The sequence below is a fragment of the Acidovorax sp. GW821-FHT10E04 genome (assembly GCF_059415185.1).
On the sequence record NZ_JBWKMT010000001.1, the window covers coordinates 1,002,361 to 1,056,934 of the forward strand.

At 67.8% G+C, this 54,574-nt stretch carries 55 protein-coding genes and 2 riboswitches (1 of these 57 cut by a window edge); of the genes, 32 read left to right on the plus strand and 23 right to left on the minus strand.

The window, feature by feature from the left end:
• From AC07OC_RS04550 to AC07OC_RS04585, 8 genes are all read right to left on the minus strand, one after another.
• Nucleotides 1–642 carry the beginning of a hydantoinase B/oxoprolinase family protein gene (locus AC07OC_RS04550; protein WP_494600437.1) on the minus strand. It extends 3,021 nt beyond the left edge of the window, so 642 of the gene's 3,663 nt are visible here — the first part of the coding sequence; its start codon is at nt 640–642; its stop codon lies beyond the left edge, outside the window.
• Between the two features lie 18 nt (nt 643–660).
• Nucleotides 661–1,623 (minus strand): TRAP transporter substrate-binding protein, encoded by a 963-nt coding sequence (locus AC07OC_RS04555; protein ID WP_218295214.1) that lies wholly within the window; start codon nt 1,621–1,623, stop codon nt 661–663.
• A gap of 82 nt (nt 1,624–1,705) precedes the next feature.
• On the minus strand, nt 1,706–3,016 hold the full coding sequence (locus tag AC07OC_RS04560) for a TRAP transporter large permease (RefSeq protein ID WP_218295215.1): 1,311 nt from the start codon (nt 3,014–3,016) through the stop codon (nt 1,706–1,708).
• A gap of 11 nt (nt 3,017–3,027) precedes the next feature.
• A complete protein-coding gene (locus AC07OC_RS04565) occupies nt 3,028–3,576 on the minus strand; it encodes a TRAP transporter small permease subunit (RefSeq protein ID WP_218295339.1) in 549 nt (182 codons plus the stop codon).
• A gap of 67 nt (nt 3,577–3,643) precedes the next feature.
• The gene (locus tag AC07OC_RS04570) at nt 3,644–4,612 is read right to left on the minus strand and encodes a TRAP transporter substrate-binding protein (protein ID WP_218338719.1); all 969 of its coding nucleotides are present in this window, start codon (nt 4,610–4,612) and stop codon (nt 3,644–3,646) included.
• 15 nt (nt 4,613–4,627) lie between these two features.
• Complete coding sequence (locus AC07OC_RS04575) at nt 4,628–5,428, minus strand: putative hydro-lyase (protein ID WP_255590900.1); 801 nt, start codon at nt 5,426–5,428, stop codon at nt 4,628–4,630.
• A 335-nt stretch (nt 5,429–5,763) separates the two neighbouring features.
• Nucleotides 5,764–6,702, minus strand: a complete 939-nt coding sequence (locus AC07OC_RS04580; RefSeq protein WP_255590818.1) for a LysR family transcriptional regulator — start codon at nt 6,700–6,702, stop codon at nt 5,764–5,766.
• A gap of 300 nt (nt 6,703–7,002) precedes the next feature.
• Complete coding sequence (locus AC07OC_RS04585; protein WP_218338721.1) at nt 7,003–7,461, minus strand: Lrp/AsnC family transcriptional regulator; 459 nt, start codon at nt 7,459–7,461, stop codon at nt 7,003–7,005.
• A gap of 451 nt (nt 7,462–7,912) precedes the next feature.
• Here AC07OC_RS04585 and AC07OC_RS04590 point away from each other — a divergent pair, with 451 nt between their 5' ends.
• From AC07OC_RS04590 to AC07OC_RS04635, 10 genes are all read left to right on the plus strand, one after another.
• Nucleotides 7,913–8,887: a TRAP transporter substrate-binding protein gene (locus tag AC07OC_RS04590; protein ID WP_218295219.1), complete on the plus strand. Its 975-nt coding sequence runs from the start codon at nt 7,913–7,915 to the stop codon at nt 8,885–8,887.
• 205 nt (nt 8,888–9,092) lie between these two features.
• The gene (locus AC07OC_RS04595; protein WP_218295220.1) at nt 9,093–9,605 is read left to right on the plus strand and encodes a TRAP transporter small permease; all 513 of its coding nucleotides are present in this window, start codon (nt 9,093–9,095) and stop codon (nt 9,603–9,605) included.
• Nucleotides 9,602–10,897, plus strand: coding sequence for a TRAP transporter large permease (locus AC07OC_RS04600; RefSeq protein WP_218295221.1), 1,296 nt, complete (start codon nt 9,602–9,604; stop codon nt 10,895–10,897). Before AC07OC_RS04595 ends, AC07OC_RS04600 begins: the two co-directional genes overlap by 4 nt.
• Nucleotides 10,898–10,927: 30 nt before the next feature.
• Nucleotides 10,928–11,026, plus strand: a riboswitch (glycine riboswitch).
• A 13-nt stretch (nt 11,027–11,039) separates the two neighbouring features.
• Nucleotides 11,040–11,161, plus strand: a riboswitch (glycine riboswitch).
• Nucleotides 11,162–11,171: 10 nt separating this feature from the next.
• Entirely contained in the window at nt 11,172–12,341 is a 1,170-nt protein-coding gene (gene gcvT, locus AC07OC_RS04605; protein ID WP_218338722.1) for a glycine cleavage system aminomethyltransferase GcvT, read from the plus strand.
• A gap of 86 nt (nt 12,342–12,427) precedes the next feature.
• A complete protein-coding gene (gene gcvH / locus AC07OC_RS04610; RefSeq protein ID WP_218295223.1) occupies nt 12,428–12,802 on the plus strand; it encodes a glycine cleavage system protein GcvH in 375 nt (124 codons plus the stop codon).
• Nucleotides 12,803–12,872: 70 nt separating this feature from the next.
• Nucleotides 12,873–15,782 carry an aminomethyl-transferring glycine dehydrogenase gene (gcvP, locus tag AC07OC_RS04615; protein ID WP_218338723.1) on the plus strand — a complete coding sequence of 970 codons (2,910 nt, stop codon included), beginning with the start codon at nt 12,873–12,875 and terminating at the stop codon, nt 15,780–15,782.
• Nucleotides 15,783–15,956: 174 nt separating this feature from the next.
• On the plus strand, nt 15,957–16,361 hold the full coding sequence (locus AC07OC_RS04620; protein ID WP_218338724.1) for an FKBP-type peptidyl-prolyl cis-trans isomerase: 405 nt from the start codon (nt 15,957–15,959) through the stop codon (nt 16,359–16,361).
• Between the two features lie 8 nt (nt 16,362–16,369).
• Complete coding sequence (locus AC07OC_RS04625) at nt 16,370–17,431, plus strand: MerR family transcriptional regulator (protein WP_218295234.1); 1,062 nt, start codon at nt 16,370–16,372, stop codon at nt 17,429–17,431.
• 49 nt (nt 17,432–17,480) lie between these two features.
• Entirely contained in the window at nt 17,481–18,770 is a 1,290-nt protein-coding gene (locus AC07OC_RS04630) for an acyltransferase family protein (protein ID WP_218338725.1), read from the plus strand.
• On the plus strand, nt 18,760–20,130 hold the full coding sequence (locus AC07OC_RS04635; protein ID WP_255590821.1) for an MFS transporter: 1,371 nt from the start codon (nt 18,760–18,762) through the stop codon (nt 20,128–20,130). Before AC07OC_RS04630 ends, AC07OC_RS04635 begins: the two co-directional genes overlap by 11 nt.
• Before the next feature lie 107 nt (nt 20,131–20,237).
• Here the strand turns inward: AC07OC_RS04635 and AC07OC_RS04640 are convergent, their stop codons facing one another.
• Nucleotides 20,238–20,900, minus strand: a complete 663-nt coding sequence (locus tag AC07OC_RS04640) for an NAD(P)H-dependent oxidoreductase (protein WP_218295236.1) — start codon at nt 20,898–20,900, stop codon at nt 20,238–20,240.
• A gap of 356 nt (nt 20,901–21,256) precedes the next feature.
• Here AC07OC_RS04640 and AC07OC_RS04645 point away from each other — a divergent pair, with 356 nt between their 5' ends.
• Together AC07OC_RS04645 and AC07OC_RS04650 are read left to right on the plus strand one after the other, a co-directional pair.
• Complete coding sequence (locus tag AC07OC_RS04645) at nt 21,257–23,473, plus strand: hybrid sensor histidine kinase/response regulator (RefSeq protein WP_218338726.1); 2,217 nt, start codon at nt 21,257–21,259, stop codon at nt 23,471–23,473.
• Nucleotides 23,460–24,173 (plus strand): RluA family pseudouridine synthase, encoded by a 714-nt coding sequence (locus tag AC07OC_RS04650; RefSeq protein WP_218338727.1) that lies wholly within the window; start codon nt 23,460–23,462, stop codon nt 24,171–24,173. The genes AC07OC_RS04645 and AC07OC_RS04650 overlap by 14 nt, the downstream gene beginning before the upstream one ends.
• Before the next feature lie 24 nt (nt 24,174–24,197).
• Here AC07OC_RS04650 and AC07OC_RS04655 read toward each other — a convergent pair whose 3' ends face one another.
• On the minus strand, nt 24,198–25,091 hold the full coding sequence (locus AC07OC_RS04655) for an EamA family transporter (protein WP_218338728.1): 894 nt from the start codon (nt 25,089–25,091) through the stop codon (nt 24,198–24,200).
• 77 nt (nt 25,092–25,168) lie between these two features.
• Here AC07OC_RS04655 and AC07OC_RS04660 point away from each other — a divergent pair, with 77 nt between their 5' ends.
• The 4 genes from AC07OC_RS04660 to AC07OC_RS04675 all read left to right on the plus strand — a co-directional run bounded on the left by AC07OC_RS04660 (nt 25,169) and on the right by AC07OC_RS04675 (nt 28,909).
• Complete coding sequence (locus AC07OC_RS04660) at nt 25,169–25,684, plus strand: MarR family winged helix-turn-helix transcriptional regulator (RefSeq protein ID WP_218295240.1); 516 nt, start codon at nt 25,169–25,171, stop codon at nt 25,682–25,684.
• Nucleotides 25,685–25,712: 28 nt separating this feature from the next.
• Nucleotides 25,713–26,474, plus strand: coding sequence for an SDR family NAD(P)-dependent oxidoreductase (locus AC07OC_RS04665; protein ID WP_218338729.1), 762 nt, complete (start codon nt 25,713–25,715; stop codon nt 26,472–26,474).
• 93 nt (nt 26,475–26,567) lie between these two features.
• On the plus strand, nt 26,568–27,752 hold the full coding sequence (gene bktB, locus AC07OC_RS04670) for a beta-ketothiolase BktB (protein ID WP_494600438.1): 1,185 nt from the start codon (nt 26,568–26,570) through the stop codon (nt 27,750–27,752).
• Nucleotides 27,753–27,925: 173 nt separating this feature from the next.
• Nucleotides 27,926–28,909: a tripartite tricarboxylate transporter substrate binding protein gene (locus AC07OC_RS04675; RefSeq protein WP_494600439.1), complete on the plus strand. Its 984-nt coding sequence runs from the start codon at nt 27,926–27,928 to the stop codon at nt 28,907–28,909.
• 198 nt (nt 28,910–29,107) lie between these two features.
• On the opposite strand, the gene AC07OC_RS04680 is transcribed toward AC07OC_RS04675, so the two are convergent.
• The 3 genes from AC07OC_RS04680 to AC07OC_RS04690 all read right to left on the minus strand — a co-directional run bounded on the left by AC07OC_RS04680 (nt 29,108) and on the right by AC07OC_RS04690 (nt 31,052).
• Nucleotides 29,108–29,545, minus strand: a complete 438-nt coding sequence (locus tag AC07OC_RS04680) for a universal stress protein (RefSeq protein ID WP_218295244.1) — start codon at nt 29,543–29,545, stop codon at nt 29,108–29,110.
• 123 nt (nt 29,546–29,668) lie between these two features.
• Nucleotides 29,669–30,448 carry a 2OG-Fe dioxygenase family protein gene (locus AC07OC_RS04685; RefSeq protein WP_494600440.1) on the minus strand — a complete coding sequence of 260 codons (780 nt, stop codon included), beginning with the start codon at nt 30,446–30,448 and terminating at the stop codon, nt 29,669–29,671.
• Nucleotides 30,449–30,557: 109 nt separating this feature from the next.
• Nucleotides 30,558–31,052 carry a hypothetical protein gene (locus tag AC07OC_RS04690; protein WP_218338732.1) on the minus strand — a complete coding sequence of 165 codons (495 nt, stop codon included), beginning with the start codon at nt 31,050–31,052 and terminating at the stop codon, nt 30,558–30,560.
• 266 nt (nt 31,053–31,318) lie between these two features.
• On the opposite strand from AC07OC_RS04690, the gene AC07OC_RS04695 reads away from it, so the two are divergent.
• From AC07OC_RS04695 to AC07OC_RS04705, 3 genes are all read left to right on the plus strand, one after another.
• Nucleotides 31,319–31,693: a PilZ domain-containing protein gene (locus AC07OC_RS04695; RefSeq protein WP_218295247.1), complete on the plus strand. Its 375-nt coding sequence runs from the start codon at nt 31,319–31,321 to the stop codon at nt 31,691–31,693.
• A gap of 216 nt (nt 31,694–31,909) precedes the next feature.
• Nucleotides 31,910–32,203: a DUF2249 domain-containing protein gene (locus AC07OC_RS04700; RefSeq protein WP_218295248.1), complete on the plus strand. Its 294-nt coding sequence runs from the start codon at nt 31,910–31,912 to the stop codon at nt 32,201–32,203.
• 22 nt (nt 32,204–32,225) lie between these two features.
• Nucleotides 32,226–33,416: an NnrS family protein gene (locus AC07OC_RS04705; protein ID WP_218338733.1), complete on the plus strand. Its 1,191-nt coding sequence runs from the start codon at nt 32,226–32,228 to the stop codon at nt 33,414–33,416.
• Between the two features lie 105 nt (nt 33,417–33,521).
• On the opposite strand, the gene AC07OC_RS04710 is transcribed toward AC07OC_RS04705, so the two are convergent.
• Together AC07OC_RS04710 and AC07OC_RS04715 are read right to left on the minus strand one after the other, a co-directional pair.
• A complete protein-coding gene (locus AC07OC_RS04710; protein WP_218295250.1) occupies nt 33,522–34,613 on the minus strand; it encodes a helix-turn-helix transcriptional regulator in 1,092 nt (363 codons plus the stop codon).
• A gap of 264 nt (nt 34,614–34,877) precedes the next feature.
• Entirely contained in the window at nt 34,878–35,159 is a 282-nt protein-coding gene (locus AC07OC_RS04715; RefSeq protein WP_218295251.1) for a hypothetical protein, read from the minus strand.
• A gap of 325 nt (nt 35,160–35,484) precedes the next feature.
• Between AC07OC_RS04715 and AC07OC_RS04720 the strand changes: the two genes are divergently transcribed.
• Nucleotides 35,485–35,607 (plus strand): hypothetical protein, encoded by a 123-nt coding sequence (locus tag AC07OC_RS04720; RefSeq protein ID WP_255590824.1) that lies wholly within the window; start codon nt 35,485–35,487, stop codon nt 35,605–35,607.
• Nucleotides 35,608–35,836: 229 nt separating this feature from the next.
• Here the strand turns inward: AC07OC_RS04720 and AC07OC_RS04725 are convergent, their stop codons facing one another.
• Nucleotides 35,837–36,934 (minus strand): helix-turn-helix transcriptional regulator, encoded by a 1,098-nt coding sequence (locus AC07OC_RS04725; RefSeq protein WP_218338734.1) that lies wholly within the window; start codon nt 36,932–36,934, stop codon nt 35,837–35,839.
• Nucleotides 36,935–36,971: 37 nt separating this feature from the next.
• Nucleotides 36,972–38,093, minus strand: a complete 1,122-nt coding sequence (locus AC07OC_RS04730; RefSeq protein WP_492245391.1) for a helix-turn-helix transcriptional regulator — start codon at nt 38,091–38,093, stop codon at nt 36,972–36,974.
• Nucleotides 38,094–38,405: 312 nt separating this feature from the next.
• Here AC07OC_RS04730 and AC07OC_RS04735 point away from each other — a divergent pair, with 312 nt between their 5' ends.
• The 7 genes from AC07OC_RS04735 (at nt 38,406) to AC07OC_RS04765 (ending at nt 44,310) form a co-directional block, all read left to right on the plus strand.
• The gene (locus tag AC07OC_RS04735) at nt 38,406–38,843 is read left to right on the plus strand and encodes a hypothetical protein (RefSeq protein ID WP_218338735.1); all 438 of its coding nucleotides are present in this window, start codon (nt 38,406–38,408) and stop codon (nt 38,841–38,843) included.
• Between the two features lie 46 nt (nt 38,844–38,889).
• Complete coding sequence (locus AC07OC_RS04740; protein WP_494600441.1) at nt 38,890–39,030, plus strand: hypothetical protein; 141 nt, start codon at nt 38,890–38,892, stop codon at nt 39,028–39,030.
• A 50-nt stretch (nt 39,031–39,080) separates the two neighbouring features.
• Entirely contained in the window at nt 39,081–40,331 is a 1,251-nt protein-coding gene (locus AC07OC_RS04745) for an IPTL-CTERM sorting domain-containing protein (RefSeq protein WP_494600442.1), read from the plus strand.
• A gap of 74 nt (nt 40,332–40,405) precedes the next feature.
• The gene (locus tag AC07OC_RS04750; RefSeq protein ID WP_494600443.1) at nt 40,406–41,953 is read left to right on the plus strand and encodes an IPTL-CTERM sorting domain-containing protein; all 1,548 of its coding nucleotides are present in this window, start codon (nt 40,406–40,408) and stop codon (nt 41,951–41,953) included.
• A 444-nt stretch (nt 41,954–42,397) separates the two neighbouring features.
• Nucleotides 42,398–42,709, plus strand: a complete 312-nt coding sequence (locus AC07OC_RS04755; protein WP_218338738.1) for an HU family DNA-binding protein — start codon at nt 42,398–42,400, stop codon at nt 42,707–42,709.
• A 145-nt stretch (nt 42,710–42,854) separates the two neighbouring features.
• On the plus strand, nt 42,855–43,766 hold the full coding sequence (locus AC07OC_RS04760) for a DMT family transporter (RefSeq protein ID WP_218338739.1): 912 nt from the start codon (nt 42,855–42,857) through the stop codon (nt 43,764–43,766).
• 100 nt (nt 43,767–43,866) lie between these two features.
• On the plus strand, nt 43,867–44,310 hold the full coding sequence (locus tag AC07OC_RS04765) for a helix-turn-helix domain-containing protein (RefSeq protein WP_218295259.1): 444 nt from the start codon (nt 43,867–43,869) through the stop codon (nt 44,308–44,310).
• A gap of 19 nt (nt 44,311–44,329) precedes the next feature.
• On the opposite strand, the gene AC07OC_RS04770 is transcribed toward AC07OC_RS04765, so the two are convergent.
• Nucleotides 44,330–45,049, minus strand: coding sequence for an META and DUF4377 domain-containing protein (locus AC07OC_RS04770; protein ID WP_255590827.1), 720 nt, complete (start codon nt 45,047–45,049; stop codon nt 44,330–44,332).
• 423 nt (nt 45,050–45,472) lie between these two features.
• On the opposite strand from AC07OC_RS04770, the gene AC07OC_RS04775 reads away from it, so the two are divergent.
• Nucleotides 45,473–46,420, plus strand: coding sequence for a helix-turn-helix domain-containing protein (locus AC07OC_RS04775; RefSeq protein ID WP_494600444.1), 948 nt, complete (start codon nt 45,473–45,475; stop codon nt 46,418–46,420).
• A 146-nt stretch (nt 46,421–46,566) separates the two neighbouring features.
• Nucleotides 46,567–47,751 carry a serine hydrolase domain-containing protein gene (locus tag AC07OC_RS04780; protein WP_255590828.1) on the plus strand — a complete coding sequence of 395 codons (1,185 nt, stop codon included), beginning with the start codon at nt 46,567–46,569 and terminating at the stop codon, nt 47,749–47,751.
• Nucleotides 47,752–48,050: 299 nt separating this feature from the next.
• On the opposite strand, the gene AC07OC_RS04785 is transcribed toward AC07OC_RS04780, so the two are convergent.
• Entirely contained in the window at nt 48,051–48,719 is a 669-nt protein-coding gene (locus AC07OC_RS04785) for a helix-turn-helix transcriptional regulator (RefSeq protein ID WP_218338742.1), read from the minus strand.
• A 69-nt stretch (nt 48,720–48,788) separates the two neighbouring features.
• On the opposite strand from AC07OC_RS04785, the gene AC07OC_RS04790 reads away from it, so the two are divergent.
• The 3 genes from AC07OC_RS04790 (at nt 48,789) to AC07OC_RS04800 (ending at nt 51,037) form a co-directional block, all read left to right on the plus strand.
• Nucleotides 48,789–50,240 carry an MFS transporter gene (locus tag AC07OC_RS04790; RefSeq protein WP_494600445.1) on the plus strand — a complete coding sequence of 484 codons (1,452 nt, stop codon included), beginning with the start codon at nt 48,789–48,791 and terminating at the stop codon, nt 50,238–50,240.
• Between the two features lie 11 nt (nt 50,241–50,251).
• Nucleotides 50,252–50,725: a DUF2165 family protein gene (locus AC07OC_RS04795; protein WP_255590829.1), complete on the plus strand. Its 474-nt coding sequence runs from the start codon at nt 50,252–50,254 to the stop codon at nt 50,723–50,725.
• A gap of 120 nt (nt 50,726–50,845) precedes the next feature.
• Complete coding sequence (locus AC07OC_RS04800; RefSeq protein WP_494600446.1) at nt 50,846–51,037, plus strand: hypothetical protein; 192 nt, start codon at nt 50,846–50,848, stop codon at nt 51,035–51,037.
• Between the two features lie 692 nt (nt 51,038–51,729).
• Here the strand turns inward: AC07OC_RS04800 and AC07OC_RS04805 are convergent.
• From AC07OC_RS04805 to AC07OC_RS04820, 4 genes are all read right to left on the minus strand, one after another.
• A complete protein-coding gene (locus tag AC07OC_RS04805) occupies nt 51,730–51,933 on the minus strand; it encodes an IPTL-CTERM sorting domain-containing protein (RefSeq protein WP_494600456.1) in 204 nt (67 codons plus the stop codon).
• 57 nt (nt 51,934–51,990) lie between these two features.
• A complete protein-coding gene (locus AC07OC_RS04810) occupies nt 51,991–52,407 on the minus strand; it encodes a hypothetical protein (RefSeq protein ID WP_494600447.1) in 417 nt (138 codons plus the stop codon).
• 15 nt (nt 52,408–52,422) lie between these two features.
• Nucleotides 52,423–53,103: a hypothetical protein gene (locus AC07OC_RS04815; protein ID WP_494600448.1), complete on the minus strand. Its 681-nt coding sequence runs from the start codon at nt 53,101–53,103 to the stop codon at nt 52,423–52,425.
• 65 nt (nt 53,104–53,168) lie between these two features.
• On the minus strand, nt 53,169–54,476 hold the full coding sequence (locus tag AC07OC_RS04820) for a choice-of-anchor Q domain-containing protein (protein WP_494600449.1): 1,308 nt from the start codon (nt 54,474–54,476) through the stop codon (nt 53,169–53,171).
• Nucleotides 54,477–54,574: the final 98 nt, after the last annotated feature.

The following is a 54,574-nucleotide window of genomic DNA, read 5'->3' on the forward strand; positions in this document are numbered from 1 at the left end:
CACGAACTTCATCATGGGGCTGGTTTCATGCGATGTGCTGATCTGCGTGAACCCCACCGACAGGGCGATGCGCTGCGCCGCCTTTTCGTGCTGCGCGTAGCGGTAGCCGTGCATGAACACGATGGCCACGCTGCGCAGGCCGCGCCCATAGGCGGCCAGCAGGTCGCCCCGGAGCGTGGCTTCATCCAGCAGCTGCAGCACGTCCCCCCGGGCGCCCATGCGCTCGCGGGCCTCGATCACGTCGCTGTACAGCAGCTCGGGCAGCTGGATGTGGCGGTCGAAGAGGCGTGGGCGGTTCTGGTACGCGATGCGCAGCGCGTCGCGAAAGCCGCGCGTGGTGACCAGCAGCGTGGGCTCGCCCTTGCGCTCCAGCAGCGCGTTGGTGGCCACCGTGGTGCCCATCTTCACGCACTCCACTTGCGCTGACGTGACCGGCTCGCCGGGTTTCAGCCCCAGCAGGTGCCGTATGCCCGCCACCGCCGCGTCCTTGTACTGCTCGGGGTTTTCGGACAGCAGCTTGTGGGTGGTGAGCGACCCATCGGGCCGCTTGGCCACGATGTCGGTGAAAGTGCCGCCCCGGTCGATCCAGAACTGCCAGCGGTTGCCAGCCGGTGCGGTGGTCACTGTAGAGGGAACTTGCATGGTGATGAGACTCACTGGTTAACGTTGAAAGTAGTACGGAATGAAAATCTTGTTGGCCTCATTGCCGACGGACTGCACCCACTCGCGGGAGAAGCGTTCTCCCAGGCGCCGGAGTTCGGAGTCCAGCTCGGCAGGGGCGCGGTCCACCTTGATGCCCCTGCGCTGAAGTTCGGCCACCGACTCTTCGGCCACCGCCGCGCTCAGGGCCCAGCCGCGCGCCTCGGCCTGCGCGGCGGCCTGGACCACCGCCTCGCGCACGCTGGCGGGCAGCGCATCGAAGGCCTGCTGGTTGACAAAAACGATGTTCTTGGGAAACCAGGCGTTGATGCCGTAGTACTGCCGGATCTGGCCCCAGACCTGGTTTTCCACCCCGGTCAGGGCCGAGGTGATCATGGAGTCGAGCTTGCCCGCCGACAGCGCCTTGTTGACGTCGACCATGGGCACATCCACCGGCGTGGCGCCCAGCATTTGCGCGATGCGCACCGTGGCGGGGTTGTACGTACGCATGCGGGTGCCCTTGAAATCGGCCGATGAGCGCACGGGTGCAACGCTCAGGAGCCCCTGCGGCGGCCAGGGCACGGCGTACAGCGCCTTGATGCCCTTGGCCGCAAGGTGCGTGTCGATCAAAGGCCGCTGCAGGTCCCACAGGCGGCGCGCATCGGCATAGCTGTGCACCACGAAGGGCACGGCATCGGCCCCGGCGATGGGCATGTCTGCCACCAGGCTGGTCATGATGGTCTCGCCCGCCTGGGCCTTGCCGCCCTGCACTGCGGCCGGAATGTCCGCCAGCCTGGCCAGCGTGTTGTTGGCGTGCACCTCGATGCGCAGGGCGCCTGAGGATGCGCGCTCCACATCCTGCGCAAACTGGACGATGTTGCGCGTGTGGAACGACTCCACCCGGTAGCCGGTGGCCAGCTTCCACTGTGTCTGGGCGTGCAGCGCCGGGGCCACGGCGAGCGCGGCCAGCAAGACCATCTTCATGGCAAGCTCCTGTTGGGGGATGAGGGGCCGGCGCGGGGGCCGGCAGACACAGGGGAAAACGGGCCGACGCAGGCCGCGGTTGCTACTTCGGCTGGCCCATCACGAGGTCAGGGACGATGGTGACGATCTGCGGGAAGACCGTGATCAGGCCGATGCACACCACCAGGCACAGGAAGAACGGTATGGCTGCCTTGGCGATCAGGTTGCTGTCCTTGCCGGTCATGTTCTGCAGCACGAAGAGGTTGAAACCGACGGGCGGCGTGACCTCGGCGATCTCGACCAGCAGGATCACGAAGATGCCGAACCAGATGAGATCGAACCCGGCCTTCTCGACCATGGGCATTACGACCGCAGCGGTCAGCACGATCATGCTGATGCCGTCGAGCGCGGTGCCCAGCACCAGGTACACGCCCACCAGGCAGGCGATCAGCGCGTAGGGCGACAGGTGCATCGAATCGACCCATTCGGCCAGCTCGCGCGGTATGCCGGTAAAGGCCATGGTCTTGGTGAGGAACGCGGCGCCCGCCAGGATGAACATGATCATGCAGCTGGTGCGCGCCGAGCCCGCCAGGCCTTCCTTGAAGTTCTGCCAGGTCAGCGCCCTGCACCATGCGGCCAGTGCCAGGGCACCCACCACACCGTAGGCCGCGCACTCGGTGGCCGTCGCCCAGCCGGCCACCAGGGACCAGCAGATGAACACGATCAGCAGCGCACAGGGAATCAGGTTGCGCGACAGATACAGCTTTTCGCGGAAGGTGGTGGGCGGCTCGTCGGCAGGCATGAGCTGCTTGTTGCGCACGGACCACCAGGCGATGTAGCCCGAGAACAGCAGCATCAGCAGCAAGCCGGGCAAGAAGCCCGCCAGGAAGATGCGGATGATGGAGGCATCGGCCGCCACGGCGTACACCACCATGGTGATGGACGGCGGAATCAGGATACCGAGCGTGCCTGCCGTGGCCAGCGAACCGATCGCGATGCTCTCGTTGTAACCGCGCTTCTTGAGCGCAGGCAGCGAGACCTTGGCGATGGTGGCGCAGGTGGCCGCCGACGAACCCGACACCGAGCCGAAGATGCCGCAGCCCAGGATGGTGGTGTGGAACAGCCGGCCGGGCACACGGCTCAGCCAGGGGGCGAGGCCGCTGAACATGTCCTCGCTCAGCCGGGTGCGAAACAGGATCTCCCCCATCCAGATGAACAGGGGAAGCGCCGCCAGCTCCCAGCTCGCGTTGCTCTCCCAGAAGGCCGAAAAGAGGTTCAGCCCGGGCTGGCTGCTGGTGAAGAAGGCCTGGCCGACCCAGCCGCAGATGGCCAGCGTCATGGCGATCCAGACACCGCCGGACAGCATGAGCAGCATGAGCAGCAACAGGAAGGCGCCGATGGAAAGAATGTCCATGGGGATGCTCCTTAAAGATCCGAAGAAAAGTCGCCCTTGGCGTGGCGCTCTTCCACCAGCCGCACAAAGGTAGGCACGCCGCCCTGCACCACGATCCACCACTCATCGACCACGGCGACGAGAAAGAGCACGGAGCCCAGCGCAAAGCTCATCTGCGGGATCCAGATGGGAATCGCCCACAGGCCCTGGGCCAGTTCCTTGAACTGCCAGCTTTCGTAGGTGAAGACACAGGCCCACCAGGTGAGGTAGCCGATGGCCACGGCCGCGACGGTCAGGCAGGCCACCTCGTACTTGCGGCGCGTGGCGGGAGACAGCTTCTCCAGCACCAGCGTCACGCGCACGAAATCGCCGTGCTTGAAGGCATGGGCCATGGTCAGGAAGGCCGCTGCGGCACACAGCCAGGCCACCACGTCGTTGATGGCGCCGGTCGGAAAGCCGAACTGGCGCCCGAGCGACTGGACCACCATCAGCACGCAGATGACGGCGATGCAGGCAGCCCCGACGGCGCCGGCGGCCAGGTACGCGCCGTCCAGCGCGCGCCGCAGCACGTGCGGCGGCATGGCCAGGGCCGGGGGCGCATCGCCCGCAATGGCCGATGTAGGAGGCATGAGGGACATGGCGGCCTGCTCACTTCTTGCCGTTGTAGGCATCGATGACAGCCTTGCCGTCATCGCCCGCGGTCTTGATCCAGTCGGCCGTCATGCGCTCACCCACGGTCTTGAGCTCCTTCTTGAGGTTCTCGGCGCTCACGTCCACCTGCATGCCCTTGGCGGCCAGTTCCTTGAGGTACTCCTGGTCCTTTTGCTCGCTCAGCGCCCAGCCGCGCTGCTCGGCAATCGCGGCCTGCGCCAGCACCGCGTCCTGCGTGGCCTTGTCCAGGCTGTCGAAGGCCTTCTGGTTCACCACCACGGCATTGCGCGGCAGCCAGGCCGCCACGCCGTAGAAGTACTTCACGCTTTCGTAGAGCTTGCTGTCCACGCCGCTGGCGCTGGAGGTGAGAAAGTTGTCCACGGTGCCCGTGGCCAGCGCCGCCGACAGCTCGGCCAGCTGGATCGTCACCGGCTGCGCGCCGATGAGGTTGGCGATGACCGACGTGGCCGGGTTGTAGGCCCGCATCTTGGTGCCCTTGAGGTCCTTGAGGGCCGTGACAGGCTTCACCGAATACAGGCTCTGCGCCGGCCATGGCACGGTGTAGAGCAGCTTCATGCCCTGTGCCCCCAGCGTCTTGACCAGCAGCGGGCGCGAGGCCTGGTCCAGGCGCTTGGAGTCCGCATAGCTCGTGGCAAGGAACGGAATGGAGTCCACACCGTAGACCGCCGCCTCGTTGGCAGCGCCGGAAAGGATGAACTCGCCGATCGCCACCTGCCCGGACTGCACGGTGCGCTTGATTTCATTGGCCTTGAACAGCGATGCGTTGGGGTGCACCGTGATCTTGAGCTTGCCGCCGCTGGCCTTGCCTACGTCCTGCACGAACTGCTGCAGGTTCTGCACCTGGAAGGTGTTGACGGCATAGCCCGAGGGCAGGTCCCACCTGGTCTCGGCATGGGCCAGGCATGCGGCGGCCGCGGCGCACAGGCCGAACATCATTTTCTTCATGGGGAAACTCCTTGGTTAAAAGCTGGCGAGGTGGTGATTGAGAAGGTCGGTGACCAACATGCACCCTGGGGAATGGGTGATGCAGAACGCGGGCTGGGCGTTCAGGATGGCGGACTGTGGCGTGACGCCGCAGGCCCAGAAGACAGGGATCTCGCCGGGCATCAGCGGCACGGCGTCGCCGTAGTCGGGTTCTGCGATGTCCGCAATGCCGATGAGCGCAGGGTCGCCGATGTGCACCGGCGCGCCATGCACGTTGGGAAAGCGCGATGTGACCTGCACCGCACGGATCACGTCGGCCGCAGGCATGGGCCGCATGGAGACCACCATGGCGCCCCCGAAGGGCCCTGCCGGCTGCGTGGCAATGTTCGTGCGGTACATCGCCACGTTCTTGCCTTCGTTGATGTGGCGCAGGCTGATGCCGGCCTCCTGCAGCGCGGACTCGAACGAGAACGAGCAGCCGAGGATGAAGGTCACGAGGTCGGGGCGCCACAGGTCGGCGATGTCTGCGACCTCCTGCGTGAGCTCGCCGTGGCGCCAGACGCGGTACTGCGGCACGTCGCTGCGGATGTCGATGCCGCCCCCGAGCGTGGGCAGCGCGAACTGGCCGGGCTCGCTCACCGCCAGCACCGGGCAGGGCTTGGGGTTGCGCTGACAAAAGCGCAGGAAGTCGCCCGCCTGCACTTCAGGCAGGATCACCAGGTTGCCCTGCACCCGGCCATGGGCCAGGCCGCTGGTGTGTGATGCCCAGCCGCCTCGCCGGATCACGCTGCGCACATGGACGGGGTCGTCGATGCCCTCGGACCCAAAAACCGCCAGCGCTTTTTCTTGAACTGAATCCACCGTGTTTCCTTGTCGTGGGAAATGCCATTCGTCTGGCGTTGGGCGGATTGTGTTGGGGGGCGGCAGGCGCTGGCAAATTCAAAAAATTTTGCTCAGGTCATCGATTTTCTCGATGCACTTCATTGGGGCAAGGGGAACCAAGTTGGTGCCAAGGGATTACCCTGATATCCGCTTCAGGGTTAACCCCAGGGTGTTGTGGAGCACCCGCCACGGGGACGGTTGCGATGGCGACACCGAGGCACTGCGGCATCCGCAGATGCATGGCCCTGGGCCGTGAAGTGGCACGCCTGTGCTAGGGTGCCCTGTGCCTCTTAGGACCGCGGGGCGCTGCTTCTTTTGCGGGGGGTGCGGGTGGGCCCCTTGGGCCCCGGCTGGATGTTCTCGATGAAGTCGATCGAGGAGCGAACGATGGCTTCCATCGCGGGCGAGGAAGGATCCTCGCGGTAGCTCACGTGGATGGGCAGGGGCTTGAGCACGGTGTCGCACGCCAGGGCACGCAGGTCTGGAAACGCCAGCATGCGTTCCACCGCCAGGCGCGGCAGCGTGGCCACGCCGAAGCCGCCCTGCACCAGCTGCACCATCGCCGAAATGGACGACACCGTGTGCACGCGGCGCGGCTCCACCTGCGCATTGCGAAAGGTGTCGAGCAGGTACACGTGCGGCTGCGAGCCGCGCTGGAAGGTGAGGATGTCCGTGTCGGCAAAATCATCGAGCACATAGCGGCGCTTGCGGTGGATATTGCCGTTGCCCACGAACACCATCTCCATGGGCGTCACCGCCTGGCTGCGCATGCCGTCGGCCGATGCAGGCAGCGCCGCGAACACGACGTCGAGCGAGCCCCGCCGGATCTGATCGAGCAGCACGGGCGTGGACTCGACCGTGAGCTCGAGCTCCAGCAAGGGGTTGTCCTTGCGCAGCTGCTCCACCCATGGAATGAGCCAGGAGTGCAGCACCGATTCGATGGCGCCGAGCCGGATCGACACCTCCAGCGGCCCGCCCGATCCCATCTCGGTCTTGAGCTGGCGCTGCAGCTCCAGCATGCGCTTGGCGTAGGTCAGAAACCGCGTGCCGGCCACGGTGAGCTTGAAGTGCTTGTCGCGCCGGTCCAGCAGCAACACACCCAGCTCCTCCTCCAGCGCGGCGATGCGGCTGGACATGGCCGACTGCGTGAGAAACAGCTTTTCCGCGGCGCGCGTGACACTTTTGAGGGAGGCCACCCAGTAGAAGGCTTCGACGAAACGCAGGTTCATGGCGAGGGGTCCCAGGGCATCACTGACGAATGGCTGACGGGGCGCGCGCACCGCCGTGGTGCGCAGGAGCGCGCCAGGCTGGGCGGCGTCATGCCGTCCAGTGCAAAAACGGCGCCATTCTGCAACGGCCGACTCCACAGCACTTTTTGCCGGCAGGAAAAAAGAGGCCACGGCGCAACGCCTGGTGACCCAGGGCATGGCGCGCCGCGCGCGCCGCCAGCGCAGTGCATCGACGACACGGATCAGGACCATCGATGTCCGAACCCCTCCCTCTGCACTGCAGCGCCACGTCGAGGCGAATCAGCCCGCAAACAGTGGCAGGTCTGCCTTCTTGAGCGTGCGCAGCACGAAGCTCGAGCGGCTGTGGCGTATGCCCTTGATCTTGTAGAGCTTCTCGCGCAGCAGGCGCTCGTAGTCGCGCGTGTCCTTGACCACGATGCGCAGCAGATAGTCATAGTCGCCGGAGACCAGATGCGCCTCGATCACCTCGGGAATGCTGGCCAGCGTTTCGCCAAACTTTTCAAGCGTGTTGTCCGAATGGCTGTCCAGCGTGACCTGCACGAGCACCGTGTCCGCCAGGTCCAGCGACTGCGGGTTGATGCGCACGGTGTAGCCCTGGATGACACCGGCCTCTTCCATCTTCTTGATGCGGCCCCAGCACGGCGAAGCGCTCAGGCCCACCGCCTGGCCGATCTCCTGCAGGCTGGCACGGGCGTTGCCCTGAAGCACAGCGAGAATTTTTCTGTCAAGACGATCCATGGCCACAATTATTCATGAATATCACCATATGCAGCAAATTTTTCTGCAAACTTGAAAATTCAAGCGAAACATGGAAAGAACTGCTGCGCCTCGCAGCGCATACTTTGGACATCAAGGCGCTCTTACCGGAGCGCACAAACTGACAGGGCCCCGGACTGGTTACCGCCAGACCGGGGCGCTTGACAAGCAAGCACCTACCTTCGCGGCCGCCCGGCTGCCCCTTCCCCCCCCCTCCCCCTTGCCTGGCCCAGGCCAGCAGCCTGCCTTTGTCGCCCCGGCGACGATTGCCTCCTTCCAGCGCGTTAATAAGCACGCTTACCAGCACAAACCCCGATGCTCGGGGCCATGCTGCAGCGCCATAATTTTCAGGACCGCCAACCCATGCTGCCAGCACCCTTTCCGCTGGTGCGTGCAAGGGGGCGCGGCAAGAAACATACTCACAGGAGACACCATGCAATTGACTTCCCTCGCTGCGGGCCTGGGCCTTGCGCTCGGCTTGATGGCCACCGCCAGCGCGCAGACCACCACGCTCAAGATCGGCTACGCCACGGCGCCCGATTCGCACTACGGCGTGGGCTCCAAGGTCTTCTGCGACGAAGTCGAGAAGGGCACGCAGGGGCGCTACAAGTGCCAGTACTTCCCCAACTCCGCGCTGGGCGGCGAGCGCGAGCAGATCGAGGCCATCCAGCTCGGTACGCAGGACCTGGTGAACACCTCCACCGGCCCCGTGGGCAATTTCGTGCCCGAAGTGAAGATCGTGGACATCCCCTTCCTGTTCCGCGACTACGACCATGCGCGCAAGGTGATGGACGGCCCCATCGGCCAGGACATCCTGACCAAGTTCCCGAGCAAGGGCATCATCGCGCTGGCCTGGACGGAGAACGGTTTCCGCCACATGACCAACAGCAAGCGCGACATCGTCAAGCCCGAGGACGCCAAGGGCCTGAAGATGCGCACCATGGAGAACAAGGTGCACATGGACGGCTACCGCACCTTCGGCATCCTGCCCACGCCCATGGCCTTCCCCGAGCTGTTCGGCGCCATGCAGCAGGGCACGGTGGACGGCCAGGAGAACCCCATCCCCGTGATCCTGTCGGCCAAGTTCTCGCAGGTGCAAAAGCACCTGTCGCTCACCGGCCACGTGTACTCGCCGGCGCTGCTGCTGCTCTCGCCCAAGGTGTGGAACAAGCTCAACGATGCGGACAAGAAGGTCTTCACCGACGCCGCCAAGAGCGCCTCGGTGGCCCAGCGCAAGAAGGTCAACGACGACGAGAACAACGGCATCGCCCTGCTGGAGCAGCAAGGCATGAAGGTCACCAAGACGGTGGACGGCGCGGCCTTCCGCGAAGCCCTCAAGCCCGCCTATGTGGGCTACGCCAAGGAGTTCGGCGCCGACAACATCAAGAAGATCCAGGACGTTCGTTAACTCTTTTGAGCGACTCACACAGCCCTCCTGGCGTCGTTGTTGCGTCTTGCCGTACTGGTTGTACTCTCTGCGACGCAACGCCTTACCAGGACCGCTTCGCTGGGCTGTGTTGGCCGCTCTTGACCCGCGCCCCGCATCGCCCGGCCCACACAAGGCGCCGGGCGCTTTTGCTTTGACCCTGCACGCCCTTGTCCAATACCGTCCCGTGAAAACCTTCGAACGCTATTTTCTGGCCGCCAACCGCTGGGCATTGATCCTGCTGCTGGCGGCCATGTCCATCATCATCTTCACCAACGTGGTGATGCGCTACGTCACCCATAACTCGCTCGAATGGGCCGAGGAGGTGTCGCGCCACATGATGATCTGGCTGACCTTCCTGGGCGCCGGCCCCGTGCTGCGCTATGGCGGCCACATCGCGGTGGAGAACCTGCAGGATGCCCTGCCCCGCGCGGGCGCCATCGCCCTGCGTGCCGTGGTCGCGGCCTTGCTGTTCGCCTTCTTCGGCTTCATGGTCTGGTACGGCTGGCTGTACATGCAGCGCACCATGTTCCAGATGACGGCCGTGACGCAGATCCCGTTCGCCTACATCTACAGCGCCATGCTGATCGGCGGCGTGCTGCTGATCGTGCACTTTTTGTTCATCGTGCGCGGCTACGTGCTCGACCGCAACTTTGCGGCCGATGAACACTTCGATGCGAATGCGAGTGCCTCCCTATGAGCGCGTCCATCATCCTCATCGTTTCGGCCTGCCTGTTCCTGGCCATGGGCGTGCCCGTGGCGTTTGCGCTGGGCCTGGCCACCGCGGCCACGCTGATCCTGGCCGAGAGCTACCCGCTGATGGTGCTGCTCAAGGAAACCTTCACCGGCATCGACAGCTTTCCACTGATGGCCGTGCCCTTCTTCATCCTCGCGGCCGAACTCATGAGCGGCGGCTCGCTGACCGAGGTGCTGCTGAGGTTTGCCGGGCAGTTCGTGGGCCACAAGCGCGGCGGGCTGGGCTACACCAACGTGGTCTCGCTGACCTTCTTCTCGGGCATCTCGGGCTCGGCGCTGGCCGATGCGGCGGGGCCGGGGTCGATGCTGATCCGCATGATGGACAAGGCCGGCTACGACCGTTCGTACGCGGCGGCTCTCACGGCCTCGACGGCCATCGTCGGGCCCATCATCCCGCCGTCCATCATCATGATCATCTATGCGCTGCAGGATGAAACGGTGTCGGTGGGTGCGCTGTTCGTGGCCGGCCTGTTGCCGGGCCTGCTGATCGCGGTGGCCATGTGCGTCGTGAACTTCCACGTCTCCAAGAAGCGCAACTACAAGGGCGACGGCCGGATGCCGCCGCTGGCCGAGATCCTGCAGACCACCTGGAAGGCGCTGCCCGCCATTTTGCTGCCGGTGGTGATCCTGGGCGGCATGCGCGCCGGCTGGTTCACGCCCACCGAGGCCTCGGTGGTGGCGGTGTTCTATGCGCTGGTGTGCGGCAAGTTCGTCTACCGCACGCTGCAGTGGAAGGCGCTGCCCGACATCCTGGCACGCTCGGCCCTGCTGTCGGCCTCGGTGCTGATCATCATCGGGCTGTCGGCCGCGTTCGCGTGGATCCTGACCATCGAGGGCATTCCGCAGCAGATGGCCGACTGGCTGGTGGGCATGAACCTCTCGCCGTGGATGTTCCTCATCATCGTGAACATCTTCCTGCTGCTGTTCGGCATCTTCATCGAGCCGCTGCCGGGCGTGATGGTGCTGGCGCCCATCCTCGCGCCCGTGGCCGTGAAGCTGGGAATCGACCCCATCCACTTCGCGATGGTGGTGATCTACAACCTCACGCTGGGCATGATCACGCCGCCCGTGGGCGGGCTGCTGTTCGTCACCTGCAACGTCTCGCGCGTACCGATGTCGCAGCTGGTGCGCGAGCTGGTGCCCTTCCTGTGGGCGCATGGCGTGGTGCTGGTGGTGCTGACCTTCATCCCGCAGCTGTCGACCTGGCTGCCGAAGGTGCTCGGGTTCATCAAATAGCGTCTGCGCGGCTTCTTCCAGCGGATATACTGGCGGCCGTCAGGAGAGAGCCCCTTCCCATCAACGAAAGGGGCCGCCGAAGGCGCAGGCAGCAGCCGAACGCTCAGGCAAAAGGACTGGCAACCGCCCGCAGTGATGCGGGCGTTCCCTTGCTGGAGAGAGATGGACCGTGCAGCACGGCACCCATCCACCGAAGGAGCAAGCCGCGCGGCCAGCCAGGGCGCTGCGGTGAATCTCTCAGGTAAAGCGGACAGCAGGGCAAATCCCGCGACCCATGGGGCCGCGGCCACCATTTGCCCCGGAGTCCGCCTTGACCACCCCTACCGCCCCGCTGCTGACCACCCCCCTCAACGCCCTGCACACCGAGCTGGGCGCCCGCATGGTGCCGTTTGCGGGTTACTCCATGCCCGTGCAGTACCCTGCCGGCCTGATGGCCGAGCACCTGCACACGCGCAACGCGGCGGGTTTGTTCGACGTCTCGCACATGGGCCAGCTCAAGCTTGTCGGCCCCGGCGCCGCTGCCGCGTTCGAAACCCTGATGCCCGTCGACGTGATCGACCTGCCCGTGGGCAAGCAGCGCTACGGCCTGCTGCTCACCGACGAAGGCACGGTCATCGACGACCTGATGTTCTTCAATCAGGGCAATGACACCCTGTTCGTCATCGTCAACGGCGCCTGCAAGGTAGGCGACATCGCGCACATCCAGGCACGCATCGGCCAGCGCTGCGACGTCATCCCCATGCCCGACCACGCCCTGCTGGCGCTGCAAGGCCCGCAGGCAGTCACCGCCCTGGCGCGCCTGGCACCCGGCGTCGAAAAGCTGGTATTCATGACGGGTGGCGACTTTTCCATTGCGGGCTGCGACTGCTTCGTGACCCGCAGCGGCTACACCGGGGAGGACGGCTTCGAGATCTCGGTGCCCGCGTCCCAGGCCGAAACCCTGGCGCGCGCGCTGCTGGCCCAGCCCGAGGTCAAGCCCATCGGGCTGGGCGCCCGCAACTCGCTGCGCCTGGAAGCCGGCCTGTGCCTGTACGGCAACGACATCGACACCACGACCACCCCGCCCGAGGCGGCGCTGAACTGGGCCATCCAGAAGGTGCGCCGCACCGGCGGCGCGCGCGCGGGCGGCTTCCCCGGTGCCGACAAGGTGCTGTCGCAGATCGACAACCCCGCCAGCCTGCAGCGCAAGCGCGTGGGCCTGGTCGCGCTGGAACGCGTGCCCGTGCGCGAGCACACCGAACTGCAAGGCCCCGACGGTCAAAAGATCGGCGAAGTGACCAGCGGCCTGCTGGGGCCCACCGTGGACAAGCCGGTGGCCATGGGCTACGTGGCGCCAGCCTTTGCCGCCATCGGCACGCGCGTCAACGCCATCGTGCGCGGCAAGGCCGTGCCCATGGAGGTGGTGTCCATGCCGTTCACGCCCGCGCGCTACCACCGCGGCTGACCCTCTGCAACCGCCCCAGCCCGGCTAAAGTGGCGGCTGGCATCGGCACTTTTTCTGTTTACCCCCCTTTTTTTGGAGCTTCCCCCATGACCATCAAGTATTCCAAGGACCACGAGTGGATCGACATCTCCGACCACGAAGCCGCCACCGTGGGCATCACGCTGCATGCCCAGGACGCCCTGGGCGACGTGGTCTTCGTGGACCTCCCCGAGGTCGGCACGACCTTCACCCAGGGTGACGTGGCCGGCGTGGTCGAGTCCGTGAAGGCCGCGGCCGACGTGTACATGCCTGTCACCGGCGAAGTCGTCGAAGTGAACGAAGCACTGCGCGCCGACCCCTCGCTGGCCAACAGCGATCCCATGGGTGCCGGCTGGTTCTTCAAGGTCCATGTGACGGACATGCTGCAGTTCGATGCGCTCATGGACGAACCCGCCTACGCCGAGTTCGCCAAGAACGCCTGACCCTCCGATGCCCCGCGGCCCGGCGCCTCCCCGCCGGGCCAATGTGTTTCCTTGCACTGTGCCGCCGCCGATGACCTCCCAAGCCCCCCTGCCCACCCTCGCCGCACTCGAGAACACCACCGAGTTCCTGCCCCGCCATATCGGCATCGACGCAGCTGACGAAGCCCACATGCTGTCCGTGATCGGCGAAGCCTCGCGCAGCGCGCTCATCGAGAGCATCGTGCCGCGCTCCATCGCGCGCAGCCGCGCGATGTCGCTGCCCCGGCCCGCCACGGAAGCCGCTGCGCTGGCCGAACTCAAGGCAATGGCGTCCAAGAACAAGGTTCTGCGGAGCTTCATCGGCCAGGGCTACTACGACACGCACACGCCGGGCGTCATCCTGCGCAACATTCTCGAAAACCCCGCCTGGTACACCGCCTACACGCCCTACCAAGCCGAGATCTCGCAGGGCCGCATGGAGGCGCTGGTCAACTTCCAGACCATGGTGTGCGACCTGACCGGCATGCCGATCGCCAACGCGTCCATGCTGGATGAAGCCACGGCCGCCGCCGAGGCCATGACCCTGGCCAGGCGCTCGGTCAAGAGCAAGAGCAATGTGTTCGTGGTGGCCGGCGACGCGCACCCGCAGACCATCGAAGTCATCCAGACCCGCGCCAGGCCCCTGGGCCTGGAAGTGCGCCTGGCCAACTCCGCCGAGGAATGGAACGACCTGCTGGCCGGCGACTACTTCGCCGTGCTGGCCCAGTACCCCGCCACCAGCGGCCGCATCGACGACCTGTGCGCCGATGTGGACAAGGCGCATGCCAAGCAAGCCGCCTTCATCGTGGCCGCCGACCTGCTGGCCCTGACGCTCATCACGCCCCCGGGGGAATACGGCGCCGACATCGTGGTCGGCACCACCCAGCGCTTTGGCATGCCCATGGGCGCGGGCGGCCCGCACGCCGCCTACATGGCCTGCCGCGACGAGTTCAAGCGCAGCCTGCCCGGCCGCCTGGTGGGCGTGAGCGTGGACGTGCACGGCCAGCCCGCCTACCGCCTGGCGCTGCAGACGCGCGAGCAGCACATCCGCCGCGAAAAGGCCACGTCCAATATCTGCACTGCGCAGGTGCTGCCTGCCGTGATCGCCAGCATGTACGCCGTGTACCACGGCCCGGACGGCCTGAAACGCATCGCGCAGCGCGTGGCCAGCTACACGGCCATCCTGGCCAGGGGACTCACGCAGCTGGGCGCCCCCGTGCGCCCCCAGGGCTGCTTCGACACGCTCACGCTCAAAACCGACGGCGCTACCAAATCAATAGCTGCTCGCGCAGTGCAGATGGGCGCCAACCTGCGAATCTACTTCGAGAACTACCTCTGCATCTCGCTCGACGAGACAACCACGCGCGCCGATGTCGAACTGCTGTGGAAGATCTTCGCCCAGGACGGCCAGGCCCTGCCCACCTTCGAGGCGTTCGAGCACGGCGTGGAGCCGCTGATTCCCGCCGGGCTGCGCCGCGCCAGCAGCTACCTCACGCACCCGGTGTTCAACACACACCACTCCGAAACCGGCATGCTGCGCTACATCCGCCAGCTGTCCGACAAGGACCTCGCGCTCGACCGCAGCATGATCCCGCTGGGCAGCTGCACCATGAAACTCAACGCCACGAGCGAGATGATCCCCATCACCTGGCCCGAATTCGCCGGCGTGCACCCGTTTGCCCCCGCCGACCAGCTCCAGGGCTACCGCGAACTGGATGAACAGCTGCGTGCCTGGCTGTGCGAAGCGACCGGCTACGCGGGCATCAGCCTGCAGCCCAACGCCGGTTCGCAGGGCGAATATGCCGGCCTGCTGGCCATCAAGGCCTACCACGAGGCCCAGGGCGAGGGCCACCGCAACATCTGCCTGATCCCCAGCAGCGCGCACGGCACCAACCCCGCCAGTGCCCAGATGGTGGGTATGCAGGTGGTGGTGACGGCCTGCGACGCCAATGGCAACGTGGACCTGGCGGACCTGAAGGCCAAGTGCGAGCTGCACAGCGCGCACATTGCCTGCGTGATGATCACCTACCCCAGCACGCACGGCGTGTTCGAGACCCAGGTGAAGGAGCTGTGTGCCCTGGTGCACAGCCACGGCGGGCGCGTCTACGTGGACGGCGCCAACATGAACGCCCTGGTGGGCGTGGCCGCCCCCGGCGAGTTCGGCGGCGACGTGAGCCACCTGAACCTGCACAAGACCTTCTGCATTCCCCATGGCGGCGGCGGCCCCGGCGTGGGCCCCGTGTGCGTGGTGGAAGACCTCGTGCCCTACCTGCCCGGCCAGCCCGGCCGTGGCGACCAGCCCCTGGAGCCGGGCGCCGGCAAGGTCGGCCCCGTCAGCGCCGCCCCGCTGGGCAACGCCGCGGTGCTGCCCATCAGCTGGATGTACTGCCGCATGATGGGTGCCGAGGGCCTGCAGGCCGCGACCGAGACGGCCATCCTCAGCGCCAACTACATCAGCGCGCGCCTGAAGGACCACTACCCCACGCTCTACGCCTCGGCCAACGGCCATGTGGCGCACGAGTGCATCCTGGACCTGCGCGGCCTCAAGGACACCAGCGGCGTGATGGCCGAGGACGTGGCCAAGCGCCTGATCGACTACGGCTTCCATGCGCCCACGCTGTCCTTCCCCGTGCCCAACACGCTGATGGTGGAGCCCACCGAAAGCGAAACGCTGTTCGAGATCGACCGCTTCATCGACGCGATGATCGCCATCCGCGAGGAAATCCGGCAAATCGAAAATGGCGCGCTGCCGCAGGACGACAACCCGCTCAAGAACGCGCCTCACACGGCGCAAAGCCTGCTGGGCGCGCAGTGGACCCGCCCCTACGCCCGCGAGACCGCCGCCTATCCCGTGGCCGCCCTGCGCAGCAGCAAGTACTGGTCGCCTGTGGGGCGCGTGGACAACGTGTGGGGCGACCGCAACCTGGCGTGCAACTGCATCCCGGTGTCCGACTACGCCTGATCCCAGCGGGCAGGCGCCCGGCGCCGTTCCTCCCCGCCCACCACAAGCCTTCGTGCAGCCTGCCCGCACGAAGGCTTTTTTATTGCCCGCCCCCCACCGGCGGCCCACGGGCAGCCGCCGGAACGCGACTAAGATCGCGGGCTGTCCGATACACCCACCTCCAAGGAGACCCCTTTGCGAAACCTTTTTTGCGCACTGCTTGCCGGCTTTGTGATCGCCCCCGCCGCCATGGCGCAGGCCAAGCCCGTCACCACGGCCAGCGGCCTGGTCTATGAGTCCCTCAAGGAAGGCACGGGCGAATCGCCCAAGGCCACCGACACGGTGAAGGTGCACTACAAGGGCACGTTCCTGGACGGCAAGGAATTCGACAGCTCCTACAAGCGCGGCGAGCCCACCGAGTTCCCGCTCAACCGCGTGATCCCCTGCTGGACCGAAGGCGTGCAGCGCATGAAACCCGGCGGCAAGGCCAAGCTGACCTGCCCGGCAGCGATTGCCTATGGCGAGCGCGGCGCTGGCGGGGTGATTCCGCCCAACAGCACGCTCAACTTCGAGATCGAGCTGATCTCGGTGCGCAAGTAAGAAGATCCATGCTGCTGAAGGTCGGTGACCTCGCGCGGCGCACCGGCCTCACGGTGCGCACGCTGCACCACTACGACGAAATCGGGCTGCTCAAGCCCTCGGGCCGGTCGGACGCCGGCTACCGGCTGTACAGCCAGGCCGACGTGCAGCGGCTGCATGGCATCCAGACCATGCGGCAGATGGGCCTGCCGCTCAGCGACATCGGCGACCTGCTGGTGGGCGACACCATGGCGCCCGAGCGCATCATCGGCCAGCAGATCCGCGCGCTCGACCAACAGATATCGCAAGCCACCGAACTGCGCGGCCGCCTGACCATGCTGCGCGATGGCCTGATGGCAGGGGCCGAGCCCGACATGGGCAACTGGCTCGAAGCGCTGGCGCTCATGACGACCTATGGCAAGTACTTCAGCTCGGCCGAGCTCAAGCAGATCTTCACCAACTGGAGCCTGATCGAAGCCGACTGGCTGGTCGTGAAGGACCTGGTGCAGAGCGCCATGGACCGCCAGCTGCCGCCCGACGCCCCGGAGGTGCAGGCGCTGGCGTACCGCTGGATGGCGCTGATGCTGCACTGGATGGGCGGCGACATGGACCTGCTGGAGCGCTGGGGCCACATGTTCCGCACCGAGCCCACCACCCACGGCCGCAACCATGCGCCGCCGGGCGAAATGATCGAGTACGTCGAAGTCGCCATCAAGCTGCGCATGAACCTGCTCGACAAGTACCTGACCCGCGACGACCTGCGCGCGCTGGGCCATGTGCCCCACACCCAGTGGGCGGCGCTGGAGTGCTCGGTGCAGCAACTGCTGGCGCGCGGAGTGGCCCCGCAGCACGCCGACGCTGCGGCGGCGGCACGGCGCTGGGATGCGCTGTTCGGCCAGCTGACACGCAACGATGCGGCGCTGCGCCAGAAGCTGCTCACCGCGTCGATGCAGGAGCCCTTGCTGCAGGCGGGCTCGCCACTGAGCGCGCCCGTGCGTGCGTACCTGCACGCTGCCCTCGCCCACGTGCATGCCGCCGCTGCGGGGCCAGCCGCGCCACCCATCCGTAAAAAAGCAGTAAAAATCGCTTGACCCTCACGCAACGTGAGGCTTGACAGTCGGTCTTCTGACAGACCGACCCATGACTGCCGACCCTTCCTCTCCCGTTCTCCCCGCGTCCCCTGCCGCCGCAGGGCGCCTGCACGCGCTGGACCACCTGCGCGCCACCATGATGTGGCTGGGCATCGTGCTGCACGCATCCACCGCGTACATGGCAGCCCCCTCGCCCCTGCCCTGGCACGACGACCTGTCCACGCCCGTGGCCGACCTGCTGGTGGCGGTGATCCACGCGTTTCGCATGCCGCTGTTCTTCATCCTGGCGGGGTTCTTCGTGGCACTGCTGGTGCAGCAGCGTGGGCTGGCCGGCATGGCCCGCCACCGCGTGCGCCGCCTGGGCCTGCCGTTCGCGGTGTTCTGGCCGCCGCTGTTCATCGCCACCACCCTGCTCGGGCTGATGTTCCTGCACCGCATGGCGCACGGCACCTGGGGTGTGGACCGCAGCCTGCTGCCCCGGGGCCCCAACGTGCCGCAAGGCCCGCCCACCATGCACCTGTGGTTCCTGTGGATGCTGCTGTGGCTGACCTTGCTCACCCCACCGGTGTGGGCCATGGCCCGGGCGCTGCCACAGTCCGCGCAGCGCGCCCTGCAGGCCATCGCGGCATGGCTGTGCGCATCGCCGGTGGGTGGGGTGGTGCTCACGCTGCCGCTGGCCTGGATCGGCGCGCACTACGACCACGGCATCGTCACACCCAGTGGGTCCTTCCTGCCGCCGCTTGCGGAATGGGTGCACAACGGCCTGTTCTATGCATTCGGCCTGTGCCTGTACGCCCAGCGGCGACGGCTGATGGCGCGCTACGAACGGCTGTGGCCGGTGTTCGCCGCCGCGGGTCTTGCGTGCTTCGTGGTGACCGGGTTTCTGTCGGAGATATTGGCCCAGCCCGAAGCATCGGCCTTTGCGCTGGTGCTGCTGACCGGTGGCTTCACCGACGTGCTGGCCGCGCCCGTGTCGGCCACCCGGCACCTCCAGTTCTGGATGGCGCTGGCCTACAACGCCGCGTCCTGGCTGTGGAGCTTTGCGCTCATCGGCCTGTTTCTGCGGCATATGGCGCGGCCCAGGGCCTGGCTGGCCTACCTGGCAGACAGCGCGTACTGGGTGTACCTGGTGCACCTGCCGCTGACGGTGGGCTTTGGCGCGCTGCTGTACGGCGTGCCGATCCCCGCGACGGCCAAGATCTTTCTCAACGTGCTGGCGACCACGGCCCTGTGTTTGGCCAGCTATCACTTGTGTGTCCGCTTTACCGCGGTGGGCCAGTTGTTCAACGGCCACCGCCATTCCCGCCCCTACCCTGGAGAACCTGCCCATGCCCACTGACACCCCCACCCGCGACAATCCGCCGCCGCGCACCGAGCATGCCCAGCCCGCCCCGGCAAACGGGGACCCGCGCGCCGTGCTGCTCAAGGACCGCAACTTCCGCTGGCTGACCGGCGGCGCATTCCTCTCGATGCTGGGCGACCAGTTCACGCTCATCGCCCTGCCCTGGCTGGTGCTGCAGATGACCGGCGACACGCTGGTGCTGGGCACCGTGCTGGCGCTCATCAGCGTGCCGCGCGCGCTGTTCATCCTGATCGGCGGCGCGCTGGTGGACCGCCACTCGCCCAAGCAGGTGCTGATGATCACCAAGTACATCAATCTGGTGCTGCTGGCCGTGCTGGCCGCCCTGGTGCTGGCCGGCAGCCTGACGCTGTGGATGGTGTACGCGCTGTCGCTGGGCATTGGCCTGGCCACGGCGTTCAGCATCCCGGCGGGGGTCGCGATGATGCCGCACGTGGTGGCCCGCCACCAGCTGCAGGCCGCCAATGGCGTGAACCTGGGCCTGCGCCAGCTCACCATGTTCCTGGGCCCGCTGCTCGCGGGCCTGCTCATCGCGCTGTTTGGCGACGCCGCCACGGCCGGCGCCGGCGGCCATGGCGGCACCCGCGCCAACGCCACCGGCATTGGCCTGGCCTTCGCGCTGGACGCACTGAGCTTTGCGCTGTCGGCCTGGACGCTCTCCAAGGTGCGCACCCACGGCGGCACGCCGCAGCCCGCGGCGGCCCCGCAGGCCGTGCTGTCATCGGTGGCGCAAGGACTGGTTCATTTCTGGCGCGACGGCGAGCTGCGCACCTGCTTTCTCTACTGGAGCGCCATTGCCCTGTTCATCATGGGCCCCATCCACATCGCCATCCCGGTGCTGGCCAGCAGCACGCCGCAGCTGGGCGCGGCGGCCTTCGGCATCATGGTGGGCGCCCATGGCGCGGGAACATTGCTGGGCATGGTGGTGTCCGGCATGGTGCCCCGGCTGCGCATCGGCAGCCTGGGCATGACCATCCTCGCGTTCGATGCGGTCATCGGCGCCCTGTTCATGCCCATGGGCCTGATCACGGCCGTGTGGCAGGGCTCTGTGCTGATGCTCGCCATCGGCCTGCTGGGCGGCTTCATGCAGGTGAGCGTGTTCACCTGGATCCAGCAGCGCGTGCCTCCCGCGCTGCTGGGCCGCGCGATGAGCCTGTTCATGTTCATCTTCATGGGCCTGGCACCCATCTCCGCCGCCGTCACGGGCTGGGTGATGAAGAGCATCACGCTGGCCCAGCTGTTCGCGGCCAGCGGCGGCACGCTGGTCGTGCTGGCGGCGCTGGCCTTCGTGCTGACGCCCATGCGCCGCGTGAGCGATGCACCTGCGGCGGTGCGCTGAAACCCCAGAACCCGGCCGCACCCAGGAAGGGGGCGGCCGGGAGGGTCGGTATACGAGGCCTGGGACAAGCTGCCTAGCGCAGGCGCACGCGGGAAACCCCGCCGGGCTCAGACCTCGGTCACGAACTGCTCGCGGGGGCGGCGCACCTTCTTCAGGCTCACCAGCCAGTCGCCCTCCTCGGCACGATAGCCCAGCGGGAGAATCGAGACGCTGCGCAGGCCGCGTGCACGCAGGCCCAGGATCTCATCGAGCGCGTTGGGGTCGAACCCCTCCATCGGCGTGGAGTCCACCTCCTCGAACGCGGCGGCAATCAGGGCCGCGCTCATGCCGATGTAGGCCTGGCGCGCCGCGTGCTGGAAGTTCACCTCCGCATCGCGCTGGGGGTAGCTGGAGAGCAGCATCTGGCGGTAGTTTTCCCAGCCCTCGTTCTTGAAGCCGCGCTGGTCATTGGTCAGGTCGAACATCATGTTGATGCGCTCGGCCGTGTAGTTGTCCCACGCCGCGAACACCAGCAGGTGGGAGCCGTCGGTGATCTGCGCCTGGTTCCATGCGATGGGCTGGATGCGCGCGCGCACGGCGGGGTCGGTCACCACGATGATCTCGAAGGGCTGCAGTCCGCTGGAGGTGGGGGCGAGGCGCGCGGCTTCGAGAATGCGCTCGACCTTGTCCTGCGGCACCGCCTTGGCGGGGTTCATCTTCTTGGCGGCATAGCGCCATTGCAGTTTGTTCAGCAGGGGCTGGGCGGCCGCAGTGGTATCAAGGGTGGTCATGGTCGAATCCTGTGGTGAAAGGGTATTTGCAGGGCATGGGTGACAAGGGCCCGGTGTAATGAACTGTAGGCAAACACCCCCGGTTCGGTAAGCCATCCCCGGGAAAAGCATTGTTCCCATTTGGCCAACAATCGGCCCTTGAAATACGGGTTACCGGCCCGTGCCCGCACGCGTGCGCCGCTTCGCGGGGGGTGCCCTGCGGCGGCTCCCTTGTGCGTCCAGGGGTTACGCCGTGGCCCCCCAGGGGCCAGGCCTCACGGGCGTACACTTGCGCGCATGCGCCCCGGGCGGCCCCGGCTGGGCGCCCCACCACGCCCGCGCCTGCCTCTCCTTCACGTTGACGCCACGCCCCCTTCATGAGCGAACCCGACCTGTCCTTTCTGGATCCTGCCCGCCGGATGCCAGCCCATGCGGCGGACACCGCGGGCCCACCCGTCGTGCGGACGGCGCCGCCTGCCGCGCGGGAGGTCTCGCCGGCCGACAGCCTGGTGGCGGAGCTGCGGGCCTACCAGGCCGAACTCGAGAGCCAGAACAAGGTCCTGCGCTACAGCCAGACGGTGGCCGAAAGTGCCTACGAGCGCTTCGAGACGCTGTTCGCCAGCGTGCCGCTGGCCCTCATGGTGGTGGACGAGCACGATCTGGTGGTGCAGGCGAACTCCATGGCGCACCGATCATTCCAGCCCACCGAGCGCGACCGCCCTCTCTCGGCGCTGATGCCCTTCGTGCGCGCGCAGGACGCCAGGCGCGTGCGCGAGGCCTTCGCGCTGGCGCGGGACCTGGGCCGCAGCGAGGCCAAGGAGGTCGTGTTTTCCATCAATGCGGACACGCGCATCACCGGCGACCTGCACATCGCGCACATCGAGGCACCACAAAGCAACGGCCCGCCGCTGCCGCAGTTCCTGTGCGCGGTGATCGACCAGGGCCCGCTGCTCGCGGAACGCCAGGCGCTGCAACACAGCGCGGCCACATTGCAGCAGCGCAACGAGCAGCTGCACGCGAGCGAAAGGCGGCTCGAAGCCGTCATCAACTCGGCGCTGGACGCCATCATCTGCGTGGACCAGCACCGGCGCATCACGGTCTTCAACCCCACAGCGGCCGCGCTGTTCCAGTGCAGCGCGAGCGATGCGCTGGGCAGCACCCTCGACCGCTTCCTGCCCGATGCCGCCCAGGCCCTGGCGTTTGCGCAGCTCACCACGCAGGCCATGCTGGGCGAGATGACCGCCCTCACCGCCAGCGGCAAGGAGCTGGCCGTGGAAGTGAGCGTCTCGTTCGAGCGCCACGCCGAAGGCGAAACCACCACCGTCTTCGCCCGCGACCTCACGGGCCGCAAGAAGGCCGAGGCGCACCGCAACGAACTCGAGGCGCAGCTGCGCGAGTCGCAGAAGATGCAGGCCGTGGGCACCATGGCCGGCGGCATCGCGCACGATTTCAACAACATCCTGGGGGCCATTCTGGGCAACGTGGCGCTGGCCCAGGCCGACTGCGCGCCGGGCTCTCCCGTGCTGGTGAGCCTGGGGGAAATCGACAAGGCCGGCCGCCGCGCGCGCGACTTGGTGCGCCAGATCCTCACCTTCAGCCGCAACGAACCGCCACAGCGCTCAGCCGTGTCGCTGGCCGAGGTCGTGCACGACACCGAGCGCCTGCTGCGCGTGACCCTTCCACCCGCCATCGAGCTGCACATGCAGCTGCAGGCGGGCCTGCCGCCTGTTCTGGCGGATGCCACGCAGGTGGAGCAGGCGCTGCTCAACCTCTGCACGAACGCGGTCCACGCCATTGGCACGGAGCGCGGCAGCATCCATGTGGAGGCGGCCACCGTGCAGCCCGACCAGCGCCTGAGCGAACGGCTGGGCCTGGCGCCCGTGGACTACGTGGCCCTGTCGGTGCGCGACAGCGGCCCGGGCATGGATGCGGCGACGCTGGAACGCATCTTCGAGCCGTTCTTCACCACCAAGCCGGTGGGCCAGGGCACCGGCCTGGGCCTGGCGGTGGTGCATGGCGTGATGCGCACCCATGAGGGCGGCGTGGACGTGCACAGCGCGCCGGGCCAGGGCAGCCGGTTCACGCTGTATTTCCCGGTGGCCGCCGCAAGCGCCGCCGCCGAGCCCCCGGTGCCGATGCCGGCAGCGACGGCCCCCGCCCCCGCCGCCGCGCCGGACACACCAGAGCCCCCAGGGTGCGAGCCGCCCCCGAGAAAGCCCCATGTGATGTACGTGGACGATGACGAGGCCCTGGTGTTCCTGGTGCAGCGCCTGCTGCGCCGCCGCGGCTACGAAGTCAGCGGCTTCACCGACCCGCACGAGGCCAAGGCAGCTCTGAACGCGGCGCCCGATTGCTACGACCTGCTCGTGACCGACTACAACATGCCGGGCTTTTGCGGCGTGGACCTGGTGCGGGAGGCCCGCCTCATCCGGCCCGACCTGCCGGTGGCCCTGGCCTCGGGCTACGTCACGGCCGAGATCGAACAGGCCGCGCTGGCCGAGGGCGCGCAGGCGCTGATCCACAAGCCCAACGACGTGGAAGAGCTTTGCGCCACCGTGCAGCGCCTGGTGGGCGGCGACGATGCCGCCCGGTGAAGGCCCCTCCGAGCCCGCGGCCCAGGCGTGCGCGCCTGGAGCCGCCGCCTGCCCCGCCCCACGGGCGCTGTACGAGGACGCGGACCTGCTCGTGCTCTGCAAGCCGTCGGGCCTGCTGTGCGTGCCCGGGCGCGGCCCGGACAAGCAGGATGCCTTGAGCACCCGCGCCCAGCAGCACTGGCCAGGGGCGCTGATCGTTCACCGGCTGGACCAGGCCACCTCGGGCCTCGTGCTGATGGCGCGCCACCTGGAGGCCCAGCGCCGCCTGAGCCGTGCCTTTGCCGAGCGCACGGTGCACAAGCGGTACCAGGCGGTGGTGCGGGGATGCATGGACCAAGGCACTGCCGACCCCGCGGCATGGCAGGAGATCGACCTGCCCATCGCCGCCGACTGGGCCCGGCGCCCGCTGCGGGTGATCGACGCCACGCAGGGCAAGCCCAGCCTGACCCGCTGGCGCGCGCTGAGCTGCGACCTGGCCGCCCGCACGACGCGGGTCGAGCTTGCGCCCGTCACCGGCCGCACCCACCAGCTGCGTGTGCACCTGGCCGCCGTGGGCCACGCCATCCTGGGAGACGCACTGTATGCCGACGCGGCCACCCAGGGCCTCGCGCCGCGCCTGCTGCTGCATGCCAGCCACCTGGCCTTTGCACACCCGACCACCGGAGCGCACCTTGCCCTCGAATGGGCGGCGGATTTTTGACCCCGCGGCCGGTGCCGCCCGCCGCTACAGCCGCACCGGCGCCACGGGCCGCGACATCGCCCATTGCACCGCCAAGATGCTGGCCAGCACCACCAGCATGCCGGCCAGCGACACGCCCGTCATGGCCTGGCCCAGCAACACCCAGCCCAGCAGCACGGCCGTGACGGGGCTGAGCAGCCCGAGCGACGACACCGCCACCGACGGCAGGCGCGCTATGCCGCGAAACCACAGCGCATAGGCCAGCAACGCGCCCGCGATGCTCAGGTAAAGATACCCGCCCACCTGGGGGGCGGTGAGCGCGGGCAGCGGCGGGTCCACCAGCCAGGCCACGGGCGCGAGCATGATGCCGCCGGCCAGCAGTTGCCACCCCGTGAACGCCAGCACCGGCAGGTCGGACCGCCAGCGCCGCGACCAGAAGGTGCCTGCCGCCATGCACACGGTGCCGACCAATGCCGCGCCGACGCCCACCATGTCCCACCGCGCACCGGGCGACAGCAGCAGTGCGGCCATGCCGAGCACGCCGGCCGCGCCTGCGCCCAGGGCCAGGGCGGGCGGGCGGCGGTGATCCAGTGCCCAGGCCAGGCCCATCACCACCAGCGGGCCCACCGCGCCCACCACGGCGGCCACGCCGCCCGGCAGCCGGTAGGCGGCCACGAACAACAGCGCCTGGAAAACGCCGATGTTGAGCGCCGCCAGCACCATCAGCCGCCGCCAGCCCACCCAGTCGCCCCACGCCGGCCAGCGGCGGCACCACAGCACCAGCAGCAGGCCCGCGGGCAAGGTGCGCAGCAGCGCGGCGGTGAAGGGCCGGTCGGGTGGCAGCAGCTCGGTGGTGACGATGTAGGTGGAGCCCCAGATGACCGGGCCCACGGCCGTGGCGAGCGCATCCAGCCAGGGAGAGGTGCGGGTGCTTTGCATGGCAATTTATCTTCAAATCAAGATAAAAATACTCTACCATACAATCTTGAAATCAAGATAAATCGATCACAAAGCCCATGGCCACCCCACGCCAGCCCGACGCCGTAGACGCCATCCTGGCCCAGTGGAGCCGCGAGCGCCCCGACCTGGATGTAAGCCCCATGGGCCCCATCGGGCGCATCAAGCGCTGCGCCGCGCTGCTGCAGCGCAGGCTCGACGAGACCTTTGCCGGGTTCGGACTGAGCTTCTGGGAGTTCGACGTGCTGGCCACCCTGCGCCGCAGCGGCGCGCCCTACTGCCTGGCGCCGACCACGCTGTTCTCCACCCTCATGGTCACCTCGGGCACCATGACGCACCGCATGGGCAAGCTCGAGGCCCAGGGCTGGATCACGCGCCTGCCCAACCCCGACGATGCGCGCAGCTCGCTGGTGCAGCTCACCGCCGAGGGGCTGGCGCTGATCGACCGCGCTGTCGAGGCCCACGTCGCCAACGAGCACCGCATCCTGGCGCCGCTCAAGGCTGCCGACCTCGCGGCGCTGGACGCGCGGCTGTCGCTGCTGCTCGCGGCGCTGGAGCCTGCCGGAGACAGCTGAGCCGGGCGTCCCGCAGTACGATGGGGGGATGCCTCATACCCACCTCTACATCCTCACCGGCGCATCGCGCGGCATGGGGCTGGCCATGGCCCAGCAACTCCTGCGCAGCGGCAACACCCTCATCTGCATCGCGCGCAGCGCCAATGCCGACCTGGCCACCGAAGCCAAGGCGGCGGGCGTCACCCTCGAACAATGGCAGCAAGACCTCTCGCAGGGCGAGCAGGCGGCGCACAGGCTGCAAAGCTGGCTCGCGGCGCAGGGCCCGCAGGTGTTCGCGAGCGCCACGCTCATCAACAACGCGGGCGTGATCCCGCGCATCGCCCCCCTCTCGGGCAGCGATGCCACCGACCTGGCCCATGCCCTGCGCGTGGGCCTGGAGGCGCCCATGCAGCTCACCGCCGCCTTCCTGGGCGCGACGGATGCCTGGACGGTACCGCGCAAGGTGCTCAACATCTCCTCGGGCCTGGGCCGCCGGGCCATGGCCTCGCAGGCCGCGTACTGCGCCGCCAAGGCGGGCATGGACCATTTCACGCGCTGCGTGGCGCTGGACGAAGCCATCAAGCCCCAGGGCGCCAAGGTATGCTCGCTGGCCCCCGGCGTGATCGACACCGACATGCAGGTGCAGCTGCGCGGCGCCGCCCCCGAGGCGTTCCCGGACCAGCAAAATTTCGCCAACCTCAAGACGGGTGGCCAGCTCACATCGCCTGTCGACGCCGCCACCCGCGTGCTCGCCTGGCTGGAACGCGCAGACTTCGGCACCAACCCGGTGGCCGATGTCCGGGACGCCTAGAGCCCCAATACTCCTGTTTTTATAGCTGCCAGCGCTTTATGGACAAGCGCCAGCGGCCAATTTGATCTGAAACTCATCTGAAAGGACCTCCCCATGACCCGTGAAGTCGTCGTCGTTTCCGCAGTGCGCACCGCCATCGGCACCTTTGGCGGCAGCCTCAAGGACGTGCCCCCCACCGAGCTGGGCGCGCTCGTGGTGCGCGAATCGCTCGCGCGTGCCAACGTGGAAGGCAAGGACGTGGGCCACGTGGTGTTCGGCCACGTGGTCAACACCGAGCCCAAGGACATGTACCTCTCGCGCGTGGCCGCCATCCACGGCGGCTGCGGCGAAGGCACGCCCGCCTACAACGTGAACCGCCTGTGCGGCTCGGGCCTGCAGGCCATCGTCAACGCCAGCCAGTCCATCCTGCTGGGCGACACCGACGTGGCCATTGGCGCCGGGGCCGAGAACATGAGCCGCGTGCCCTTTGCCAGCCTGAACATGCGCTGGGGCGCCCGCATGGGCGACACCAAGATGGTGGACATGATGATCGGCGCGCTGCACGACCCCTTCCACAACATCCACATGGGCGTGACGGCGGAGAACACCGCCGCCAAATGGGGCATCAGCCGCGAAGACCAGGACAAGCTGGCCGTGGAAAGCCACAACAGGGCCGAGCGCGCCACGCAAAACGGCCTGTTCAAGGACCAGATCGTGCCCGTCACCCTGAAAAGCAAGAAGGGCGACGTGTTGTACGCCACCGACGAGCATTTCCGCCCCGGCGCCACGATGGAGGACCTGGCCAGGCTCAAGCCCGTGTTCCAGAAGGAGAACGGCACGGTGACGGCCGGCAACGCCTCGGGCATCAACGACGCCGCCGCCGCCGTGGTGCTGATGGAAGCCGGCGCCGCCAAGGCCCGTGGCGCCAAGCCCCTGGCCCGCCTGGTGGCCTATGCCCACGCGGGCGTGGACCCCAAGTACATGGGCATCGGCCCCGTGCCCGCCACGCAGCTGGCGCTGAAAAAGGCAGGCCTCACGGTGAACGACCTCGACGTGATCGAAGCCAACGAGGCCTTTGCCGCCCAGGCCTGCGCCGTCACCAAGGACCTGGGCCTGGACCCGGCCAAGGTCAACCCGAACGGATCGGGCATCTCGCTGGGCCACCCCATCGGCGCCACCGGCGCGCTCATCACCGTGAAGGCGCTGCACGAACTGCAGCGCGTGCAGGGCCGCTACGCGCTGGTGACCATGTGCATCGGCGGCGGCCAGGGCATCGCCGCGATCTTCGAGCGCATCTGACCCGTGCCGCCCGGCCTTGCCATCGCCAGTGGCGATGTTGCCACCCTGTATCGGCAAGGCCAGCCCCGCGCAGGATCGGCGATCATCCGTGGGTGCTGGCACCAAGACCAGCAGAGCGGAGCGCGCCTGCGCGGCCGCCTGTCCATATTGAACCGACGGAGACATCTCTCACCATGATTCGCACCCTGCTTTCCTTCACCGCCCTCGCCTTCGCCGTGGGCACCACCGCGCACGCCCAGGCCCCCGCACCGGCTGCGGCCTACCCCACCAAGCCCATCCGCCTGATCGTGCCCTTCCCGCCCGGCGGCGGCACCGACATCCTCTCGCGCCTGGTGGCCACCAAGCTCACCGAGAGCGCCAAGTGGACCGTGGTGGCCGACAACAAGGCGGGCGCCGGCGGCACCATCGGCATCGGCGAGGCCGTCAAGGCGGCCCCCACGGGCTATGACCTCGTGATGGGCCAGAAGGACAACCTCGTGATCGGCCCCTGGCTCTACAAGAACCTGCCCTGGGACCCCACCAAGGACCTGACCGCCGTGGCCCACGTCGCCTACACGCCCGTGGTCATCGCCACCAGCGTCAACTCCAAGTACAAGACCCTGGCCGACGTGGTGGCCGCCGCCAAGGCCGCGCCCGGGACCATCACCTATGGCTCGCCCGGCAACGGCACGTCCATCCACCTGGCGGGCGACCTGTTCGAGAAGGCCGCGGGCGTGAAGCTGAGCCACATTCCCTACAAGGGATCCAATCCCGCGCTGATGGATGCGCTGGCGGGCAATGTGGACCTGCTGGTCTCGTCCCTGCCCTCGGCCATGGGCCAGATCAAGTCCGGCAAGCTGCGCCCCCTGGCCGTGACCTCGGCCAAGCGCAGCTCGTCCCTGCCCGAGGTGCCCACCGTGGCCGAGTCGGGCTTCAAGGACTTCGACGTGAGCACCTGGTACGGCGTGTTCGCCCCCGCCGGCACGCCGGCCACCGTGGTGAGTGCCATCAACGCCGAGGTCAACAAGCTGCTGGCCACCGCCGACATGAAGGCCGCCATCCATGCCCAGGGCGCGGAGCCGGAAGCCATGTCCGCCGCGCAGTTCGGCACCCTGCTCAAGACCGACTACGCCAAGTGGAAGGGCATCGTCGAAGCCTCGGGCGCGAAGATTGAGTGACCCCCTGAGGCGCTTCGCGCCTTCCCCCTGAAGGGGGACGCAGCCGGTGGCCTGGCAAAGCCAGATCCACGGGTGCACTGGCGGGGGGCGTGCCTGTTCCACGAGCTGTGGAATGTGGGATGCGCTGGTGCGCGGCGCCATCGAGAACTGAAATGAGGAACGGCTCCTTTCGGAGCCGTTCCTCATGGGGGATGGCGCTCAGTCCCTCACGACCAGCACCGGGATGTGCACCACGCCCAGCACGCGCTGCGTGACGCTGCCCAGCACCAGCTTTTCAAGCCCGCGGCGGCCGTGCGAGCCCATCACGATGAGATCGGCGCCCGTGCTTTCCAGCGCGCGCAGGATGCCTTCATGCACTGCGTGGCCTTCGCCCACCACGGTGGTCACCGGCACGCCAGCCTCGGCCATGGCCTTCTTGGTGGCATCCAGGGCGCTGTTGGCCTCGGCGGTGGCCGCGTTGATGTACTGGGCCTGGCCGTAGGCGAAATCAGCCCCCACGCCCGTGAAGGGATAGGGATCGACCACGTAGACCGCCGTCACGGCGCTGCCAAAGGTCTTGGCCAGGGCCGCGGCCTTGGAGACCGCGAGCATCGAGGTGTTGGAACCGTCGACTGGAACCAGAATGTGCTTGAACATGGTGCTTCTCCTTGAGTTGAGTGTGGGACCTGGCTTGTGGCCCGGCCATGGACATCAGTTTGAACGCCCACCATACCGCGCATCTTGATTCGCATCAAATCGGACGCACTCCCTTGCCGGCGTTCAGCGGCCCGCAGGGGCCTGCCCGACCACATCCGCCCCCTGGAAACCACCCCGGCGGCAGGTGACCACGAGGGTGTCGCGATACCCCCCCTCGCCCAGGGGCTGGATGGGCGTGGATTCATGGATCATGCGCGCATCGTCCAGCAGCAGCAGGGACCACGGCTCGGTCAGCGTGAAGCGCTGGCCGCTGGGGCCCGCCGCCTCGAATACCCGCGTCTCGCCGCCCTTGATGCCCTCGCGCCCCACGAGGAACACGGCCACCAGGTCGACGCCGTCGCGGTGGGCGCCCTCGGGGGTGGGCCGGCCAATGCCGTCGGTGGTGTCGATGCGGAACTGGTGGGCCTCGACGAACCAGGATGCAGGCGCCTCGGAGCGCGCAAACACGGCATCGGACACCCCGGCCAGCGCTGCCAGCAGCTGCTGCCACACCGGCCGGGCGACGGTGGCGGGCTCCATGGGGGCAAACCAGCGCTCCATGCCGCCATGCAGCGCGTTGTACTCCACAGGCTGCCAGTGCGCGCGGTGCGGCACCTGCCGCACCTGCCCGTCCTGCACCACAAAGCAGGCATGGCGGCGGCGGCGGTAGCGCCCGCCGTCCTTGAGGAAATCATCGGGGGGCAGCCCCGCCCAGTCGCCGTTCAGGCCCAGCAATTCCGGCAGGGCGCAGCCCGTCCAGCGGGCCACGTCCGCCGGCGACAGGACGGCAAAGCCGTTCTGCCGCAGCTGGCTGGCGACATCCTGGGGGGCGGTGAAGGGGGGAGAAAAAGTGACTTGGGCCATAGAGGCCCGAGCTTAACCGCTGGTGCCGGCACCGCGTCTGCGATGGCGCAAACGCGGTGCAGCGCGGCGCGGCCTTGCAGGGAGGTGCGCCGCGCGGTCCGTCAATCAGTCAGTCGCGGTGGCCATGTCCATGGCCCTTGCCATTGTTGCCGCGGCCCCGGTCATGGTCGCGGTCCTGCTTGCCGCCGTGGCGATGGTCGTCATCCCACCGGCGGTCATCGCGGCCAGGGCCCCGGTGCGGAGGGCCACGGCGTGGTGGCGGCTCCTGCACGAAGTACACCGGCTGGCTGCACGCGTTGTAGCGCGCGCAGTGCTTGCCCCAGTTCTTGGCATGGCCGGGCGGCACGTAGAGGTAGATCGGCGAGCGCGGCACCACGACCGCGGGGCGGTGGATGATGACCGGCTCGGCATACAGCAGCGGCGGCGGTGGCGCATTGCCGATGTTGATGCGGCCGTACACGCCGGGGGCCAGCTCGCCGCCCACCGTGGCATTGATGTAGGTCTGCGCATGCGCGCCGCCCGCCGCGGCGAGCAGCAGCGCGGCCGCCGCGCCAGACAGGAGGAGACGGATCGTGGACATCGTGGTCATGGTTGTGGTTTTCATCGGGAACTCCTTGCTTGTACCGCCCGGAACAGCACACGATGTGCGGCTGCGGTGCGCGGACCCTGATTTGTAACAAAGCCCGCCCTACCCTAAACCCGAATCCGCGCAAAAGATGTAAGCAAATGGCGACAGAACCGGGCTGCCCGCCGCCGCCCCACGCCGCCTGAGGCAGGTTCATCCGGCGGCCCGGCGTGCCCGGCAAATGCGTGCAGTCGCCGGGCTTGGAGTAGCATGTGCCACCACCCGCTTCGGTCCAGGAGACAGCGATGCCCCACGAACGCCGCCACTTTGTCCGCGTCGGCTTTGACGCGCCGGCCTTGCTGACCACGTCCACCGACGCCTTCAGCGTCCACGTGCAGGACCTTTCGCTCAAGGGCGCGCTGCTGGTGGCACCGGCGCAGGCGAACCTGCAGACCGGCATGCTGTGCCAGCTGACCATTCCCTTGGCCGAAACCGGCAACCACATCGCCATGTCCACCGAGGTCGCGCACGTGGAGGGGCTGCACACCGGTCTGCTGTGCCGCGGGATCGACCTGGACAGCGTGACCCACCTGCGCCGCCTGATCGAGCTGCAGCTGGGCGACCCCGCACTGCTCGAACGCGACCTGGGCGAGCTGACCGCGGCCTCCTCCCTTTCCTGAACAAGCGACGGCCCCCGGCGCCGAAGCCGGCCGGGCTTGCGGCGGGCGCAGGCACAGGCAGGCCCCGCCCTTGACCGCGCCGTGCCTGCCCGGGCTCGGCATGGCGACGGCATTCATCACGGCATCCCTCACGGCATCCATTCATTGACACTCATCAATTGACGTTCCGGCGGCACGCGCCATAATAGATTCATAAAACATGAATCTTTAAGCACCATGCAAGACCAAGCAACCACCGCAGCCACCATCGACGTGCGCGCAATCGCCCCCCGCGAGCGCCATCCGTCCATTTTTCTCGCCTTTGGCAAGCTGGCTGCCGGGCAGGCCATGGACCTGGTCAACGACCACGATCCCCGGCCGCTGTACTACCAGTTCCAGGAAGAACTGCCGGGCCAGTTCACCTGGAGCTACCTGGAGAACGGGCCCGCACAATGGCGCGTGCGCATCCAGAAACAACGCGCCCCAGGCCACGGCAGCGGGCAATGCTGCGGCGCTTGCGGCGGTGCGTAGCCCGGGCCGGGGCCCTACCGCCATGGCACTCCCTATCGGCATGGAAGAACCGCGCCCCGCCCTGTCCCGGGGGTTGGCCCTGTTCGCGCTCGGTTTCCGGCCGTTCTACCTGCTGGCAAGCGTGTTCGCAGCGCTGTCCGTTCCCTTGTGGGCGCTGCAGTTCTCCGGCGCGCTGGGCCGCCCCTATCTGGCGGGCCCGCTCTGGCATGCCCACGAGATGCTGTTCGGCTTCGCGCTGGCGGTCATCGTGGGCTTTCTCTACACCGCCGGCCGCAACTGGACCAACCTTCCCACCCCGACGGGATGGCGCCTGGGTGCGCTGGCCGCCCTGTGGGTGGCGGGACGGATTCTGGTGCTCACACCCTTCGCAGCCACGGCCGCCGTGGTGAACGTGGCGTTTCCGCTGGCCGCGGCGGCCAGCCTGGGCATTGCGTTCTGGAAGGCGCGGAACCAGCGCAACTATTTCTTTGTGGCGCTGCTCCTGCTGCTGGGCGCCGCCATGCTGCTTTTCCATCTGTCGCAGCTGGGCGTCTTTCCCGTCCCCGCAGGGCTCGGCATCCGGATCGCGCTGGACGTGGTTCTTTTCATCCTGGCCGTCATGGGCGGGCGCGTGATCCCGATGTTCACCAACAACGGCGTGGCGGGTGCGCAAGCAACCCGGCGGCCTGCCGTGGAAAAGGCCGCGCTGGGATCGGTGCTGGCCCTGCTCGCCGCGGACGCCACGGGCCTGGGCGGATGGCCACTGGCCACCATCGCGGCATTCGCCTGTCTGGCTCACACCTGGCGCTGGGCGCTGTGGCAGCCCTGGACGGCGCTGCGCGTGCCGCTGGTCTGGGTGCTGCACATGGCCTATCTCTGGATTCCCGTGCACCTGCTGCTTCGCTGCCTGGGCGACCTGGGCCTGGCGGCCTCCTCCCTGGCCACCCACGCCCTGACGGTGGGCGCGGTGGGCGGTCTCATCATCGGAATGATGACGCGCACCGCGCGCGGCCACACGGGGCGGCCCCTGCGCGCGGACCGCTGCGACACCGCCTGCTACCTGCTGGTGCTGCTGGCCGCCGCCGTGCGTGTGGCGGTGCCGCTCGCCAGCCCCGCGCAGACGGTGCACGCCAGCCTGCTGTCCGCCGCCCTCTGGTCGGCAGGCTTTGCGCTGTACGCCGTGCGCTACTGGCCGGTGCTGTCCCGCCCACGGGCCGACGGCCATCCGGGGTAGCGGCCGTGCGCCGCGCCGCCGTCAAGGCCATCTCCACTCCGGCGCCAGCCCACCGGGTCCGTGGTGCGTGCGTGGGCGCGTGCGCGCGGCTGGCCGTGCCCTCCCTCATGCCGGTGCGAAGAGGTAGTCCTGCAGCTCCAGCCGGCTTTGCACGCCCAGCCGTGTGTAGATCTGGCGGCGGTGGTAGGTGGTGGTGTTCTCGCTGATGCCCATCCGCGTGGCGATCTGCGCCTCGGGCAGGCCGCGCGCGAGCCAGTACGCAAGCTCGTGCTGGCGCTGCGGCAGGCCCAGCGCGCGCAACGCGGGCAGCAGCTGCGCCACGCGCGAGACCCGCTGGGTGATGTGGATGCCCGCCGCCCGGCCTTCGCCGGCCGCGGCGGCCATCAGCGTCGCGCGCAGCGAAAACGCGCCGCTGGCGTTGCGCAGGTCCAGCTGCGGCGGCGCGCGGACGCTGCCCCCCTGGCGGGCATGTTCCAGGCGCTGCAGCAGCGCCTGGAGCGCGGGCGGCAGTTCGGCACGCCGGTACCAGCGCGGCCCGAACGCCAGCGCCATCAGCCGGTCGGCCTGGGGCGATGTCCACAGCAGCTGCCCTTGCGGCGAGGCCACCAGCATGGCGCTTTCATGCACCACGCTGTCGTGCGCATCCACTTCGCCGGGCTGCAGGATGCGCGCCAGCCACGGCTCCAGCCGGGCCAGCAGGGCTGCGTCTTCGGCCCCGAAGCGCGGCGCCTGCGGCCTGCGATACAGCTTGAGCGCGCCCACGCCCGCCCCCTGTGGCGTGCGCAGCACCAGGCTCAGGCAGTCCAGCAGTTCCGCGGGGCGCAGCGCCAGGTTGTAGAAGTCGCTGCGCAGCAGCTCGCCCATCGGCACGGTGATCAGCTGCTCCATCACCTGCGGCCCATGGTCGTCGCGCACGGCGGCGGCGAAATCGTGGGCGCTGCGGCGGATCACCTTGTGCTCGCTCGCCCTCACCTGCGGCTCGAAGTACAGGTGCATCAAGTCACGCGCCAGCGATGGCTCGATGTACACATCCAGCGCGCCGTCGCTGCCAGGGTGGAAGTAGCCGCTCGTGTCGAAGGCGATCAGGTGGTGCAGCTCATGCAGCAGGGGTTCGATGAGCTGCGGACCGTTGACGTCCAGACAGGCCAGCTGTTGCAGGCGCGCCAGGGCGCGCCGCTGAATACGGGAAAAAGGCATGGAGTAGTTGAGTTATGTGCCACAGCGCATCCAGGCAATGCGTGGAGGCAAAGCTAGCACACCGGCCCCCCACAGCAACCCACCCCCAGGGGTGGGGCGCGGCGCCCCGGGGACGCATGGCCTCTGCTTTTTGGCGCCGGGCCCGTGGTGGCGCGGCGCCCCGGCCGGGCCGCCATGCAAGGTTTCAGCGCGGCCACGAACCGCCGCGTGTCTCTTTGGGGGTACCCGCCCCCCCGCAAGCCGCGCAGCATCCTCGCGGTTTCTTTAGAACAGGGATGAGGGTGACTGCCGTTCCCACTGGGGGGAAGGCTGCAGCTCGCCAAAATGGCTTGTCTCGGATTCAATCGCATCCTCGACCAGATGCAGCAGGTGCGCTGCCCGCAACTCGTCGTGCGGGTCGCGCACACCGGTGAAGTCGTGCCGCTCCACGCGGATGGACAGGCCTTCGAAGTTGGGATCGGTTTCTGGCAACCCCTGGGCCAGGGCCTCTATTCGCTCGAAGGCCTCGCGGGCGACCGTCGGCGCGACGGTGATGGTGATGGACATACCGCACCTTCCATTCTGGGCGCTGCGGTACTTACGGCGAACTGCCCAGCTCCGGTCGCAACCAAGGTTTGTCCCCATCATGCGCGGACAGGGCGAACAATGGTTTCCCCCATACCCCTGCGGACAGCGTGGTCGGCCTTCCAGAGGCAAAGCATCCACCGTCCGCTGCAAGGGTCCCGCCCTGCGGACAGGCCCGGCTTGCTGTCGCTGATTGCGCGCCCCACCAAACCCGCTCCCGCCAGGCCTTCCCATCGCGCCGCTGCGGTACATATCCAGCCCAATACTGTATATTTACACAGTATTCATATTTCCCTGGAGCGAAAACATGAAAACCGCCGCGCTCAGCCACGCCCTCCCCTGCTGGCTTTTTGCCGGAGCCACGACGCCCCTGCTCGTGGGCCTGTTCGCCGTTGCCCTCGTGCTGCGCAGGATTTGGAAATGGGCATGACCTCCGCACGCCCGGCCCTCCCACGTCATGGCTTGTTGTGCGGCGCCTTGGGGTCGTCCTGAGCCTGGTGGACCGGGTTCACGCCCCGACGGACCGCTGAGCCCTGCTGCCGGCTCTGGCCGCCGGCCTGCTGTTGCTGGCATGGCTGGCTGGCTACCGCATGGCCAGAGTGCTCCCAATTTGATAGCTTATAGCGCATGATGCACAAGCGCCAGCGTGCCAAAACACCTCAGACAATATCGCCCACAGCCAGGCACTCGAGCAGCTCCGCCCGGCTCGCCACGCCCAGCGCCGCATAGAGCTGCCGCCGATGGTAGACCACCGTGTTCGCGCTGATGCCCATGCACCCGGCGATGCGCGATTCGGGCAGGCCGCGCGCAAGCCAGTAGGCCAGTTCGCGCTGGCGCGGGGGCAGGCCGGTGCGGCCGAGCGCCTCCAGCAGGCGGGCCGCGGGGGCCACGCGCTGGGTGATGTGCAGGGCCACGGCCTCGCCGGGGCCGGTGGCCGCGGCCAGGGGCGCGGCGCGCAGGTGGAACGCGCCGTGGGCGTTGCGCAGCGCCATTTCCGGCGCGGGCGCACCGGGCAGGCGCAGGCGCTGGATGAGCAACTGCAGCGCATGCGGCAGCGGCGCGCGGCCCGCGCCGCGCCAGCGCCAGCCCAGCGCCTGGGCCATGAGCGCCTCGGCCTCGGGCGAGGCCCACAGTGGCTGGCCCAGGGGCGTGGCAACGAGCACGCCCTCGCGCAGCACCTCGCCGCCCGCGTTCACGCCGCCGGGCCACAGCGTGCGCGCCAGCCACGCCTGCAGCCGCGCCAGCATGGCCAGGTCTTCGTCGGCAAAGGGCCGCGCCCCGGGAGGGCGGAACAGGAACAGCATGCCCACACCCTGGCCCATGCCCTGGCCTTGCGGCGCGCGCAGCGGCAGGCTGAGCCAGTCGGCCACGCCGGCGGGGCGCATCACCACGTTGTAGTAGTCGCTGCGCAGCAGCTCGGCGGGGGGCACGCGCAGCATCTGCGCCAGCGACTGCGGGCCGCGCGGGTGGCGGGCGATGTCGTCGCCGTGCTGCAGCACGTTGTGAAAGACCCGCGCCTCGCTCGCCAGGATGCGTGGGTCGAAGTGGTCGGGCACGGCGGCCTGCACGGCGGGGTGTTCCATGTGCACGTCCAGCTCGCCGCCCGCACCGGGGTAGAAGTAGCCGCTGGAGTCGAAGCCGATGAGCGCGTGCAGCGAGGCGAGCACGGGCGCGATCAGCTCCGGCCCGCTCGCATCCAGGCGGGCGAGGTGGCGCAGGTGCGCAATGGCGTTCGTCGCCTGGTGGTGCGTGGGCATGGAGGGCCGAATCTATCGGCCCCGCGCGCCGCGCGGCCTACCCCAGGGGGGTAGTTGTCGATGGGGGTGGCAGCAGCCGCTCGGCCAGCCCCTGGCGGCCCTGCACGCCCAAAGCGTCGTAGAGCTGGCGGCGGTGGTAGGCCACGGTGTTGATGCTCACGCCCATGCGCTCGGCGATCTGCGACTCTTGCGCACCGCGCACGAGCCAGTAGGCCAGCTCGGCCTGGCGCCGGGGCAGGTCCTGCGCGCGCAGGTGCGCGAGCAGCCGGGTGCCGCGCGGCACCCGGCGGGTGATGTGGATGGCGGCCGCCTCGCCCGCCCCCGCCACGCCCGCCAGGCGCGTGGCGCGCAGCGAGAACGCGCCGTGGGCATTGCGCACCGCCACGTCGGGCAGCGGCGCCTCGCCGTCCGTGGCGGGCCAGAACAGGCGCTGCACCAGCAGGCGCACCACGTCCGGCAGATCACTGCCGCCGCCCGCGCGCCAGCGCGTGCCCAGGGCCAGCGCCAGCAGCGCCTGCGCCTCGGGCGACATCCATTGCAGCCGCCCATCGGGCGACACGACGAGCAGGCCCTGGCCGCAGACCTCGCTGTCGCCACCGGCCTCGCCCGGATCCAGCGGCTGCAGCGCGCGCGCCAGCACGGGTTCGAGGCGGCCCAGCGCGGCGGCGTCCTCGGGCGTGAAGCGCCGGTCCGCCTCGCGGCGGTACAGCCACAACATGCCGACACCCTGGCCCGCGCGCGTGTGCAGCGGCAGCTTCAGGCCATCGCCCACGTCGCCGGGGCGCAGCACCGCGTTGAAGAAGTCGCTGCGCACCAGCTCGGACAGGGGCACCTTGGCCATCTGCGGCAGCATCAGCGCGCCGCGTTCCACGCGCAGCGCCTCCTGAAACAAGCGCGCACCCCGGTGCATCACCCGCGCCTCGCTCGCCAGGATGCGCGGGTCGAAATAGTCGGGCATCGCGGCCTGCAACACGGGGCTCTCCACGAACACCTCCATCTCGCCGCCCGCGCCGGGGTGGATGAGGCAGCCCGCGTCGAACCCGATCAGGTGGTGCAGCTCGCCCAGCACGGGCGCGATGGCGTGCGGCCCGGTGGCATCCAGGCAGGCCAGTTGCCGCAGATGGGCGGCGGCTTGGGTGGCGCGGCGGGGCGTGGGCATGGTTTTTTTCACGAAAGCGCGAATGTAGCGCGCCGCGCCGCCGCACGACTACCCCGCCGGGGTGGGGCCGCACGGGCGGTGCGCCCCTAGCCTTGCGCGCATCCCCACGGCGGGCCGGCCCGGCTGCCTGGATACATCGACAGGACGTGCGCAAACAAGGATGCCACAGCGGCCTTGCCATGGTGCAAACGTCTTTCCGGAACCCGTTCTTGCGTAAATCCTCATCGAATTTGATAGCTGCCAGCGCTTGTACAGCAAGCGCTTTCGGCCATTTTTACTTCAAACCAAAACCTTGTCCTCGTGAACACTGCCATGCCCCTTGCCATCACCCACACCCTCGCCGCGCTGGCGCTGGTCGCCACCACCGCCAGCGCCTGGGCGGCGGGCGCCGCCGACCCGGCGCACTTTCGCCTCACGCCCGCGCTGCTGGACCGCATGGAAGCGGCGGCGGCCGAGCTGCGCAAGCTGCCGCAGGCGCCCGGGAGCAGCGGCGATGAGGACGACGACGCCGACGCCGAGTCGGTCGAGGACCTCGCCCGCAAGCTCGACGCTCACCCCCAGGTGCGCGCCGCGCTGGCGCGCCAGGGCCTGACCAGCCGCGAATACGCCACCGCCACGCTGGCCGCCCTGCACGCGGGCATGGCGCTGGCCGTGGAGAAGGCGCCCGGCGCCCAGCCCGCGCCAGGCTTCACGCCCGAGCAGCGCGCCAACGTGGAAGTGATGCGCGCGCGCCGCAAGGGGCGGCCTTGAGCGCTCTTTTTCACGTCCTTTTCCCAACGACAGCACATCCAGAGGAATGCTTCTTTCCATGCCCGGCCACAGCCAGCCCTGGTGGCGCGCTCCCGACGCCCCCGTCACCTACCTCGGCGACGAGGACGAATGCTCCATCGCCGCCAAGGACCAGCGGGCGCGATTGGAATCACTCCTGATTCGATAGCTTCCAACGCTTGACAAATAAGCGCCGGTGGCACTTTTTAACCACAACCCATGACACACGCCATGCACCACCCCCTGCGCCACTGGCTCGCAGCCGTGCTGGCCACTGCCGCGGCCTGCGCGGCGCAGGCCGCGCCGTTCGCCATCACCAGCACCGGCACCATCGACCAGTCCACCTTCGCCGAAATCCGCGATGGCGAGCGCTACGCCGTCACAATGGTCTACGACAACGGGGGCAATACCGCCCAAAGCCAGACATGGCGGCCCGCCGACCTCAGGTGCGTCATCTGGCGCATGAACAATGCCGCCAACGTGGTCTACACGCAGGCCAGCTTCAACGGGGCGCAGTTCTCGGGCCCCTTTACCGCCACGGATGCCAGCGGAGCGCTGCTGCCCAACGGCTTGAACATCACCAGCCTGGCCAGCAACAACAACCCCTACACCGTCGATGGCTTGGTGCTCGCCACCGCCCCGAGCTGGAATGCCGAGTTCAGTGGGAGCATCAATACTTTCAGCGAGGGCATATCGGGCGGTCGGAGCTTCCGGCAGCTCAATCTGGGCCTGCGCATAGGCACCGCCAACCCCGTCGCCGTCGCCAGCGACTGCGAGGCACCGCCGCTGCCGCCGGGCGTGCCCACCCAGGCCGCCGCCACGCCCGGCGATGGCGAAGTGGCCGTGCGCTGGCAAGCACCCGCGGGCGGCGCGGTGAGCGCCACGCCGGTGAGCTACACCGTCACCGCCCTGAACCTGAGCGCCGTCAGCGGCACCTGCACCGCGCCGCACCCCGCCACCAATTGCACCGTGAGCGGTCTGAGCAACGGCACCAGCTACCGCTTCCTCGTGAGGGCGGCCGCAGCGGACGGGTCCATCTCCCCTCCTTCATTGGCCTTCGCGACACCCAGCGCCAATCCCGCCCCTGGCGCCCCCACGGGCGTGACGGCCCAGCCCGGCAACGGCCAGATCACACTGAACTGGCTGGCACCCGTGGGCGGCACGCCGCCCGTGAGCTACACCGTCACGGCCAGCCAAGGCGGCGCCAGCTGCACCGTGCCAGCGCCCACCACCCGCTGCACCGTGCCGGGCCTGACCAATGGCACGGCCTACACCCTCTGGGTGACGGCCACCGGAGCCAATGGCAGCGTGTCCGCCAACTCGTTCCCGCTGGTCATCGCCACGCCCCGCGCGATGCCTCCAGGCCCCGGTGGTGTGCAACCCGTGCCCACGCTGTCGCAGTGGGGCGTGCTGCTGCTGAGCGTGCTGGTACTGCTGGCAGTCGTTCGCCGCCGTGCCATCAACTCCTGATTCGATAGCTGCCAGCGCCTTTCCATAAAAGCGCTGGAGCCACTTTTAACCACAAAAAAGAGGATCTCACCCCCATGCACTCACCCACCACCCACCACCGCAGAGCCCTGCGGCGCCTGCTGCACGCCAGCGCGCTGTGCCTGGGCATGGCCGCCGCCCATGCGGGCTGGACCCCCATCGCGCCCATGGACGAGGCCCGCACGCTGCACACCGCAACCCGGCTGGCCGATTCCACCGTGCTGGTGGCGGGCGGCGACACCGGCAACGTGGATGGCGGAAACAACCCCATCGCCCTCGCCACCACCCGCCTGTACAACCCCGCGGCCAACACCTGGAGCAGCGGCCCCGACCTGCCCAGCCCCCGTTTCGGCCACACCGCCACCCCGCTGCCCGGCGGCAATGTGCTGCTGGTCGGCGGGCGGGAGGCCGGCCCGGTGAACAGCGCCAACGCCAACAGCCTCCTCTACAGCGCCCTGACCAACACCTTCGCCGCCAGCACGGGCCAGCTGACGCTGCGCCGCTCCCACCACACCGCCACGCTGCTGCCCAATGGCACCGTGCTCGTGGTGGGCGGCCGGGGCATCGCGGGGCAGGAGGCGCTGTCCTCCGTGGAAATCTTCGACCCCGTCACCGGCACCTGGTCCAGCGGCATCGACCTGCCCGCCCGCAGGCGCGAGCACACCGCCACGCTGCTGCCCGATGGCCGCGTGCTGGTGGTGGGCGGCTACGACAACGGCAACATCGCCGCCCAAAGCGCCTACCTGCGCGACCCCGCCACGGGCGCATGGACGGAGGTGCCCGTGCCCGCCCTGAACACCTTCTACCGTGCGCGGCACACCGCCACGCTGTTGCCCGATGGCCGGGTGCTGGTGGCAGGCGGCAACAGCCACGTCACGACCACCCTGGTGTTCAACCCCGCCGACAGCACCTGGGCGGCGGGCCCGAATCTCCCCGCTGTCGAGTTCGGCGGCAACAGCGCCACCCTGCTGCCTGGTGTCCCTGGCAACGTGCTGGTGGCAGGGGGCGACAGCGCGGGTGGCGCCAGCGTCATCGCCTCGACAGTCTCCTTTGCCTCCGGCCCGGGTCAAGCCACCCGGCAGCCCGACTTGGTCACCGCCCGCCGGGGCCACACCGCGACCCTGCTTGCTGGCGGCCAGGTGCTGGTGCTGGGCGGCGAAACCACTGGCAACGCCGTCACGAACACCGGCGAGCTGTACACCCACACCGCCCCCCTGCCCCCCGCCAACGTCACCGCCCAGCCCGGCAACACCCAGGTCACCGTGCGCTGGCAACCCCCCGCAGGCACCGGAACCACGCCCGCCCACTACACCGTCACCGCCCAGCCCGGCGGCCGCACCTGCACCGCCAACTACCCCGCGACCAGCTGCACCGTGACGGGGCTGACCAACGGCACGCCCTACACCTTCACCGTTGTCGCTTCCGCCCTGGGCGGCATCGACTCGGCCCCCTCGGCGCCGCCCGCCGCCGCCACGCCCAGCGCGGCGGCCCCCGGCGGGCCGGGCAACGCACAGGCCGTGCCCACGCTGTCGCAGTGGGGCGTGCTGCTGCTCAGCGCGCTGATGCTGCTCGCAGGCGTGCGCCTCCGCGCTGTGGGCTCCTGATTCGATAGCTGCCAGCGCAGCCCCGACAAGCGCCGGCAGGGTTTCACAGGCCAGCAGCAGGGCGCCGGCAATTGCCAGCCCCCTCACGCACAGGGGCGGCCGTGGCCACCGCGCAGGGCACGCCCGGAGGCTTGGCCAACCACCGCCGGTGTCGAGCAGACCCGCACTGGCCAGGCAGACCGGGCGCCCTGTGGGCTCTCTGTGAGCGCCTTTTCTTTTGCCTGGAGGGAAGCGGGTGTGCAAGCAGCCGCAAATCTGCGCGGATCCCGCTCAAGAGGGCTGGGAGGGAAAGACGGTCAACCAACCGATCAGCGGTCAAGCGCTGGCCGAGAGGACCGGGGCGGAGTGCTTGCCAAAGGTGCCGCCCGGCACCGAGCGACGGCGTTCCGGGTGTCTGCGCTATAACTCGACTTTCCCCATCTCTTTGCATCGAGAGCCACCACCATGAACCGCGCCGAACTCGTTGACATCCTGGCCTCCAGGAACAACCTGTCCAAGACCGCTGCCAATGCGGTGCTGGAAACCCTGATCGAAGCCGTCCAGACTGCCGTCAAGAAGGGCGACGCCGTTCAACTGGTGGGCTTTGGCACCTTCAAGTCCGCCAAGCGCGCTGCGCGCACGGGCAAGACCCCATCGACCGGCGCGGCGCTGAAGATCCCTGCCAGCACGGTGCCCAAGTTCGTGCCCGGCGCCAGGTTCAAGGCGGTGGTGGATCCCAGGGCGGCCCAGCGCAAGGCTGAAAAGGCGGGCAAGTAAGCCTGCGTCCGTCGCGCTGGCCCGGGGCCGGCGCGGTCCTGTCTCTTCAGACGCCAGGAGTTTTGCGCGCAGTGCGCGCAACCCTTGCGCTTCCTTGTGTTGTGTGTCGAGACGACCGGACTCCTTCCATCCTGTGCCCCTTCCGATGAAGCTTTCCGCATTCCAGTCCATCCGGCGCGAGACCGCAGGTCTTTGGCTGGGGGTGCTGGGCGTGGCGTTTTTTGGCATCACGCTGCCCGCCACGCGCCTGGCCACCGGCACGGTCGATGCGCCGCAGTTGTCCCCCTGGTTCGTGACGCTGGGGCGCGCCGCGCTTGCGGGCATGCTGTCCGTCCTGTTTCTCGCGCTCACCAGGCCGCCCTTGCCCACCCGGGTTCAGTGGAAGCCGCTCGGGATGGCCGTGCTGGGGAACCTGCTGGGATATCCCTTGCTGCTGGCCTATGCCCTGCGCACCGTGACGGCTGGCCATGCGGCAGTGATCACGGCCCTGCTGCCCCTGGTCACCTCGGTGTGTGCCGCCTTGGTGCTGCGCCAGCGCGCGCGCCCGGGGTTCTGGGTTTGTGCCTTGCTGGGCAGTGCGCTGGTGGTGGCGTTCTCGGCGCTGCGGGCGCACAGTGCTGGCGGCCATGGGTTGGGCTTCGAGGTCGCGGATCTGCTCCTGGTCGGGGGCGTCATTGCCGCCTCCGTGGGATATGTCTACGGGGCGCAGGTGACTCCTGCACTGGGTGCCGAGCGGGTGATCTGCTGGGTGTGCGTGATGGCCCTGCCGGTGACGTTGCCCGCCACTTTCCTGTTGTGGCCCACGCAATCCGTGTCGGCGACTGCGTGGGCGGGATTCGTCTATGTGGGAGTGTTTTCCATGTGGGCCGGGTTCTTTGCCTGGTACCGCGGCTTGGCGCTGGGGGGTGCGCTGCGCGTGGGCCAGGTACAGCTCTTGCAGCCGTTCTTTGCCATTGCGGCATCCATACCGCTGCTCGGTGAACCGGTGGATGCCACCACGCTGGGGTTTGCGCTGGCGGTGGTGGCGACCGTGGTGGTGGGGCGAAGGTTTGCGTGACACGGTCGCTGCCAGCTGCGTCCCGGGCCGCCGGTGCAAGCCGGTCATGTCGTCAGTGTCGCGCCCTGCGGGGTGCGTGCAGATCACGTACCATCCGCCCATGAATTCCTTCTCGAACGCATTCCGGGCCGAAGTCGTGCGCATGGCGCGCAAGGAGCTCAAGCCTGAGTTGCAGAGCATGCGCAAGGCGATCACGAACCACCGCTCGGAGATCGCTGCCCTGAAACGCGAAGTCAAGTCGCTCGCTTCGCAGCTCAAGGCTGCGAAGCGTCAGCCCCCCGTGGCGGAAGAAACCCCGCCTGTTGCCAAGAAGGCCATCGCACAGGGGTCGAAGGCGGAGTTCCACCCCGAGGTCGTCCGGCAGATGCGCGCCGCATTGGGCATCACCCAGGCGCAGATGGCGCAGTTGCTCGGTGCCTCGCAGTTGTCCGTGAGCCGGTGGGAGTCGGGCAAGGCGCGTCCTCGGGCTGCGCAGCTGGCGCGCATTGACGACCTCCGGAGCATGGGGCCGAAAAATGCCCGGCGAAAACTGGGGCACGCCTGAAGTCAGTCGAGAACCTGCCTCAGCGCACGGTCTCCGTCTCCACCACCATGTCCAGCACGTAGGCGTAGGCCGATGCATCGGCCGGCACGTTCTGGCGCTTGAACCGGTTCACGCGCAGCACCGTGCGGGTGCCGCTCTCGTGGGCAAAGCCCTGGATCTCGTCGTAAAACAGGCTCCATGGGCCTTCCGACTGCTTCACGCCGTCAGCGGAATAGCGGATCTCGCGCACGCGCAGGCATTGAGCGCCCTTCATCACGCCGTGGCTGCAGGCCGCCCGCTGGGGCGCGACCTCCAGGAACAGTCGTTCGCCTGCGCTGCCGTACAGTGTCTGCGGCGTGGGCGTGCCCGCCAGTTCCCAGCGGCTGCCGTCGCCAAAGTGCAGGACCATGCGCGGCTGTGATGCCCCGCCGGGCAGCAGATCCAGGCGCTGGGCACCCGGCAGCTGGGCCAGCACCTGCTGCTCCAGGGCCATCAGCGCGCTGTCGGGGCAGGCGCGCAGCGTGCTGGTGGGACGCGCCAGCTGGATGCGATGGCCGTCGAGCTGGTATGCGGCTCCCACGGCATTGCAGAGGTTGCGCACCAGAAGCTGCCCCTTGTCGAACTGCAGCCGGACGGGCGCGCGGCCGTCCAGGCGCCAGTGGGCGGCCGCCCGCCCCTGGCTGTCCACCGCGGACGTCACATCCCACACATGGGACTGCACTGCGCCCGGCAGGCTGGCAGGCGGAAAAGGCTCTGGCATGGGTGCTCTTGGAGGTGGTGCAACCGTGGCACACGCCGACAGCAGCAGGGCTGCAGCGAAGGTGGTCGCAGCCCGAAGGGGTAGCCAGGGGCGATCAAGTCTCGTTGTCATTGCAAAGGGTTGATTTCTGATGGGTGGAGTGCCCGCACGCAAGCTGCGGGGCCGTGAACAGAGGCCATGCCAAGGGCGGCAAAGTACCTTCGATGCCCGTGCTTCCAATTGGTTCACGCCGGGGGGTGTCACGGCTTGCATGGCTTTGACCTGGTGGGCATCGGGAACACCTTTCGCGCCGCCCTGGCGCTGCTGCCAGCCGCCCGTCGCTTGACGGTCGGCCACGCCGACTCCTGGGCCCCACAACTTGCGCCAGGTGGCCAAGCCGGTGGGTGCCGCGTTATGCTTGCCCATCAATCGCCGAGGTCTGAGATGCGAAGCCTGAGCTCCTGGTCGTCGGAAAATCTGCCTGAATCCATGCGGTTGCGGGGCTGGCGCGATGCGCTGCATGCCGAAGTGCTGGAGATGGACGCCTTGCCGCTGCAGCGAGACGGTTTCTTCGGCAGCATTGAGCGCTGCACGCTTCACTGCATCCTCCCGCACCAAGCACGGGGTGCGCCGCAGAAGGTCCTGCGCTCCGCCGCAGAGATAGCCCGCGGCCCGCGCAATGCCTACTACCTGCTATCGCAGCCCCAGCTTCCATGGCGCGCCGTACACGTGGGCCGCACGAGCATTTTGCAGCCCGGGGATTCCATCCTCATCGACTCTCGCGAACCCTACGAGTTCGACTTTGGCGTTGGCCTGGACGACCTGTCGGTCGAACTGCCCATTGATTGGGTTGAACGGTGGCTGCCCGAGCCTTCGCGGCTCATTGGACGCCCGCCGCGGGGCGACGCTGGCTGGGGGCTGGCGCTGCGTGGCATCAAGGAGGCGTTGGTTCCTCGCGGCCTTGTGGATCGACCCTGCTCCCAGGACGAGTTGATCGAAGACCAGTTGGGAGGACTGCTGTCACTACTGGACGATGTCGATGGTGCGCAGCGCCCCGCCATGCAGGTGGCCTACGAACGGTCCCTCCAGGTCATGCGCGCCCGTTTCATGCAGCCTGGGCTGACAGCGGCAGAGGTTGCAGCCGATGCCGGCTTGTCGCTGCGCACGCTGCACCGGGCGATGGCCGCGCAAGGCCAGGGATACCTGACCACGCTCATGACCCTGCGCGTGGAGGCCGCAGCGGGCCTGCTCGCTCAGCCGCGGTTTCGCCGGCTGGGGGTGGGCGAGATTGGCCGGCGCTGCGGCTTCACCGATGCGTCGCATTTCGCTCGCCAGTTCCATCGGCAACGCCAGATGACGCCACAGGCTTTCCGGGCGCATGCATTGCGCTGACAAGGCAGGCCGTCGCTGGCACATGGCGGCCAGAGACCTGGCGTGATACGGCCAGCCGCAGCGCACTTCGTTTCCTAGACTTTCCTCGCTGACGCCCGCAATGCTGCGGCGTTGAAGCGAGTGACTAAAAATTCCCAGGAGACAACATGAACATGAAAAATGCGCTCGACGAAATTCTTGCCGACGGCGTGAAACGAGGTCACGCACCGGGCGTACTGGCTCTCGTAGCCGATCGGGACGGCATCCTGTACGAAGGAAGCGCCGGTGAGCGCCAGTTGGGAGGCGGTGCGGCCATGGGCCCCGACACGGTGTTGTGGATTGCTTCAATGACCAAAGCGATTACTTCGGTAGCCGCCATTCAGTGCGTCGAGCGCGGCCTGCTGAACCTCGATGCGCCAGCTTCCCGTGTGGTGCCTGCCATTGGCGCGCTGGGGGTGTTGACCGGTTTTGACGCGCAAGGGCAACCGATCACCCGCCCACCGAAGCGCCCGATCACGCTGCGGCATCTGCTTTCGCACAATTCCGGCTGCAGCTACGAGATCTGGAACCCCGACATGCAAAAAGTGCAGGCGGCGCTCGGCATCCCCGGAACCATCGACTGCCGCTTGAAGGCGCTGGAACTGCCTCTGGTGGCCGACCCGGGCGAGCGTTGGGAGTACGGCATAGGCATCGACTGGGCCGGCCGCATGGTCGAGGCCGTGACCGGCCTCACGCTGGGCGAGTTCATGCACCAGAACCTCTGGGGGCCGCTGGGCATGACCAGCACGGGCTTCCATATCACGCCCGACATGCGCCAGCGCCTTGCCGGCGTACACCTGCGCGGCGAAGACGGCGCCTTTGCCCCCTTCCCTTTCGAGATCACTCAGGAGCCCGAGTTCCACATGGGAGGTGGCGCGCTCTACAGCACCGCAGGCGACTATGCCCGCTTCATGCGCATGGTGCTCAACCTCGGCCAACTAGACGGCGAGCGTGTACTGAAGCCGGAGACGGTGGTCAGCCACCTGATGCTCAACCAGATCGGCAACGCGCGAGTGAGCCTGCTCAAGGCTGCCATCGCGCTGACCGCTGACGCGGAGTTCTTCCCGGGCCTGCGAAAAACCTGGAGCTTGGCATTCCAGATCAATGAAGAGGAAGCCCCTACGGGCCGCCCCGCAGGCAGCCTCTCGTGGGCCGGCCTGGCCAACAGTTTCTTCTGGATCGATCCGCACACCGGCATCGCCGGACTGCTGGCGACCCAGACCTTCCCTTTCGCGGATGCAAGGGTCATGGATCTGTTGTACGCCTACGAGAAAGGCGTCTACGACGCCCTGCGCCGGACAAGGAAGGGATAACGGACAAGGTCGTACCGCCAGCGCCACTCAACGGTGGCGCTGGCCAAGTAGGCAAACAGCAAACAGGAAATGCATGCCGCCGTTGGGAAGGAGCAAGGAGCAGGCGGTATGCACCAGGCCGAAACTGAAAAATCCACCCCTGCCGACGAGCCGCCGAGGCCAAGTCTTCGGCTGTGTTTTTTTTGGGTCAGCCCTCAATGGCAGCCACCGGGAAAAGCAGCCCGTGGACTGCCGGGCTTTCACGACCACACTCCACCTGCAGCAGGCCGATCTCACCTTTGCAGGTGTCTTGAGAGCGCTCAGGACTGGCGGTTGACGGCAACGATGCGGTACACGCAACGCGTCGCGCCCGCCAACAGATGTTGCTCACGACTGACTCGGGCATCCGCACCAGCGACTTCCTGGAATAGCTGCAGTTCCGAACGGCAAAAACCCTGGCAGGTGCGCGCGGCGATGCAGATCGGGCAGTGGTCCTCGATCAACAGCCAGCCGCTCCGGTCACGTTCGACACGCGCCATGTAGCCTTCTTCGGTACGAACGGTGGCGAGCTGTTCAAGCCGCTCCTTCAGGGTCCGGCCTTTGCAGACCTGCAAATACGTGGCCCGCGCCTCGGCTTCGCGCTGCGCGATCAGACGGTCCATCCCTTCTTCGCCAAACAACGCGCGCACCGACCCGATCATCTGTACGGCCAGCTGCGCATGCGTGTCCGGGAACCGGCCGTTGCCGGCCTCGGTCAGCACCCAGTTCTGGCGCGGGCGCCCCACGCCAGGCAGCGCTTCCTGCCGCCCCTCGATCCATCCCGACGCCACCAGTTTCTGGACTTGCTGCCGGGCCGCCTCCGGCGTCAGGTCCATCGCCGTCGCAAGCATGGCAGTGGATGCGGAGCCCTTGGACTTGATGAAAAAAAGGATGCGATCCGCCGTCGGCAGATCTGCCTTATTTTCAAAGTTTTTACTTGTATAAAGCATGGCACCCACTTAATATGCAAGGAATGACTTGGATTTTAAGCCATCCCGTTTTCCCCTCTCCGTGAATCCATGAGTTCTCCTGTGTCCCCTTCCCTTTCTCCTTCTGTTTCAACGGCCACCTGGAGCGACTTGTTCACCGGCACGAATGGCTGGCTCGCCCTGGCCCTCACCGGTGGCGTGGCGCTGCATGCGGTCAACGTGCACATCGTGACCACTGTATTGCCGTCGGTGGTCCGGGACATCGGAGGGCTGGACTGGTACGCCTGGAGCACCACTCTCTTTGTGGTGGCCTCCATCCTGGGGGCCGTGCTGTCGGTTCGGCTGCTCGGCGTGGCGGGGCCCCGCGACGCCTGCATGGCGGCGTTGGCGGTGTTCGCGCTCGGCTCGGCCATCTGCGCCGGTGCGCCGTCCATGCCGTGGATGCTGGCCGGGCGCAGCGTGCAGGGCCTGGGAGGCGGCACACTGGCCGCGTTGAGCTATGCGCTGATACGGATCGTTTTCGCGCCTGCGCTGTGGCCGCGCGCGGTGGCCCTGGTGTCCGGCATGTGGGGCGTGGCCACCCTGTGCGGGCCGGCCGTGGGCGGCCTGTTCGCGCAGGCGGGACATTGGCGATGGGCGTTCTGGACCCTGTTACCCGTGGCGCTGCTACAGGCGCTGCTGGCCGCCCTGAAGCTGCGTCCTGCACGCACCCAGGCCGCGGCCGTCCCTGCGCAGGCGGGCATCCCTTTGGCCCAGGTCGTGTTGCTGATGGCATCGGTGATGGTAGTCGCCGTGGGCGGCCTCTCGTCGGCACTGATGGTGCAGGGGGCGGGTGTCGCAGCGGGGCTGGCGTTGGGCGCCGCGGCGATTGCATGGGATCGCCGGGCATCCGTGCGCTTGCTGCCTTCGGGCGCCACGCGGCTGCGCTCACCTTTGGGAGCGGTCTATGCGAGCATCGCCTTGCTGCTGATCGGCACCACCACCGAGATCTTCGTGCCCTACTTTCTGCAGGTGCTGCAGGGCCTGACGCCACTGGCCGCGGGCTACCTCACCGCCGCCATGGCAGCCGGCTGGAGTGTGAGCTCGCTGGTGTCTTCGGGATGTACCGGAGCCCGCGCCGAGCGCCTGCTTCGCACGGGACCGATGCTGTGCGCGGCCGCCCTGCTGGCCCTGGCGGTGCTGGTGCCTGCCGGCGCCGGTCTGCCGGCGAGCGCAGGAATGGCGCTTTGCGGTGTGGCGTTGGCAGGCGTCGGCGCCGGCGTGGGCATGGGCTGGCCGCACCTGGTCACCCGCTTGCTGACACTCGCTCCGCCCGGTGAAACCGACACGGCGTCGGCCGCCATCACGACGGTGCAGCTCTATGGCATGGCGATCGGGGCGGCGATGGCAGGGCTTGTGGCCAATGCAGCGGGGCTCACCCGCCCAGGAGGCGCGGCGGGCGCACAGTCTGCCGCGCTGTGGCTGTTCGCTACCTTCGCGCTGCCGCCCGCAGTGGCCATACTGCTGGCGCGCCGGATCACCCGTCGGCAAGGAATTTCGTGATGGGGGCCGGTATGTCACAGGAGCTGTTCCTGGCGGTCCATGCCTTGGGCCTGGCGATCTGGCTGTCCATCAGCGTCATCAACAACTGCCACGCGCTTGGCGGCTCTACAGCTGCCATCGGCGCAACGATGTCGATGGCGCCGCTGAAGCAGCAGCCCGCGATCGACACGCCACTCCTTTCACGGGCCATCGATTCGCCCACCGTTCACCGACTCGCGCTGCTGTGGGTGCTGGCGCTGCAGACCGTGGCGGCAGCCGCGTGCTGGGCGGGCTGCTGGCAACTGCTCGCCGTGGGCGACCTGGTCACCGCCCGGCCCTGGCTGAACCTGGCCTTGAGCACCTTCGCAGCGTTCTTGTTGTCCATGCATCTCGGGGGGCTGTGGTTCGGCTATTGGATCCGGCAACAGAGCCTGCAACTGACCCACATCGCCCTGCTGGTCTGGGTGGCTGCTGCCTTTGTTGTCTTCAATATGGCGTGGGCATAGGCGGGGCAGTACCAAGTGCTCCGCCCATCGGTGCCTGAAAACTGGGAAAGGCTCCCCAACAGAGTACACGTCAGGAGCGGAGGCTGACTGGCGGCCTGAAGGACGTTGAAGCGGTCGGGTGTGCCTTACCTGAACCCCTATCAGGTTCGCCACGCCTCTGCCTCCACCCTGCCGACCTCTGGCCAGAACCCCTGGTACGTCGCCCAGCAGTTGGGACATGAAGACGTGGAGATGTTCCGGACCTGCGGAAAGTTCATCCGCAAGGACTACCAGAAGTCCAAGGCCGAATTGCGCATTGTGGGAAGCGCCTGATCGGTGCGATTCGCGTGCGATTTCGGTGCGATTCTCAGCACCCTACGAAGACACTTCGGGGCAAAGAAAACCGCCACAGACTGGCCGTTTCCAGTGTGTGGTGGTGTCTTGGATGGGGCATGGGGGTACAAAACGATGGATGAGGGCAGCCGGCGGGGGTACAGATTCCCCTATGGCGAACCCCCTTCTACAGAGGGAAGTGGGGGTACAAAACACCGATTTCACCAGATTTCTCTGGTTGTACCCCCATTTGTACCCCCAGTTTGCGTTGGCTGGGGATGGACAAGCCTGGACGGCCATGGACGCTAAGTCCTTGATTTACCAAAGAAAAAGGGCGTCCACTGGATTAGTGTGGACGCCCTTGGACGGGTGTATGGTGGGCTGGCGTCTACTGAATGATTTATGGAAACAGCTTATATAAGCCAACTTTCACGACAAAAACCCGTCTTGTTCCCCGGCTTGTTCCCCGGTCTTTACATCCTTCATTTTGCTCATATTTCAAGCGTTTTGCGGAATCGAAGTTGATGGCATTTGGTCTGCGCGAAGCCTTGGCGCACTAGGTGAATTTGTTCGGGCGATCTCGAAAGACTCCTGCACAAAAAAAGGCGGGCTGTTGCCCGCAAAAGATGGAGTGAACTCACTAACGACTCAATAGCTGCTTACGCCCGCTGCATAGTTGCTTCAGCCTCTTTTTATGCAGAACGCTGCTTGCGCCACCGCCACGCGCCCACCCCCACCATCAGGGCGGACAGCAGCAGCAGCCCCCATTCGCCCAAGGTGGGCACGGCGTTGACGCCGCCCGGCGTGGGCGGTGTGGCGGAGAGTGCCCAGGTGCCGCCCGGTTCGCCGTCCCATTGGCTCGAATAGGCGTCGCCCGAGTCGATGTTTCCACACATCACGGCGCCCTGCACGGTGAGACCCGGTGGCGCGTTGCACAGTCCATTGTGGGCGCCTCAGTAGTGGATGTTCATGAAGTCGATGTGGTCGCCCTGCGCATGCGGGGCGGGCGTTTGCCAGCGCTGCACGGCGACGGCGAGATCCAGCACCCCGCCCATGGTGGTGGCCGTGATGTAGGCCAGCGACACCTGCGGGTCGCTGCTGGCATAGGTGGTCAGTCCATCGGTAAACGAGAACGAAGTCACCTGCGCCGTGATGTCCTGGTTGCTGAGATTGTTCGGCAAAGGCGACGCCGTGGAGAACGAGCCTGCCTGCCCCATGGCCGTGGTGTAGGCGCCGCAATTGCCGGCAAGGCAGTTGGTGAAGTTGTGCAGGGCGGGCGCGGTGTAGGCCGGGCCCGTGTAGGTGTAGGTGGCGGCCCAGGCGCCGGCCTGGAGGAAGGCGGCAGCCAGCAGTGTGAGGGTTTTCTTCATGGAAGCGGGTGAGTTTTAAGAAGTGAGATTGCGCCGCCCGCGCAGGGCCAGGCCCAGCAGGCCGGCGGCGGTCAGCGCCAGGGCGAAGGGGTTGTCCACCGGCACGGACTGCACGCCAGCGGAGGGGCCTGGAGGCGCCAGGGCGCCTGGGTCGGCCCAACTGGTGTTGTCGTCCCAGGTGCCGTTGCCCTCGCTCTGGGTACACGTGTCGCCACCCCCAGGCGCTGGGGCAGTGGTCAGGCAGATCACGTTGTGACGGCTGCGAGAGGTCGTGTTGACGTCGTCCAAGCGCATGTTGGCGCCGTTATGCGGCCCGGATTGCTGCCAACGCGTAGCGAGTATCTGCAGCTTGGTCAGTTGGCCTGCGGCATCGGTGGTGGCTTGGGCGAAGTTCAGCGTGACCAAGGGGTCGCCGCTGGCATAGACGACCAGGCCGTCAAAAATCGAGAACGCTGTGATATTGCCCAGAGGGATGGAGTCACTCGTCATGTTGGGCGGGAGCGCCACAGTGGTGGTGATCGTGGCCGTCGGCCACATGGCGGTGCTGAAGTTGGCGCAATCGCCCACGCCACAAGGGGCGATGAAGTTGTGCACAGTGGCCGAGTCGTACAGGTTGCTGGTGTAGCTATAGGTGGCGGCCCAGGCGCCCGTGTGGGCGAATGCGGCCAGGGTGATGAGGGCTAGTTGTTTTTTCATGGCAAGAGGGTGTGGCAGAAAAAGTGCCACCAGCACTTATCTAGCAAGCGCAGAAAGCTATCTTTTTAGGAGTTCTTGCGCCGCCCACGCAAGGCAAGGCCCAGTAGACCGACGGCCGCCAGCGTCAAGGCAAAAGGGTTGTCCACGGGCACGGCCTGCACGTTGCCGCCCCCGGCCCAGATGCCCAGGGCCGATTCATAGGCCCCGATGTCGGCCCGCCCCATCTGCACCCGGGCGGTGCCGGGCTGGTCGGTGGCGGGTATTTGCCCTGTGGTGGGGCCGGCGTTAATGGCAGGGCTGCCCGCTTGCAGTGCGTGGATGGGGGCGATCAGGTTGTTGACGTAGGCCAGCGGCCCCAGCAGCGGGTTGGCGCTGGCGATGTCGCCTGCCGCGCCAAAGCCGCAGGTGGTGCCGCTATCGAGGTTGTTGCCGCCGGATTGCAGTTGGTCCGTCAGGTTCCAGCAATTGATGCCCACCGTCGGGTTGGCCACGATGCTGCCGCTGATCTGGGCAGGACCGACCGCTGCCAGTTGGGCACCGCCCGGCTGGGTGGCTGTGTTGGCAGCGATGGTGGCAAAGCGGACGTCGGCAGTGCCGTTGGCCGTCACGCTGATGCCGCTGCCTTGTGGCGCCGTGTTGCCCGAGATAGTGGAGTTGACGAGGTGCAGCGTGCCGCCGACGCCGATGCCGCCCCCGCTGCCGGCAGGGCTGGCCACGGTGTTGTTGTCGATGGTGCTGCCGCTGATGTGCGCGGTGCCGCCGACGCGCACCATGACCCCGCCACCGGCAATACCAGCGGTGTTGCCGGTCACGACGCTGTCGATCAGGTGGAGTGTGGCCGTGTCGTGCACATAGATGCCTCCGCCCTGCTTGGTGGTGGAGCTCGCTGAACTGTTGCCTTGCAACCCCACCCGAGTGAGTGTGGCCGTTCCGCCCCCAACGACCAGGCCGCCCCCAAACGCCGAGCCCGCGCCGGTGCCGCCGATGATGGCGAGGTTGGTCAGGTTGACGGTGTGGTTGCCGGTGATTTGCAGCACCAGGCGGTCGCCGCCACCGTTGATGGCGGTGGCACCCGCGCTCACGCCCATGCCGTTGATGGTGAGGTCGCTGCTGATGGTGAGGAGGTTGTTTGCGGGCGCTTGCGTCAGCTCGTAGTTGCCCGAGTACAGAGTGATGGTGTCGGCGCCGGGCAGCGCGTTGGCCTCCTGTATGGCGGCGCGCAGCGAGCAGGTGCCCGCTACGCCCGTGCCGCACATGCCGTCCCCTGGGGTGGGGTCGCTCAGGTCAGCGGCGGTATCGACGACCAGGGTGGCGGCCTGCGCCCAGGCGCAGGCAGTGAGGGCGAGCAAAGCGGCGATGCATTGTTTTTTCATGTGATACGGGAGCAAAAACTTCTATCCCAAGCACTGTAGAAAATCTCATCCCCCGCCGCCACGCCCCTAGGGGGGTGAAGCTCATTGCATGCCAGCAC

Excerpts from the sequence above, each read along its gene's own strand:
- AC07OC_RS04560 (WP_218295215.1), bottom strand. The coding sequence starts at position 3,016 with ATGGACATTCTTTCCATCGGCGCCTTCCTGTTGCTGCTCATGCTGCTC.
- AC07OC_RS04570 (WP_218338719.1), bottom strand. The coding sequence starts at position 4,612 with ATGAAGAAAATGATGTTCGGCCTGTGCGCCGCGGCCGCCGCATGCCTG.
- AC07OC_RS04740 (WP_494600441.1), top strand. The coding sequence starts at position 38,890 with ATGCTTCTTTCCATGCCCGGCCACAGCCAGCCCTGGTGGCGCGCTCCC.
- AC07OC_RS04660 (WP_218295240.1), top strand. The coding sequence starts at position 25,169 with ATGGCCACCCCACGCCAGCCCGACGCCGTAGACGCCATCCTGGCCCAG.
- AC07OC_RS04705 (WP_218338733.1), top strand. The coding sequence starts at position 32,226 with ATGGCACTCCCTATCGGCATGGAAGAACCGCGCCCCGCCCTGTCCCGG.
- AC07OC_RS04760 (WP_218338739.1), top strand. The coding sequence starts at position 42,855 with ATGAAGCTTTCCGCATTCCAGTCCATCCGGCGCGAGACCGCAGGTCTT.
- AC07OC_RS04685 (WP_494600440.1), bottom strand. The coding sequence starts at position 30,448 with ATGGCCCAAGTCACTTTTTCTCCCCCCTTCACCGCCCCCCAGGATGTC.
- AC07OC_RS04555 (WP_218295214.1), bottom strand. The coding sequence starts at position 1,623 with ATGAAGATGGTCTTGCTGGCCGCGCTCGCCGTGGCCCCGGCGCTGCAC.
- AC07OC_RS04680 (WP_218295244.1), bottom strand. The coding sequence starts at position 29,545 with ATGTTCAAGCACATTCTGGTTCCAGTCGACGGTTCCAACACCTCGATG.
- AC07OC_RS04695 (WP_218295247.1), top strand. The coding sequence starts at position 31,319 with ATGCCCCACGAACGCCGCCACTTTGTCCGCGTCGGCTTTGACGCGCCG.
- AC07OC_RS04735 (WP_218338735.1), top strand. The coding sequence starts at position 38,406 with ATGCCCCTTGCCATCACCCACACCCTCGCCGCGCTGGCGCTGGTCGCC.
- AC07OC_RS04770 (WP_255590827.1), bottom strand. The coding sequence starts at position 45,049 with ATGCCAGAGCCTTTTCCGCCTGCCAGCCTGCCGGGCGCAGTGCAGTCC.
- gcvT (WP_218338722.1), top strand. The coding sequence starts at position 11,172 with ATGGGGCCGCGGCCACCATTTGCCCCGGAGTCCGCCTTGACCACCCCT.
- AC07OC_RS04725 (WP_218338734.1), bottom strand. The coding sequence starts at position 36,934 with ATGCCCACGCACCACCAGGCGACGAACGCCATTGCGCACCTGCGCCAC.
- AC07OC_RS04720 (WP_255590824.1), top strand. The coding sequence starts at position 35,485 with ATGAAAACCGCCGCGCTCAGCCACGCCCTCCCCTGCTGGCTTTTTGCC.
- AC07OC_RS04790 (WP_494600445.1), top strand. The coding sequence starts at position 48,789 with ATGAGTTCTCCTGTGTCCCCTTCCCTTTCTCCTTCTGTTTCAACGGCC.
- AC07OC_RS04750 (WP_494600443.1), top strand. The coding sequence starts at position 40,406 with ATGCACTCACCCACCACCCACCACCGCAGAGCCCTGCGGCGCCTGCTG.
- AC07OC_RS04585 (WP_218338721.1), bottom strand. The coding sequence starts at position 7,461 with ATGGATCGTCTTGACAGAAAAATTCTCGCTGTGCTTCAGGGCAACGCC.
- AC07OC_RS04765 (WP_218295259.1), top strand. The coding sequence starts at position 43,867 with ATGAATTCCTTCTCGAACGCATTCCGGGCCGAAGTCGTGCGCATGGCG.
- AC07OC_RS04645 (WP_218338726.1), top strand. The coding sequence starts at position 21,257 with ATGAGCGAACCCGACCTGTCCTTTCTGGATCCTGCCCGCCGGATGCCA.
- AC07OC_RS04700 (WP_218295248.1), top strand. The coding sequence starts at position 31,910 with ATGCAAGACCAAGCAACCACCGCAGCCACCATCGACGTGCGCGCAATC.
- AC07OC_RS04590 (WP_218295219.1), top strand. The coding sequence starts at position 7,913 with ATGCAATTGACTTCCCTCGCTGCGGGCCTGGGCCTTGCGCTCGGCTTG.
- AC07OC_RS04565 (WP_218295339.1), bottom strand. The coding sequence starts at position 3,576 with ATGCCGCCGCACGTGCTGCGGCGCGCGCTGGACGGCGCGTACCTGGCC.
- AC07OC_RS04815 (WP_494600448.1), bottom strand. The coding sequence starts at position 53,103 with ATGAAAAAACAACTAGCCCTCATCACCCTGGCCGCATTCGCCCACACG.
- AC07OC_RS04810 (WP_494600447.1), bottom strand. The coding sequence starts at position 52,407 with ATGAAGAAAACCCTCACACTGCTGGCTGCCGCCTTCCTCCAGGCCGGC.
- AC07OC_RS04745 (WP_494600442.1), top strand. The coding sequence starts at position 39,081 with ATGACACACGCCATGCACCACCCCCTGCGCCACTGGCTCGCAGCCGTG.
- AC07OC_RS04715 (WP_218295251.1), bottom strand. The coding sequence starts at position 35,159 with ATGTCCATCACCATCACCGTCGCGCCGACGGTCGCCCGCGAGGCCTTC.
- AC07OC_RS04785 (WP_218338742.1), bottom strand. The coding sequence starts at position 48,719 with ATGCTTTATACAAGTAAAAACTTTGAAAATAAGGCAGATCTGCCGACG.
- bktB (WP_494600438.1), top strand. The coding sequence starts at position 26,568 with ATGACCCGTGAAGTCGTCGTCGTTTCCGCAGTGCGCACCGCCATCGGC.
- AC07OC_RS04780 (WP_255590828.1), top strand. The coding sequence starts at position 46,567 with ATGAACATGAAAAATGCGCTCGACGAAATTCTTGCCGACGGCGTGAAA.
- AC07OC_RS04820 (WP_494600449.1), bottom strand. The coding sequence starts at position 54,476 with ATGAAAAAACAATGCATCGCCGCTTTGCTCGCCCTCACTGCCTGCGCC.
- AC07OC_RS04730 (WP_492245391.1), bottom strand. The coding sequence starts at position 38,093 with ATGCCCACGCCCCGCCGCGCCACCCAAGCCGCCGCCCATCTGCGGCAA.
- AC07OC_RS04640 (WP_218295236.1), bottom strand. The coding sequence starts at position 20,900 with ATGACCACCCTTGATACCACTGCGGCCGCCCAGCCCCTGCTGAACAAA.
- AC07OC_RS04675 (WP_494600439.1), top strand. The coding sequence starts at position 27,926 with ATGATTCGCACCCTGCTTTCCTTCACCGCCCTCGCCTTCGCCGTGGGC.
- AC07OC_RS04600 (WP_218295221.1), top strand. The coding sequence starts at position 9,602 with ATGAGCGCGTCCATCATCCTCATCGTTTCGGCCTGCCTGTTCCTGGCC.
- AC07OC_RS04755 (WP_218338738.1), top strand. The coding sequence starts at position 42,398 with ATGAACCGCGCCGAACTCGTTGACATCCTGGCCTCCAGGAACAACCTG.
- AC07OC_RS04710 (WP_218295250.1), bottom strand. The coding sequence starts at position 34,613 with ATGCCTTTTTCCCGTATTCAGCGGCGCGCCCTGGCGCGCCTGCAACAG.
- AC07OC_RS04665 (WP_218338729.1), top strand. The coding sequence starts at position 25,713 with ATGCCTCATACCCACCTCTACATCCTCACCGGCGCATCGCGCGGCATG.
- AC07OC_RS04690 (WP_218338732.1), bottom strand. The coding sequence starts at position 31,052 with ATGAAAACCACAACCATGACCACGATGTCCACGATCCGTCTCCTCCTG.
- AC07OC_RS04775 (WP_494600444.1), top strand. The coding sequence starts at position 45,473 with ATGCGAAGCCTGAGCTCCTGGTCGTCGGAAAATCTGCCTGAATCCATG.
- AC07OC_RS04630 (WP_218338725.1), top strand. The coding sequence starts at position 17,481 with ATGACTGCCGACCCTTCCTCTCCCGTTCTCCCCGCGTCCCCTGCCGCC.
- AC07OC_RS04635 (WP_255590821.1), top strand. The coding sequence starts at position 18,760 with ATGCCCACTGACACCCCCACCCGCGACAATCCGCCGCCGCGCACCGAG.
- gcvH (WP_218295223.1), top strand. The coding sequence starts at position 12,428 with ATGACCATCAAGTATTCCAAGGACCACGAGTGGATCGACATCTCCGAC.
- AC07OC_RS04805 (WP_494600456.1), bottom strand. The coding sequence starts at position 51,933 with ATGTGTGGAAACATCGACTCGGGCGACGCCTATTCGAGCCAATGGGAC.
- gcvP (WP_218338723.1), top strand. The coding sequence starts at position 12,873 with ATGACCTCCCAAGCCCCCCTGCCCACCCTCGCCGCACTCGAGAACACC.
- AC07OC_RS04580 (WP_255590818.1), bottom strand. The coding sequence starts at position 6,702 with ATGAACCTGCGTTTCGTCGAAGCCTTCTACTGGGTGGCCTCCCTCAAA.
- AC07OC_RS04625 (WP_218295234.1), top strand. The coding sequence starts at position 16,370 with ATGCTGCTGAAGGTCGGTGACCTCGCGCGGCGCACCGGCCTCACGGTG.
- AC07OC_RS04795 (WP_255590829.1), top strand. The coding sequence starts at position 50,252 with ATGTCACAGGAGCTGTTCCTGGCGGTCCATGCCTTGGGCCTGGCGATC.
- AC07OC_RS04655 (WP_218338728.1), bottom strand. The coding sequence starts at position 25,091 with ATGCAAAGCACCCGCACCTCTCCCTGGCTGGATGCGCTCGCCACGGCC.
- AC07OC_RS04650 (WP_218338727.1), top strand. The coding sequence starts at position 23,460 with ATGCCGCCCGGTGAAGGCCCCTCCGAGCCCGCGGCCCAGGCGTGCGCG.